The sequence below is a fragment of the Nocardioides sp. Root240 genome, assembly GCF_001428825.1.
GTDB lineage: Bacteria > Actinomycetota > Actinomycetes > Propionibacteriales > Nocardioidaceae > Nocardioides.
The window spans coordinates 56,612-114,282 of sequence record NZ_LMIT01000016.1 but is presented as its reverse complement, the minus strand read 5'-3'; the positions used below and the strand labels follow the sequence as shown (position 1 = coordinate 114,282).

The window sequence follows — 57,671 nt, the reverse complement described above, 5'->3', positions numbered from 1 at the left end:
AGCTGAGCATCGTGGTCTCCGGTCGGATGGTGGCGCTCACAGTCCCTCCGCCAGGGGGCCGAGGGCGAGCGCGGGGAAGAAGGTCAGCCCGGCGACGATCACGGCGACCGTCGCGAGCATGCCGACGAACAGCGGACCGTGCGTGGGCAGTGTCCCCTCGGTGCGGGGCACCGGTGTCTGACGGGCGAGGGCACCCGCCAGGGCCAGGGTCAGCACGATCGGGACGAAGCGCCCGATCAGCATCGCCAGGCCGATGGTGATGTTGTAGAACGGCGTGTTCGCCGAGAGTCCGGCGAAGGCGGAGCCGTTGTTGTTGGCGCCCGACATGTAGGCGTAGAGCACCTCGCTCAAGCCGTGCGGCCCGGGGTTGAGGATGGATCCCCGGGGACCGTCCAGCGACAGCGCGAGCGCCGTGAAGCCCAGCACGACCAGGGGCATGGTCAAGATGTTGAGCGCGACCAGCTTGATCTCGCGCGCGGTGATCTTCTTGCCCAGCAGCTCGGGGGTGCGTCCGACCATCAGGCCGGCGATGAACACGGTGAGGATGGCCAGCACGAGCAGGCCGTAGAGGCCGGTGCCGACGCCGCCGGGCGCGATCTCGCCGAGGCCCATGTTGAGGATCAGCAGGCCCCCGGCGACGGGGGAGAAGGAGGAGTGGAACGAGTTGACCGCTCCGGTGCTGGTGCCGGTCGTCGACACGGCGAACAGGCTCGACCCCGGGATGCCGAAGCGTGTCTCCTTGCCCTCCATCGCGGCGCCCGCGACGTCGAACGCCGGGCTGGGGTGGGCCGCCTCGATCGCCCACACCGCGGCAAGCAGGACGATCCAGAGCACGGCCATCGTCGCGAGGATCGCGTAGCCCTGCCGGACGCTGCCCACCATCACGCCGAACGTGCGGGTCAGGCACACGGGCACCAGCAGCAGCAGGAAGATCTCGAAGACGTTGCTGAGCGGGTTCGGGTTCTCGAACGGGTGCGCGGAGTTGGCGTTGTAGAAGCCGCCGCCGTTGGTGCCCAGCTCCTTGATCGCCTCCTGCGAGGCCACCGGTCCGCCCGGCAGGGTCTGGTGCGCGCCGGTGAGGGTGGTGGCGTCCACGCCGCCGGAGAGGTTCTGGACGACGCCGAGCAGCACCAGCGCCACGGCCGCGACGACTGCCAGCGGCAGCAGGATCCGCACGACCCCGCGGACCAGGTCGACCCAGAAGTTGCCGAGCCGTCCGGTCCGTGCGCGGACGAAGCCGCGGATCAGCGCGACGGCGACGCACAGGCCGACGGCCGCGGAGAGGAAGTTCTGGACCGCCAGTCCGGCCATCTGGACGAGGTGGCCCATCGTGGCCTCGCCGGAGTAGGCCTGCCAGTTCGTGTTCGTCACGAAGGAGGCCGCGGTGTTGAACGCGAGGTCGGGCGCCACGTCGGGGAACCCGAGCGACCACGGCAGGTGGGACTGGAGGCGCTGGAGGGCGTAGAGCAGCACGAGACCTGCGACGGAGAAGGCGACCAGGGACAGGGCGTAGGTGCGCCAGGCCTGGTCGGCGCGGGGGTCGACGCCGACCACCTTGTAGATCCCCCGCTCGACGGTGAGGTCGCGCTCGGAGGTGAAGACTCGCGCCATCCAGGTGCCGAGCGGGACGTAGCAGAGCCCGAGGGCAGCGATCAGAGCGCCGACCTGGAGAAGGCCGGCCAGGGTGTCGGACATGGCTAGAACCGCTCGGGGAGGATCAGGGCCACCACGAGGTAGCCGAGGAGGAGCGCACTGATCATCAGCGCGACGACGTTCTCGATGCTCATCGCTCGCCGACCGCCGTCACCATCGACGCCGCCAGGCAGGCAAGCACTGCGGCGCCGAGCAGCGCGAGGTCGCTCGGCGCCAGCTGCAGCTCGCCGTACTGGTGCAGGGCGAAGCCCTCGGCGAACGCCCAACCGGCCAGGCCCAGGAGGCAGGCCTGGGCGCGCGGCAGGGTGAGCGACCACGCTGCGGCGAGCACGACCAGGGCGGTCGCGGCAGGGACGGCAGGGGGCGCGATCGCGGCGACCAGACCGGCCGCGGCGAAGAGGGCGAAGCCACCGAGCCCGAGGCGGACCGACGGCTCGTCGACCAGGCGGGGCTCCGCGGGACGACGCGAGAGCTGAGCGGATGTCATGACTCGAAGTCAACGCCGGGGGCAGGCCTCCGACGGGGCCCCTAACGGGCCGCTAACGCCGCACTGACAACGCCTAACGCCGGGTGATCCCGGTCGCACCGCGTTAGGAAGGTGTTAGGGACGTGCAAGGACGTCCGGGCCGGGGATTCACTCCTCGCGTGAGCAGTGAGCAGGTGGACGAGCACACTCGTCCGTGGTGGCAGGTGATGTGCCTGACCGGTGTCGACTACTTCTCCACCCTCGGCTACCAGCCGGGCATCGCCTTCCTCGCGGCCGGGCTGCTCAGCCCGATCGCGACGATCGTGCTGGTCCTGCTCACCCTCTTCGGCGCGCTGCCGGTCTACCGCCGCGTGGCGCAGGAGAGCCCGCACGGGCAGGGCTCGATCGCGATGCTGGAGCGGCTCCTCGCCGGCTGGCGCGGGAAGCTGTTCGTGCTCGCGCTGCTCGGCTTCGCGCTCACCGACTTCATCATCACGATCACCCTGTCGGCGGCCGATGCGAGCGCTCACGTGGTCGAGAACCCGCACGTACCCGACGTCCTCCACGGCCAGGAGCTGTGGATCACGCTGGGCCTGATCGCCTTGCTGGGTGCGGTCTTCCTCAAGGGATTCACCGAGGCGATCGGTCTCGCCGTCGGCCTGGTCACCGTCTACCTGGTCCTCAACGCGGTCGTGATCGTGGTCGCGGCGGCCCACGTGTTCGAGAACGGCCACGTGGTGACCGACTGGACCGGCGCGCTGACGACGGAGCACGGCAACATCGCGCTGATGATCGCGGTCGCGCTGACGCTGTTCCCCAAGCTGGCACTGGGCATGTCGGGCTTCGAGACCGGCGTCGCGGTGATGGCGCACGTCGAGGGCGCGCCGGACGACGACCCGGTCCGGCCCGCCGTACGGATCCGCAACACGAAGCGGCTGCTGACCACGGCCGCGATCATGATGAGCATCTACCTGATCGCCTCGAGCCTGGTGACGACCCTGCTCATCCCGGCGGCGGAGTTCGAGGACGGCGGCAGCGCCAACGGCCGCGCCCTGGCCTACCTCGCCCACCAGTTCCTCGGCGACGGCTTCGGCACCGTCTACGACGTCTCGACCATCCTGATCCTGTGGTTCGCCGGCGCCTCGGCCATGGCCGGCATGCTGAACCTGATCCCGCGCTACCTGCCCCGCTACGGCATGGCGCCGGAGTGGGCGGGGGCCGTACGACCGCTGGTCTGCGTGCTCACGGTGACCGCCTTCGTCATCACCTGGATCTTCGACGCCGACGTCGATGCGCAGGGCGGGGCCTACGCCACCGGCGTGCTGGTGCTGATGACCTCGGCGAGCGTCGCGGTCGCGCTGGCGGCCCGCAAGGCCCGCGAGCGCGGCTGGACGATCGCGTTCACGGTGATCTCGGTCGTCTTCGTCTACACGACCGTCGACAACGTCCTCGAGCGCCCGGACGGCGTGAAGATCGGTGCCTGCTTCATCGCCGCGATCGTCGCCGTCTCGCTGCTGTCGCGCACGACGCGCTCGCTCGAGCTGCGCACCACCGAGATCGAGTACGACGCCAAGGCCGACGCCTTCGTGCGGGACTGCGCCCGCCGTACCCTCCGCCTGGTCGCGCACGACCCCGACCACCGCGACGTCGGTGCCTACCGCGCGAAGGTGCGCCAGATCGTCGAGGCCCACGAGCTCGAGAACGGCGGCGACCTGATCTTCGTCGAGGTGGTCGTCGAGGACTACTCCGACTTCGAGAGCCGTGTGGTGGTGACCGGCTCGGTCGCGCACAAGGAGTACCGCGTCCTCACTGTGCACGCGGCGACCATCCCCAACGCCCTCGCCGCGCTCCTGCTCGACCTGCGCGAGCGCACCGGCGTCCGGCCGCACATGTACTTCGAGTGGACCGAGGGCAGCCCGGTCGCCCAGATGGCGCGCTTCCTGCTGTTCGGAACCGGCGAGGTCGCCCCCCTCACGCGTGAGGTCATCCGCCGGGCCGAGTCCGAGCCGCGCCGGCGGCCGCACGTCCACGCGGGCTGAGCGGTTGCAGGAATCCCCGCCTGAGCGGGGATTCCTGCGGTTGGTGACGGTTGCAACCGTCACCAACCGCAGGAAACAGCCACGAACCCCCGGGCGTACTGTCGGAGCCATGGCACGCAGCTACGAGACCGTGACGGCCGATCAGTTCACCGGGACCGAGGGCCTGGCGGCCTGGCGGGTCGAGGGCGCGCAGGCGACGGCGACCTTCCGGACCGGTGACTTCGTGACCGGCCTGCGACTGGTCAACGAGATCGGCCGGCTGGCCGAGGAGGCCGACCACCACCCGGACCTGACCCTGCGCTACCCCGAGGTCGTGGTCTGGCTGGGCACGCACGACACCGGCACGGTCACCGACGCGGACGTCGCGCTGGCGCGCGGGATCACCGCTGCCGCGCGGGATCTGGGGATCAGTCCGGCCTGACGGGCTCGAGCGTGCGCAGGTGCTGCACGAACATCGGGTTCGTCAGCGCCCAGGGGCCGCGCGCGCGTCGTACCAGCTCGAGAGCGGTGGGTACGTCGTGCCCGAGCGCGACCAGCGTGCTCGCCACGACCAGGCCCGAGCGGTTGAGGCCACCGGAGCAGCGGACCAGCACCCGCCGGCCGTCCCGGACCGCGCCCGCGGCCAGCTCGGCGAGCGACTGCACGCGGGCGGCGACACCGGCGTCCACGGCCGCGTCGGCCATCCGCAGCACGTGGTGCTCGACGCCGTCGGCGGGGCCGTAGCCGCTGCGCGTCACCATGCTGATCACGAGGTCGAACTCGTCGCCCACCACGCAGGTCCGTGCCTGCGAGCGGACGTCGTGGCCGCCCTGGAACAGGCCGGGGACCACCTCGTTCCACGGGTCCTCGCACAGCGGGATCCGGGTCGCGCGTCCGGTGCCGCGGCACGCCGGGCAGTCCGGCATCGCGTCCGGGTCGGCGTAGCAGAGGTGGCACAGCACGACCGCATGGTCGCACCCCGCTGCGGACCCGACGCTGGGAAGGGTCTGCTAGCGTCCGCCTCGCCAGTCGTACTCACGTGATCGTGGGTCAGGGAACCCGGTGGAAGTCCGGGACTGACGCGCAGCGGTGAGGGTGACGGGCGGGGCAACAACGCCACTGGTGGGGCCGGTAGACACTCGGCCGACCGCACTGGGAAGGCGCTCCGTCCGGTGGATCCCGAGTCCGAAGACCTGCTGGCCGTGGACCCGTTGGGGTCCGCGTCACCCACCCAACAGGCTTCGCGCAAGAGCCTCGGACCGAAAGAGTGACCCGTGACGTCGTCCCGTCGTACCCGCATCCTGCCTGCCCTCCTGGCCCTCCCGCTCGCCCTGACCGCCTGCGGCGGCGCCCCGGAGCCCGACGCGAAGGCCGTCGCCGGCAGCGACTACCCGGTCGAGGCGAGCAGCTGCGGCTACACCTCGACCATCAGTGCCCCGCCCGAGCGCGCGGTGACCATGAACCAGGGGGCCACCGAGGTGATGCTCGCCCTCGGACTGCAGGACTCGATGGCCGGCACTGCCTACCTCGACGACGCGGTCCCCGCGAAGTGGAAGGCTGCGTACGACGCGGTGGACGTGCTCTCGAAGGAGTATCCCGACAACGAGACCCTGCTGGAGGCCGACCCGGACTTCGTCTACGGCTCGTACGCCAGCGCCTTCGGTGACGGGGCCGCTGGCCCGCAGGACGAGCTCGAGAAGCTGGGCATCGGTTCCTTCCTGTCGCTCTTCGGGTGCGGCGAGAACAAGCCCAGCGCCGACGTCTCGTTCGACTCCGTGTGGGATGAGATCGGGACCGTCGCGCACGTGTTCGACGTGCCGGAGCGGGCCGCGGCGCTCGAGGACGAGCAGGAGCAGGCACTTGCCGACCTTGCATCGAGCAGGCCGGGCGACGGTCTCGACGTGTTCTGGTTCGACTCCGGCGACAAGACCGCCTTCGCCGGCGCCGGTGAGGGCGGTCCGCAGCTGATCCTCGACGCCGTCGGCGCCACCAACGTCTTCGCCGACGTCGAGGGCGGCTGGGCCGACGTCAGCTGGGAGAGGGTCGTGAAGGTCGACCCCGACGTCATCGTGCTCGCCGACGCCAGCTGGTCCACGGCGAAGGACAAGATCGCGATGCTCGAGAAGGACCCGGTGCTCAAGAACTTGCGGGCCGTGAAGGCGAAGGCGTACGTCGTGCTGCCGTTCTCCGAGACCACGCCCGGCGTCCGGCTCGCCGACGGCGCGGTCTCCGTCGGCGCACAGCTGTCCGAGCTCGGCTGATGCTCCGGCCGGTCCGTCCCGCACGGACCCGGCCGGGAGCCGGGCTCGTGACGGGAGTGGCGCTGACCGCACTGCTGGTGGTGTCGGTGGTCGTCGCGGTCGGGATCGGCTCGGTCCACGTCCAGGCGGGTGACGTCGTGGACGTCGTGCTCGGCCGCCTGGGCGTGCCGGTCGACGGCGTGACGGTGATCGACGACCGGATCGTGTGGCAGCTCCGGATGCCGCGCGTCATCGGTGCCGCTGCGACGGGAGCTGGGCTCGCGATCGCGGGTGCGGTGCTCCAATCGCTGACCCGCAACGACCTCGCGGATCCCTATCTGCTGGGCATCTCCGGCGGCGCGACGGTCGGCGCGGTCAGCGTGATCGTGCTCGGGGCCGGTGCCGCGGGGCTCGTCGGCAACGCTGCGCTCGCCGCGGGTGCCTTCGTCGGCGCGATGCTCGCGCTCGCGCTCGTGCTGATGCTGGCGACCGGTCGCACGGGCGACCTGCCGCCGGCTCGCACGGTGCTGGCCGGCGTGGCGATCGGGCAGATGTGCGGGGCCTACACGTCCTTCGTGGTCATCGTCAGCGGCGACCACGACTCCGCCCGACGCGTGCTGGCCTGGACGATGGGCTCGCTCGCTGGGGTCCGGTGGCAGAGCGCGACGATCCTGCTGGTCGTCTCCGTGCTCGCGCTGGTCGTGATCATCGGGTGTGCCTCGGACCTGGATGCCTTCGCGTTCGGCGACTCCGCGGCCTCGTCGCTGGGCGTGTCTATCCGTCGCGTGCGCTGGCTGCTCATGGTCGGTACGGCGCTGCTGACCGCCGGCCTGGTGGCCTACACGGGCGCGATCGGCTTCGTGGGGCTGGTGGTCCCGCACGCCGTACGGCTGCTGGTGGGGCCGCTGCACCGACGGCTGCTGCCGCTCAGCGCCCTCGCCGGTGCCGTGCTGCTGATCTGGGCCGACACGGCGGCGCGGTCGTTGCTCGACGGGCAGGAGATCCCGATCGGCGTGGTCACCGCGGTCTTCGGTGCGCCTCTGTTCGCCTACCTCCTGCGGCGGGAATCGAGGTCGCGATGAGCATTCGCGCGAAGGACCTGACGTGGGGTGTCGCGGGCAGGGCGATCATCGAGGACATCGCCATCGAATGCCCGGAGGGCACCCTGACGGGGCTGCTCGGTCCCAACGGCTCGGGGAAGACGTCGTTGCTGCACGTGGTCGCTGGCCTGCGGCGGCCGGACAGCGGCGTCGTCGAACTCGCGGGCGAGGACGTCCACCGACTACCGGCCCGGGTCCGGGCCCGGCGGATCGCGGTGCTCGAGCAGCACGCCTCGACCACCCTTCCGCTGACCGCGCGTCAGGTGGTCGAGCTGGGCCGGATACCGCACCGAGGTCGGTGGCCGGCCGCGCGCGACGAGGGAGCCGCGGAGGTCGTGGAGGGGATGCGGCTCAGCGGGGTGACCCACCTGGCCGACCGCGACTGGCAGACGCTGTCCGGCGGGGAGCGGCAACGCGTGCAGCTGGCGCGCGCCCTCGCACAGCGGCCGGAGGTGCTGATGCTCGACGAGCCGACCAACCACCTCGACCTTGCCCACCAGATCGACCTGCTCGCCACGGTGCGGGCGCTCGGGCTGACGACGGTCGCCGCGCTGCACGACCTCGATCTCGCCGCGGCGTTCTGCGACCACCTCGTGGTGCTGGGCGCCGGCCGGGTCGTCGCGAGCGGGCCGCCGGCCGAGGTGCTGACCGCGCGTCTGGTCCGAGAGGTGTACGGCGTCGAGGCCACCGTCGCGACGCACGACCACTCCGGACGGCTCCACGTGGTCTGGCACGACGAGCGGGCGTCGCGGTGAGCCGGGCCGTCGTGCTCGTCGCCCTCGGCGTCGATGCGCACCGCCACGCCGATGAGCTGGGCGAGGTGGCCGTCGCCACAGGTGCCTCGGTGGCCTTCCTCCAGACGGGTACGCCGAGCGTGGTCGACGAGCTCGACCGGTTGGCCGCTGCCGGTGCGACCCGGGTCGAGCTGGTCGGCCTCGGTCTCGGTGCCCCGATCGCGCGCTCCTGGTTGCGCCGGGTGGCGGCCCACTGGCGTCGCACCCGTTCGGGGGTCGAGGTGGTGGTCGCGGGGAGGGAGGTCACCGGCGACGAGGCGCCACTGACCTCGCCCGCGTGGGAGGACGTTCCCGGCCACGGGCACCACGTCCTGGTGTGCCGGGGACCGCGGTGCTCGGCCCGCGGGTCAGCGGCGACGTCCGCCGCGATCGACGATGCCCTGCGCGCCCACGGTCTCGGCGACGACGACGTGCTGGTCGCGCAGACCGGCTGCCTCTACCCGTGCAACCACGCGCCGGTGGTCGTGGTCCACCCCGACGACACCTGGTACGGCGGCGTCGACGCCGCGTGCGCCCGGCGGATCGTGGTCGAGCACCTCGCCGGAGGTGTTCCGCTCGTCGGGCAGCGGCTCCCCCGCGACGGCTGACGTCCCGCGGGCCGGGAACTCAGACCAGGTGCCGGCCGTCGAGCTGGGGAGCGGCCTCGCTCAGCTGGCCGCGGTGCCACAGCGCGTGGATCACCAGCGCTGCCGTGACGGACCCGAGGACGCCGAGCGCGAGGTCGCCGAGGGTGTCCTCGTAGGCGAAGGCGTGCTCGGCGTGCCCGCTGATGAAGGCGTAGTACTCGGCGATCTCCCACGCGATCGCGGCCGTCGCGCCGACGGCGAGCGCCCGCTCGACGACGCGGTAGCGGGGGGCGCTGCGGTGCAGGGTCAGCAGGACCACCGCCGCAGCGATCATGCCGGTGTTGGCGAAGTGCATCAGGTCGTCGAACCAGAAGATGGTGTCGTAGAGGTCCATCCGGTTGCCGAGGATGTCGGTGAAGCAGGTCAGGGTCACCAGCAGGTCGGCCAGCCAGGGGAAGGACGCCCGCTCCCTCCATGCCAGCAGCCAGATCAACGGCACGGTGAAGGAGACCAGCGGGTAGCCGACCGCGCGGGCCTCGGCGGCCTTGTCACGCAGGTTGCTGCCGTCGGGGTCGACCACCGCCATCAGGAGCATCGCGACGAGCAGGCCCTTGGCCATCACGTCGGCGGTCCGGATCGGGGTGGGGGTGGCATAGCGCACCGCCACGGCCTCGGTCATCCGGGGGCTCCTGTCCTCGACAAGTGCCCATCCTCCCATGACCTCCCTCCGGCCTCGGAGTTGGAGGTGCGAGAATCGTCAGTCCTGAAGGGGCTTTGGCGCTCCGGACGGGCATGACAACGAGCGAGGGGGAGCCGTGGTCGACGCACTGGCGGAGGGCGCACCGGCGGAGGTCGCCGAGGAGTCGTCGTACGAGCGCTTCGGCGTGAACTGGGTACGACGGGTGCTCCACCGGGAGCGGATCCTGCGGACCATCGACCAGCTGCTCGGCGACCAGATCTCGCTCGGGCCGATCGGCGCCGGCCCGGGGCGCGCGTTCGCGAGCGTCAGCTTCACGGGCACCTTCGGTCCCACGACAGGGTCCGAGCTGCCGGGCGCGCTGCTGTCGTACGCCATCGACCTGCCGATCAGCGTGGTCTTCCAGCTGGACCTGCCCATGGACAAGCTGCACTTCAACGCCGAGGTGGTCATCCCGCTGGTGCTGGTGGTCCACACCGAGGAGCCGCTGAAGCTGCGTCTCGAGCTGCAGACCCCGGCCGAGGACCAGATCGGGCTGGAGCTGAAGACCGACACCCGGCGCGGGGCGGTCCTGCGGAAGATGACCGGGCTCGACTCCGAGCTGCGGCGCTTCGTGCTGAAGGTGATCGACACCGAGCTGTCGAAGCCCTACGTCAAGCGGGCGATGTACCTCGACATGGAGGAGCTCATCGACCACGCGTGGCCGATGCTCAGCGAGACGTTCCTGCCGCAGCGACCCGAGGACCGGCAGAGCTGATCCGGCGGCCGGCGCTGTGGGCCGGGGCGGTGGACGGGTGGTGCGCGACGACCTTGGCAGGCGCCTTCACCACGTCGATCAGGGCACCGAAGGCGACGGCGGCCATCGGGATCCACACCGGGATCAGCATGAAGGCGTAGATCGGCACGAGCTGCAGCAGGTCGCTCATCGGTGACTCCGTTCCGGGGTGGGATTCGATGAGTCGAGTCTGGTCGCGGCGCCGGACCCGTCGCTCGTGCGTGGTTCCAGAGTCCGCAGCGCGTTTTGTGCGGAGAGCACGATCCGTGTGACCTGGGCGACATCAGGACCGGCCGTCGCGGTCAGCGGGAGGCCGGGATGATCCTCCGAAGGTAAAGAATCCGCAATCCAGCGGATCCGCTGGGTAAAAGGTCCTAGTCTCAGGACTTCAGGGCCTGTTCGCGCGTGGGGCGTGGTCAGGAATGGGGGGTGTTGGGCAGGGCTTCCGTGCAGTGCACGGATCCCCGGTTCGACGCTCCCCCTTTGTCTTTTCGGGAGGCACCCGCACCCGAAGCTCACGGGCGCGCAGTGGGCGCGCCCGAATCAACCACATGGGGACCTCAGATGAACCTGTCATCGCGGCGTGCGCGCCGCACCGAATTCCGGCGAGCCAGTGCGCGCCGGACCGGGCTCGGGAAGCGTGTAGCGCTGACCGTCCCGGTCGCCGCCCTGGTCGCTGTGTCGACCTTCATCGCTCCGAGCTACGCCGACGACGCCGGCACCGGCGACGCGCCCGCCTCGAGCGAGACGCAGGCCCCGGCCGCCGACCCGGCTCCGGAGCCGAAGCCCGCGCCGGAGCCTGCCCCGGCACCGAAGCCCGCGCCGGAGCCGAAGTCCGCCGACGAGCCCGAGCCCGCCCCGGCGCAGCCCGCCGACGAGCCGGAGACCGAGCAGGCGCCCGCTCCCGAGGAGGAGGCCGCTCCGGCCCCCGTCCAGGAGATCCCGGCCGACGCCGTTCCCGCCGGCGACGGCGCCGAGGTCGGTGCCGCGCAGATCAAGGCCGGTGCCGCCCAGGCTGCCGCGCCCGCGTCCAACAAGAAGGTCGTGGTCTGCAAGTACGTCGGCACGCCCCCGGGCAAGCCGCACCACATCATCGTCGTGAGCAAGAGCGCCATCAAGGACTGGCCCGAGGGCACCTTCCCGTGGACCTTCGCCGACGCGCAGGACTCCGTCGCGATCCGCTGGGCCGTCGGCAACGAGCAGCCCGGCAACGAGGAGCTCGTCAACTGCCCCGGCTTCGACCCCGGTGAGCCGGCCGAGCCGGTGGTCATCACCCCGCCGGACGTCCAGGCCGTCGACCCGTGCGGTCCCGCGAACGCGGAGTACCCGGCGATCGCCGAGACCGAGCAGTACTCGGTCACGGTCAACGCCGACAAGAGCGTCACGCTGACCGCGAAGGACGGCTTCACCTTCGCCGACGACGCGCCCAGCCACACCTACCCGGCGCCGGTCGACTCCGGCACCGAGTGCCCGCAGGACGAGAAGAAGGTCGTCGTCTGCAAGTACGTCGGCACGCCGCCGGGCGTCCCGCACCACATCATCGTGGTGAGCAAGTCCGCCGCGCTGGCCGCGGGCTGGGTCGAGGGTCAGTTCCCGGGCGTCTTCGCCGACGCGCAGGACTCCATCGCGATCCGTTGGGCCGTCGGCAACGAGCAGCCGGGTGACGAGGAGCTCGTCAACTGCCCGCTCGCGGACATCGAGCCGCCGGTCATCGAGCCGGTCGACCCCTGCGGTCCGGACAACATCGCGTTCCCGGCCGTCGAGGACACCGACGAGTACACCGCTGCCGTCGTCGACGGTGACGTGGTCCTGACCGCGAACCCCGGCTACGAGTTCCCGGGTGGCGAGCACACGTTCACCTACGAGCTGCCCGCCGACTCCGGCGAGGCGTGCCCGCCGGCCGTCATCGAGCCGCCGGTGCTGGAGCCGACCGACCCGTGCGGTCCGGACAACGCGGTCTACCCGGCCCTGGCCGAGACCGACCAGTTCGGTGTGACCGTCAACGGCGACCGCAGCGTCACGCTGACCGCGAAGGCCGGCTACGTCTTCGCGAACCAGCAGGCGACCTACACCTACCCGACCCCGGCGGACTCCAACGAGCCCTGCCCCGAGGTCGCGGCACTGGTGGCCTGCGTCTACCCCGACGCTCCGGCCCGCCTCGGCACCGGCGTCCCCGCCGGCGTGATCACGGTCATCGACGAGGCGACCGCCCTGCTCAACGGCTTCCTCGGCTCGTTCCCGTTCAGCTACGTCAACGGTGACGGCGAGGTCGAGCTGATCGCCTACCTCGAGGACGGCCAGACGGTCGACGACTTCGACGCACTCGAGATGTGCGGCGAGGTCGCCGGCATCTGCGACGACGCGACCGACCCGGGTGCCGTCGACGAGAACGGCGAGCCGTGCGTGCCCGGAGAGCCCGGCGAGCCCGGCGAGCCGGGCGACGGTGGCGAGACCGGTGGGGAGACCGACGCACTGCCGAACACCGGCGGTCCGGCTGGATTCCTGCTCCCGATCGGGGCCCTGATGGTCCTCGTCGGCGCAGGCTTGGTCGTGGTGAGGCGTCCCCACTCCGCCTGACCACAGCCCGGTCCAGGGTCCCGAGTGACCCCACATCGGGTGTTCGCCCCGTCGCAGCAAGCTACTGCGGCGGGGCGAACGACATTTCCCGGTGACCATCGGATGCGATGGTTCTGGGTCGAACGGCTTCACTGGCCCGGGCAGCGGTGCTAAGCCTGCAAGGTGGGCCGGCCGCGGCATCGGGGCGCAGCGGGTGGGGGGATCGCCGACCGCGCAGTGGGCGCGAGTCGATTCACCGTTGTGGGGTCTGGATCATGAACCTGTCACCGCGGCCCTCGCGCCGCTCCGAATTCCGGCGGGCCAGCGCCCGTCGTGCCGGCCTCGGGCGGCGCATCGCGCTGACCGTCCCGGTCGCCGCCCTCGTGGCCGTGTCGGCCTTCGTCGCGCCCGGGTACGCCGACGACGCCGGCAGCGGTGGGGAAGCCCCCGCCGCCGAGCAGGCCGACCCGCCTGCGCCGCCCCCGGCTCCTGAGCCGGCGCCCGCACCCAAGCCCGCCCCCGAGCCGAAGCCGGCCCCCGAGCCGAAGCCCGCTCCCGAGCCGGACCCGGCGCCCGCGCCGGAGCCCCCGGCCGAGGAGGCGCCCGCCGCGGAAGCCCCTGCCGAGGAAGCCCCTGCCGAGGAGGCTCCCGACGAGCAGGCCGCTCCGCAGGCGATCCCGGCGGACGCCGTACCTGCCGGCGACGGTGCCGAGGACGGCGCCGAGCAGATCCGCAGCGACGCGCCCCAGGCCGTCGAGGAGGACGAGAAGAAGGTCGTCGTCTGCAAGTACGTCGGCACACCGCCCGGCGTCCCGGACCACGTCATCGTCGTGTCGGAGAGCGCCGCCCTGGCCGCTGGTTGGGTGCTCGGACAGTTCCCGGGCCCGTTCGCCGATGCGCACGACTCGATCGCGATCCGGTGGGCCGTCGGCAACGAACAGCCGGGTGACGAGGAGCTGGGCAGCTGCCCGCTCGCGCAGGTCACGCCCCCGTCGGTCGACCCGGTCGATCCCTGCGGGCCGGACAACATCGCGTTCCCGGCCGTCGCGGAGACCGACCAGTACACCGTCGCGGTCGTCGACGGCGACGTCGTGCTGACCGCGAAGCCGGGCTTCGAGTTCCCGGGCGGCCAGGAGACCTTCACGCTCGTGCTTCCCGATGACTCCGGCGTCGCGTGCGAGGAGACCGAGGGTGACGAGAAGAAGGTCGTGGTCTGCAAGTACGTCGGCACGCCGCCCGGCGTCCCCGACCACATCATCGTCGTGTCGGAGAGCGCCGCCCTTGCAGCCGGCTGGGTGCTCGGACAGTTCCCGGGCGTCTTCGCCGATGCGCAGGACTCGGTCGCGATCCGGTGGGCCGTCGGCAACGAGCAGCCGGGTGACGAGGAGCTGGTCAACTGCCCGCTCGCGACGGTGCAGCCGCCCCCGCTGGAGCCGACCGACGAGTGCGGGCCGGACAACGCGGCGTACCCGCCGCTCGCGGAGACGGACCAGTTCACGGTCGCCGTCAACGAGGACGGCAGCGTGACGCTGACGGCCAAGCCGGGCTTCGCCTTCCCGGGCAACCTGCACACGTTCACCTACCCGGCGCCGGTCGACTCGGACGAGCCCTGTCCCGAGCCGGCAGCCCTGGTCGCGTGCGTCTACCCGCCCGCCGGCACCGTTCCCCTGGGGCCGGGCGTACCCGCCGGCGAGATCGCGATCGTCGACGAGCTCACGGCCACGGCCAACGGGTTCCTGGGCACCTTCCCGTTCACCTACGTCGACGGCGACCACGAGGTCTCGCTGCTCGCGATCCTCGAGGAGGGACAGACCGCCGACGACTTCGACGCGCTGGACATGTGCGGCGGGGTCGCCGGCATCTGCGAGGACGCCGCGACGAACCCCGACGCGGTGGACGCCGACGGTGAGCCGTGCACGCCGCCCGACGACGACGGAGACACCGGTGGGGAGACCGACGAGCTGCCGAACACCGGCGGCCCGGCTGGATTCCTGCTCCCGGTCGGGGCCCTGATGGTCCTCGTGGGTGCGGGGCTGGTCGTGGTGAGGCGTCCCCACTCCGCCTGACCACGACCCGGTCAGGCCCTGAGTGGGCGGTCCGGGTGTTCGCCCCGTCGCACGGATGCGCTCCTGCGGCGGGGCGAACGACGTCCGCGCTGGCGGCCAGGGCCGACTGGCCACTCCTGGATGGCCCGGAAGGACCATGGCGGGCCGACTATCGGATGTGATGGTTCCGGCCCGAACCCGTATCGGGGCGCCCTTCCTGTACCTAGCCTCCACGTTGGGGGAGCTCTGCTGGGACTTGGGACACGGCAGTTCTTCGGGGGGATCAGCGGTCGTGCAGTGGGCTCGACCGAATCGACCATTTGGTGGGGATCATGAACATTTCACCGCGGCCGTCGCGCCGCTCCGACTTCCGGCGGGCCAGCGCTCGCCGGACCGGGCTCGGGAGGCGCATCGCGCTGACCGTCCCGGTCGCCGCCCTGGTCGCCGTGTCGGCCTTCGCCGCGCCCGGCTTCGCCGACGACGCCGGAGGGGCCGGCGACGCACCGTCCTCCGAGGCCCCGGCCCCCGACCCGGCGCCTGCGCCGGCCCCCGAGCCGGCCCCGGCACCTGAGCCGAAGCCCGCGCCCGAGCCGAAGCCCGCGCCCGAGCCGGAGCCGGCGCCCGCGCCGGAGCCCCCGGCCGAGGAAGCGCCCGCCCCGGAGACCCCCGCCGAGGAGGCGCCTGCAGAGGAGGCTCCCGCCGAGGAGGCTGCCCCGCAGGAGATCCCGGCCGACGCCGCGCCGGCTGGCGAGGTCGCCACGCAGGGCGCGCGCCTGGTGCGCAATGTCGCCACGCTCGACGTGCCGATCAACGACAAGAAGGTCGTGATCTGCAAGTACTCCGCCACGCCGGAGATCGGCGAGAAGGCCCAGACGGTCAACATCTCCTCGATCAGCGTGCTGCCCGCCGACTGGGTGCCCGGCACCTTCCCGGCCTTCTTCACCGACGCCCAGGGCGCCTCGATCTCGCCGCGGTACGCGTTCGAGGGTGAGAACACCAACGACGTGGCCGGCATGATCGACGAGCTCTGCCCGCCGTACAGCCCGCCGGGCATCATCTCGGCGCCCGAGGTGCCGATCAACGACCCGTGTGGTCCGGGCAACGTCGTCTACGGCACCGTGCCGGAGTCGCCGAACTACACGATCGTGCGCAACGACGACGGCAGCATCACGCTGACGGCCGTCGGCAACTTCCTGTTCGCGCCGCTGCCGGGCACCGCCACCTACACCTACCCGGCACCCGTGGACGCGGGCGGCTTCTGCGTGGTCACGCCGCCGGCGAAGCCGCCGGTCACCGACCCGTGTGGTCCGAACAACGCGCACTTCGAGCCGGCCGACGTGCCGCCGAGCACCGCGACGTACACCGTGGTCCTGAGCCAGGACGGCAAGACCGTCACGATCACGGCGATCCCGCCGAACGCGTTCGACGCGCAGGGCACGACCGAGGTCGTCTACACCGCGACGGACGCGGGTGGGTTCTGCGTGGTGACGCCGCCGGCCAAGCCGAAGGTGACCGACCCGTGTGGCCTGGGCAACGCGCACTTCGACGCGGCCGACGTTCCGCCGAGCACCGCGACGTACAACGTCGTGCTCAGCCAGGACGGCAAGACCGTCACCATCACGGCGATCCCGCCGAACGCCTTCGACGAGCAGGGCACGACCGAGGTCGTCTACACCGCGACCGACTCGAACGAGCCGTGCATCGTGGCGGCACCGGGCGCCCCGGCGCCGGAGGACCCGTGCGGCCCGAACAACGCGTTCTACCCGGACGCGGCGATCCCGGCCAGCACCGACGCCTTCACGGTCGAGGTGAACGACGCCAAGACGGTCATCACGATCACCGCCACGGCGGGCAACGTGTTCGACGACCAGGGCACCACCGAGGTCGTCTACACCGCGACCGACTCGGGCGAGCCGTGCCTGATCGACGTCCCTGAGCCGCAGCAGACCGACCCGTGTGGCCCGAACAACGCCTTCTTCGACGTCATCCCGGAGAGCACCGACGACTACACGGTCGTGGTCAGCGACGACAAGAAGACGGTCACGGTCACCGCGACCGCGGGCAACGTGTTCGACGAGGAGGGCACCACCGAGCTGGTGTTCACCGCGAAGGACTCGGGCGAGCCCTGCGTCGTCCCCGCGCCCGGCCCGCCGGCGCCCGAGGACCCGTGCGGCCCGAACAACGCCTTCTTCCCGGACGGCGCGATCCCGGCCAGCACGGACGCCTTCACGGTCGAGGTGAACGACGCCAAGACGGTCATCACGATCACCGCGACGCTCGGCAACGTGTTCCCGGGCGGTCTCGTCGAGCTGGTGTTCAACGCGCTCGACGGCGAGTCGGGTGACCCGTGCATCGTCGAGCCGCCGGTCGCACCGGAGCCGGTCGACGTGTGTGGTCCCGACAACGCGGTGTTCGCCGAGGGTGACGTCCCTGCCAGCACCGACGACTACACGGTCGTGCTGAGCGAGGACATGAAGACGATCACCGTCACCGCCACCGAGGGCAACGTGTTCGACGAGGAGGGCACCACCGAGCTGGTGTTCACCGCGGTCGACTCGGGCGAGGAGTGCCCGGTCGCCCAGCTGGTCGCCTGCGTGTACGCCAGCCCGGACCTGGCCCGCCTGGGCACCGGCGTCCCGCTCGGTGACATCGCGATCATCGACGAGCCCACGGCCACGGCCAACGGCTTCGAGGGGATCTTCCCGTTCACCTACGTCGACGGGACCGACGAGGTCGAGCTGATCGCCTACCTCGAGGACGGCCAGACCGCCGACGACTTCGACGCGCTCGAGATGTGCGGTGAGGTCGCCGGTATCTGTGAGGACGCCGCGACCAACCCGGACGCGGTCGACGACAACGGCGACCTGTGCACGCCTGAGAAGGAGGCCGACGCGCTTCCCAACACGGGTGGCCCTGCCGGATTCCTGCTCCCGCTCGGGGCACTGATGGTTCTGGTGGGTGCAGGGTTGGTCATGGTGAGGCGTCCCCACTCCGCCTGACCATGGTCGGGTAGCCCCTCGTGCCCCGCACGGGCCGGGGGGCAGCCCGACAGCCCGGAACGGTCAGGCGTGACCGCCCGGGTGTTCGCCCCGCCGCAGGCAAGCGCTACTGCGGCGGGGCGAACGTCGTCAGCTGGGGTTTCGCGTAGAGCGCCCGCAGGCGCTCGTACCGGTAGCGGTTGTGGGCCATCGGCTCCAGCAGCAGCCACGTGGGGAGAAGGCGGCGCGCGGTGCGCAGCAGCCAGGTGTACGTCGCGAACTCCCACCTGCGCAGCCGGGACGGCCGGACGCCGAGCAGCTCCTGCATCCGCGGGTGCGCGGCGGCCTCCGAGCAGACCCGGGCCGGCCGGCTCAGGGCCGGCGTGAGCAGTCGCCACACCGGTGTCGTCAGCACGTGCAGCCAGCGCGGCCCGACCAGTGTCGGCACCGGCAGTGCGTCGAAGCGCTGCGCGGCCCACCGGAGGAACTCGTTGTCGGCGAGCTCGGTCGCGGCCACCTCGTCGTAGTAGGCCATCGCCTCGGCGAGGGTGCCCGGGATCCGGGCCTGCTCGCTGGGCAGGTCGAAGTCGCTGAGGTGCAGCACCGTCCGGTAGACGACCTCGCGCTGCTCCTCGGTGAGCGCCCGGCCGTAGGTCGCGACGTACCCGGTGTGGAAGACGAGCATGCTGGACGTGCCGACCCACTTCCACAGGGCCGGGTCGAGCGCGCTGTAGCGCTCGCCGGCGAAGTGGCCGCGACCCTTGCCGTGCACCTGGCCGTGGAGCTCCTTGAGCCGGTCGGCGGTACGACGGCGGTCGGCCTCGTCCCCGAACAGGAGCAGCGGTCCCCAGAGGTAGCTGCGGATGCCGCGGTTGGTGAAGTTCTCGGCGAACCGGCCGCTGGCGTCGACCGCCGCGGCGACCTCGCGGTAGGCCACCTGGTCGAGCGCGAGCCGGCCGTAGAGCCCGAAGGCGACGGGCATGCCCATCCACCAGCGGACGTCGGCCGCCAGCTCGTGGTGCGGCTGCGACGGGTCCCACGGGGCGATGGTCATCGCATTCCTCCGACATCTGTCAACGGGTGTTGGCAGATGTCATTGGACCCATCTGCGAACGCCTGTGTCAAGATGCTGGCATGACCGATCCCGCCCGCCGGTACGCCGGCCAGAACGCCTCCGAGCGGGTGGCCGAGCGTCGCGCCCGCCTGGTCGCGGCGGGCCTGGCGGTGATGGGCGAGCGCGGCATCGCGGGCACGACCGTCCGCGGCGTGGCCGAGGCGTCCGGCCTGGCGGCGCGCTACTTCTACGAGAGCTTCGAGGGCGTGGAGGCCCTGCAGCTCGCGGTCTTCGAGGAGATCGCCGCCGAGGCCGCGACCCGGGCCGTCGCCGCCCTCGGCGCCGCCCCGGACGACCCGGAGGCCCGGATCCGGGCCGTCCTCGGCGAGATGGTCGACCTCTTCCTGGAGGACCCGCGCAAGGGCCGGGTCGCCCTGATCGACTCCGTGACCTCGCCGGTGCTCGGCCCGCGGGTGCTGCTCGAGAGCAGCCGGTTCGCCGCGATGGTCGCGGCCACGGCCTCGAGCGGCGATCCCTCCAGCGGCGTCGACGACCTCCCCGTCGACCTCCGGCTGACCGCGCAGTTCCTCATCGGTGGCGTCGCGCACGCGATCGGCGCCGTGCTCCGGGGAGACGTGGCAGCCGATCGCGATGCCCTGGTCGACGTGCTGGTCGAGCTGTTCCTCGCGGTGACCCGCGACGTGATCAGGCGCTGACGCACGAGAGCAGGAGCCGCGGAGAGTGCTCCGCGGCTCCTGCCCGTCGTGGGTCGTTCAGCAGTAGACGTACGTCTTGCGGACCGTGAGGTCGACGCGGGCCGACTGCCAGGGGCTGACGTAGAAGGAGCTCGTCCCGCCGCCGAGCACGTACCAGCTGCCCGGGTAGTAGGCGCAGGTGTCGCGGCTGCCGTAGGTGGTCGGCTTCACGGTCACCGCGAGCCAGCGGTTGGCCGGCACGTCGCGCCAGGTTCCGCAGCCGGTCCCGGTCGTGCCGGTGCGAATCACCGACCAGCTGCTCCCGCTCCACAGGTGCAGCTGGATCGGCACGTTGCGGGTGGCCACGCCGTAGGCGCAGACGGTGAGGTCGCCGGTCGTGGAGGAGGCGGCGTCGGCCTTGGTCGCGGTCGTCGTCGACACGGCGAGGCCGGCGAGCAGCAGCAGGGGAAGGAAGAGGAGGAATGCGGCGCGGCGCAGGGTGGTGGTCATCGTGGGTCTCCTGGGTGGGAAGGATCAGATGGGGGACGTCGCATCAGGCCCGGAACGACCAGACGTAGCTGGGGTAGTTGCCGTCCGCGCGGACGGTCCAGACCTCGATCTCGGTCAGGTAGGTGCCGGTGTAGGGCGTGTAGTAGTTGGTCAGCGTTCCCGTCCGACCGCCGCACACAGAGCCCTGGGTGAAGGTGCCGACCCAGCCGTTCGACTGGTGCACCCGCACCTTGAGCTGCGTGCAGTAGTTGTCGCCGGAGCGGTCGTTGAAGTAGATCTGGGTGTAGGGCTGCTTGCCTGCGGTGAGGACATTGACGTTGCCCGAGTGCCAGAGCCCGTTCCTGGTCGACGAGGCGTAGGTCTGGACGGCGGCCTGCGACGGGCTGGCCATGCCGAGGATGCTGATCACGGCCATCAGCAGCGCGAGGGGCGCGAGGACGATCTTGCGGGAGCGAAGGTTCCGGCGGGTCGTGGTGTTCATGGTGGATCTCCTTGGTGGGGCTCGGTTGATGAGCACCATCCTGTGGCGGATCCAGCCCCCGCTCCGTCGGCCCGACAACGCCCGAAGTGTCGGGCCGCGAACACTTCCGGCGCGTGTCTACGGGCGGAGCGCGGCGCCGGTGTACCCGACGCCGTGCGTGCGCCGCAGCCGGATCCCGGCCTGCTCGGTGAAGGCAGCGGTCGGCCGTCCGGCGGTGAGCACCGCGAGGAAGTCCTCACCCGGGATCCGGAGCACCCGGGTCGGCTCGGTCGCGGTGACGGTCGCGGTGCGGGCCACGCCCTCGAGCAGGCCGATCTCGCCGAACCAGTCGCCCGCCGCCAGGGCGGGAGCATCGATGCGGTGGCCGTCGACCTCGGAGACGACGGCGCACCCGCCGGCCACGATGACGTAGAAGGCGTCGGCCGCCTCGCCCTGGGTGACCACCGCCTGCCCGGCCGGTACGTCGACCAGCTCGCCGGCGCCCGCCAGCTGCACCAGGCCGCCGTCCGGCACCTCCTCGACGAGCTCGACCGCGTCGAGGAGCCGCAGCAGGGGCGCGAGCTCGGCCCGGCGTACGGCGGCGCGACGGTCGATCGCGAGCAGCCAGGGCAGGCCGAGCAGGCTGATCGCGAAGCCTCCGGCGCCGAGCATCCAGAGGACGACGTCGAGATCGGCGACGCCGAGCACCCACCCGGTCGCCGTCGATCCGACCAGGATCGCCATCAGGCACAGCGAGTCGAAGATCGCGAAGACCCGGGCCATCACGTCCGAGGGCAGGGCCCGTTGCATCGCGGTCACGGCCAGCACGTCGACGAAGAGGGTGCCGGCGCCCCGCAGCACCTGGGCCGCGAAGGCCACGGCCGGCTCGTCGCTGGCCAGCAGGAGCAGGGTCGGCAGGCAGTAGAGCGCCATCCCGCCGACGATCACCGGCGCGAGCCGCGGCAGCGCCTCGGCGCGCGTCACGAGCGGGGCCGCGAGCAGGCCACCGACACCGAGCCCCGCGAGCAGGTAGCCGTAGCCGTCGGGGCCGGTGCCCAGCAGCTGGTCGGAGGCGGCGACGAAGAAGACCGTGTCGGCGCCGAACATCCCGGTGGCGAGGACGCTGAACCCGACCAGCACCAGCACGCCGGGCTCGTCGCGCAACGCCCGCAGCCCGGCCGTCATCTGGCGCAGCGCACCGGCCTCGCCACCCTCGGTCACGTCGCCGCCCGGTGCTCGCTGGTGCATCCGCGCGAGCAGCAGGAACGAGGCGAGGAAGGTGGCGGCGTTGATCCACACGGCGTTCTGGGGCGGCCCCGTCAGTGCCAGCAGGGCGCCGAGTGCCGGACCGAGCACGACCGACAGGTTGTCGACGGTGTTGCGCAGCGTGTTGGCCGAGGCGAGGTCCTTCTCCGGTACGACGTGCGGCGTGAGCGCCGCCGCGGCCGGACCGTAGAGCGATCCGAGCGTCGAGGAGCACCCTGCGATCGCGAGCACGACGAGCGGCGGGGCGTCGAGCGCCATGGCCGTCCCCATCAGCGCCATCAGGACGGCGAACGTGGCGTCGGCGCCCATCATCAGGCCGCGGCGCTCGAACCGGTCGGCCAGCAGCCCCGCGAACGGGCTGAAGACGAGGGCGGGCACGAACCGCACGACGGTGGTCGCCGCCAGCCACCCGTAGGAGTCGGTGGCGTCGATGACCCAGATCGCGAGCGCGACGTTGTAGGCCCACGTGCCGATGTCGGAGATCGTGAAGGCCGCCATCAGGTACCGGAAGTCGCGGTGCCGCAGGGCGGCGGTCATCCCCTTCACGGGCCGCCCTCCGCGGGGGGTACGGCGTTCTCGGCGCAGGCCTGCAGGACCGTCTTCACCTGGAAGGGGGTGAGCCCCGGGTGCTTGCTGCGGAGCAGGGCGACCAGTCCGGCGACGTGCGGAGCAGCGAACGAGTTCCCGGTCGCCACCGTCGTACCCCCGTCGGACCAGGCGACCTCGAGCTCGACGCCGCGCGCCGCGAACTCCACGGGTGGGCGCGGGTTGTAGGCCAGCGACCACGGGTCGTCGGTCGCGCGCGCGGCCACGGAGACGACGGAGGAGAACTGCGAGGGGTACGTCGCGCCGGGGTAGTTGTTGGCGGCGCAGACCAGCACCGTCGAGGCGAAGTAGGCCTCGTCGGCGATCTCGTGGAGCGGCGCGAACATCCGGTCGGCCTTGGACGACAGCGACAGGTTGACGACGTCCATGCCCTGCTCGACGGCCCACGCGATGCCGGCGTGCAGCAGGGCTCCCTGGCCCTTGAGGTTCGCGCCGAGCACCCGCACCGAGTGGAGCTCGCACTCCGGGGCCAACGCCCGGATGATCGCGGCGCAGGCGGTGCCGTGGCCGACGAGGTCCTCGTGCGGATCGGTGGTCAGGGTGAAGCCGTCGTCGGCCGTCGGGTCGAGGGCGAGGGTCGCGTGGCCCTGCACGCCGGTGACCGGCCCGCGCTGCAGCCACGGGTGGTCGGCATCGATCCCGGAATCGACGACGGCGACCTTCACCCCGCGTCCGGTCGCGCCTCCCCACGCCCAGTCCCGCGCCCCGGCAGGGAGCGGGAGCGCGGCGACGGCGTCGAGCACGGTGAACGCCTCCGACCACGCCGGCAGGTCGGTGGCCGTCACCTCAGCCCTCCTCGACGATGCGCGCCAGGCCGACGATGGTCGCGCGCACGGCGTCGCGGTCGCGGTGGGCCGCCAGCGTCGCGATCGCCGCCAGCAGCTCGTCGTCCCCGGCGAGCGTGGCGAGCCCGACCTCGCGCTCCGTCGCGGTCAGCACCACCGACAGTCGTGCCCCGAGCACCGACAGCACGGCCAGCTCGGCCGCGGTCCCGGAGCGTCCCGCGAGGTGCGAGGCCCCGTCGTCGCGGACCGGGTCGAGCACCGACAGCACGCCGGTGACGTCGCCCGCCTCGTCGACCAGGGGTACGGCGAGCAGGGCCGCCGGCACGTAGTCGGTCGACTCCGCGACGTCCCGGGCGAAGCGGGCGTCGCGCGTGACGTCGCCGACCGCGAGCGGCTGCCCGGACAGGGCGACGAAGCCGGCGATGCCGCGGCCCAGGCCCATCCGGACCCCGACGATCTCGGTGGCGCCGGCGCCGTCGGAGGCGACGAACCGCAGCGCGTCACCCTCCGGGGTGACCCGGGCGATCGAGCACGCGGCGGCGCCGTACAGGCCCCGGATGTCGCTGCAGGCGCGGACCAGCTCGGCCGGCCCGGCACTGCTCACCGGGTCACCTTGCGGCGCAGCGCCTCCATGTCGAGGATCTCGATCCGTCCGCGGGACAGCGCGACGATGCCCTGGTCGGCCAGCCGCTGCAGGGCGAGGTTGACCGTCGGCCGCGTGCCACCGGTCATCTGGGCCAGCTGGGACTGGGTCAGCGGGACGTGGACGACGCCGGTGCCCTCGGCGTACGCCCGGGCGAGGTCGAGCAGGCGCGACTGCAGGCGCCGGTCGAACCCGAGGTACATCTCCTCGATCAGCCGGTGCGACAGGTCGTCGACGCGGTCGGCCATCAACCGCACCACCGCATCGCGGAACTGGGGCTTCTGGTCGCGCAGCGAGGCGAAGGCCGAGCCGGGGATCGCCAGCGTCGTGACCTGCTCGAGGGCGACGATCGTCGCGGTCCGCTGCCGGTCGGTGCGGACCAGGGCGAGCTCCCCGAACGACGCGCCGGGGCCGATGATGTTGATCATCGCCTCGTCGCCGTTGGCCAGGGAGACGCGGACACCGAGGCGCCCGCGCTCGACCAGGTGGTACGAGTCCGCCGGGTCGCCCATGTGGCACACCACCTCGTTGCGCGCGAAGGTCCGTCGCCGCCCGAGCGCCAGGAACTCCGCCTGCTCGGCCTCACCGAGGCCCTCCAGCACCGCCCACCGCATGGGCTGATTGAACCAGCGCCCGAGCGTGCCCCGTGGCGAAATCGGACTGTCGGAAACGCGGCGCTGGATGTGTCGGCTGGCGAACGCAGCAGCAGTGCGGAGCGGAGCAGACTTCAGTCATCGCCGGAAGCGCCGGCACCGAGGACAGAGAGCAGGGATCGTCATGAACGAGAAGCCGATGGACGAAGGAATCAGCTCCGGCCGGATCGTGGCGGAGGACGACGTCGAGGGTCACATGCCGTTCCGGCGGAGCCTGGAGGTCGAGGAGGACGTCGAGGGCCACCAGCGCAGCGGGCTCACCGACGACGGGCACGACGACGTCGAGGGCCACGGGATCCGGATCAAGATCTGACCAACCCGGGGACAGGCGGCGTCGCGGGACCGGTGTGGGGCTGGTCCGCGGCGCCGCCACCTCGTTGGTCGAGGAGGGGGCGCAGCAACCGTCACGAGACCGCTGGCCGTGGTGCTGGGACTGCGTCGGGCGGGTGGGGTGCACCGGGCCCGGGGATCTCGTGACGGGCGCCTGGGCGCCCGCCTCGACCGACGGCTCTAGCATGAGGCGTGCTCGACCCCGCGTCGTACGTCCCGCGCCTGCTGCGCAGCCGCACGCCGGACGCGCCACCGGGCTGGACCCACGAAGCGACCGCCGTCCTGGTCGACCTGTCCGGCTTCACGTCGCTGTCGGAGCAGCTCGCGGCGCGGGGGCGGATCGGCACCGAGGAGCTGATCGCCGAGCTCACCACGGTCTTCACCGCGCTGCTGACCGCGTCCGACGACGGCGGGGACGTCGTCAAGTTCGCCGGTGACGCCCTCCTCGTCGCGTACGACGGCGAGGACCACGCCGCGCGTGCCTGTCACGCCGCAGACGCGATGCGCGCCACCCTCGATCGCATCGGGTCGGTGCGGTTGGCGGGCGCGCGGGCCCGGTTGCGGATGTCGGTCGGCATCCACAGCGGTGCCTACCACTGCCTCCTGACCGGCGGGGTCCACCGCAACCTGGTCCTCCACGGCGCGGCCGTCGACCGCCTGCTCGAGCTGCAGGACCACGCGAGGCCGGGCGAGATCCTGCTGAGCGACGAGACGGCCGCGCAGCTGCCGCCCGGCTGGGCCGACGCCGGCCGCCTCGTCACGACGACGACGATCGCCGGGCAGCCCGCGCGGCCGGAGGGCACGACGGACGTCGCCCCGTACCTCCCTGCCTGCTTCGCCGAGCGCCCCGACCTCCTCGGCGCGGAGTCCGACCACCGGCGGGCCGCGATGGGCTTCGTCCAGGTCGCGCTCGGCGAGGGTGACCACGCCGAGCGGATCGAGGAGCTCACGGCACAGGTCGAGCGCGCCTGCGCCGAGACCGGTGCGACCCTGCTCGACACCGACCTCGCCCGGGGTGGCTTCCGCTACTTCCTGACCGCCGGTGCGCCCGTCGCGCTCGAGGACCCGGAGGGCCGGCTGGTCCAGGCACTGCTGGGGATCGTGGGCTCGGACGCCGGCCTGCGCGTGCGCGCTGGCGTGGCGGCGGGCCAGGTGCTCGCGGGCTCTGTCGGGGCGCCCTTCCGTCGTACCTGGACCGTGATGGGTGACGCGACGAACCTCGCTGCCCGGCTGACCGCCCGGGCAGACGACGGCACCGTCCTCGTGCACCTCCCCGTGCTCGACCGGGCGCGCCTCGACGTCGAGGCCGACGAGCTGCGCGAGCTCGCGCTCAAGGGCAAGGCCGAGCCGGTCGAGGCGGCCGTCGTACGACGCTCGCGTGGTCACCGCGAGAGATCCACCTCCGACGCCGCGTTCGTCGGGAGGGAGGCCGAGCTCACCGAGCTGAGGACGACCGTCACGCGCTTCGCCGACGGCGCGGACCGGGCCGAGGGGGCGGTCGAGGTCGTCGGCGAGCCCGGGATCGGCAAGTCCCGCCTTGTCCGCGAGGCCCTGGCGTCGGTGGACCTCCCGCTGGCCACCATCACCCTCGATCCCTACGGCGCCGCGGTCCCCCACGCCACGACCGGCCGTCTCCTGCGCACCCTCCTCGGCATCCCGCTCGACGCCACGGCACGGGACGCGGGCGAGCGGCTCGCGGGCCTCGTGCCGCACCCGTGGGCGCCCCTGGTCGCCGCCGTGGTCGACGCCGAGGTGGCGATGACGGACGAGGTGCTCGAGCTGGACAAGCGGTTCGTGGTGGCGCGGACCGCCGCGGTGGTCGCCGACGTGCTGCGGGCGCACGTCGCGCCGACGTTGGTCGTCATCGACGACGCGCAGTGGGCCGATGCCGCCTCCACCGAGCTGCTGCAGCGGGTGTTCGCCGCCGACCTGCCGATGCTCGTGCTGCTCACGCGACGCGACGTGGACGGCGGGCTGCGGGGCACCCGCTCGATCGCCCTCGAGCCCCTGGCGCCGGCGCTCGCCGGGCGCCTGCTGTCCGCCGCGTCGGCATCGGCCCTGCGACCCAGCGAGATCGAGCTGCTGGTGGGCCGAGCGGTCGGCAACCCCCTGTTCCTGCTCGAGCTCGCTCGCGCCGGCTCGCTCGCGACGGTGCCGGCCACGGTCGAGGAGCTGGTCGCCGCGCGGGTCGACGCCCTCGCCGCCGGCGATCGCGACCTGCTGCGCAGGGCGTCGGTCTGGGGAGGTCGCGTGCCCCGGGCGCTCTTCGAGCGGCTGGCGGGCGGGCTCCCCACGGAGCGGCTCGCCGACTTCCTGGGAGTGGTCGACGGCGACGTGGTGTTCCACCGCGAGGTGCACCGTGAGGTCGCCTACGAGCAGCTGACCTTCCGGCGACGTCGGGAGCTGCACCGCGCCGCCGCCGCGGTGATCACCGACCACGCCGACCTGGTGGGCAGTGCGCGGCTCCCGATGCTGTCCCTGCACTCCTTCGCCGGCGAGGACTGGCCCGCCGCCTTCGCGTGGTCCCGCGACGCTGCCGCGGCCGCGACCGAGCGGCACGCCCCGCAGGAGGCTGCGGAGTTCTGCCGACGGGCGATCACCGCCGGGCGCCGGTCGGGGCTGGGGATGCCCGACCTGCGGGAGCTCTACGTCCAGGAGGGCGCGGCGTCCGTCGTGCTGGGCAGCTACGCCGACGCGGCGCGCTGCTACGCCGTGGCCCGGCGAGGCGTCACCGACCCCGAGCTGGCCACGTCGTTGACCTACGAGCTCGGCATGGTGCGCCGCGAGGACGGTCACTACGAGGCAGCGCTCCGCGCCGCCCACCGTGCCCGGGCGCTGGCCCGGCCGTTGCACGGCGAGCGCCGCCTCGAGTGGTCCGCGGAGATCGACCTCCTGGAGGCCGGGGTCCGCTACGCGCAGGGGCGGTCGGCCGACTGCCTGCGCGTCGCGCGCCGGGCCAGCGAGACGGCCGCGCGCCTGGCGGAGTCGCCCCAGCGCACGCGCCTGCTGGCCCGCGCGTACGCACTGCACGACACCGCAGCCGTCGAGATCGACGGCACCGACGGGGAGTACGGCGACCTGCCGCTGCGCATGTTCGAGGAGATCGGCGACCTCTACCACCTCACCCGGTTCGCCGTGAACGTCGGCTACGCGCTCTTCTACGCCGGCGACTGGAACGGCGCCGTCGAGCGCTGGCGACTCTCCCTCGACATCGCCGAACGGATCGGTGACGTGTCGAACGTCGCCATCAACGAGATGAACATCGGCGAGCTGCTCGGCTACCAGGGCCAGCTGGCCGAGGCCCGGGAGCTGCTCGAACGTGCCCGCGCGACCCTGATCGCGCTCGACATGCCGCTGGCAGCCGCCCACGCCGCCTGCTTCCTCGGCATCGTGCTCCGCCTCGCCGGTGACCTGGAGGAGGCCGACCGGCGCCTCTCCGAGTCGGCGGCCCGCTTTGCGGAAGCAGGCCGGCACGACGGGTTCATCATCGACGAGCTCGCGACCCGGCAGGTCGAGGTGATGGCCGACCGCGGTCGCGTGGTCGACGCGCTCGAACGGGCGACCGGCCTGCTCGCCCGCGACGACCTCACCTCCCTGCACCGGATGCGGGTGTGCACGACGTTGGCGACGATCGACGACGGGACCGTCGACGCCGAGCACTTCCGCGAGGAGGCGTTGCGGCTCGCGGCGGCCGACCCGTCGCCGTACGACCGGGCGTTGACGCTGCGTGCCCTGGGCTCTGCCGAGCAGCAGCTGGAGGCGGACCAGGTCCTCGACGGACTGGGCTGCGTCTAGCACGGGTCCCCTGCCCTGTCCGTTCGCGACCCGACGGACAAATCGTCCGAGACCCGACACCGCGGCCCCCCTTCCTGTGGGACAGTGCAAGGGCGTCTCGGGGGTGAGCTGCGGTCGTGGGGGCCGCGTCGACAGGACGTGGAGAACAGGTCATGCGTGGACATCGGCGGACGGTCGCGGCTGCGGCCGTCGGTGCACTCGGCTTCAGCGGTCTCGCGGTGGTGCTCGTCGCACCGCCCACCCAGGCGGCGCCCTCGGCGCCGACCCTGGTCAGCGTCGACGCGACCGGAGCGGCGGGCAACGGCGCCAGCACGAATCCCGACCTGAGCTCCGACGGGCGCTACGTCGCCTTCACCTCGGCGGCCTCGAACCTCGTGGCGGGCGACACCAACGGCGTGTCCGACGTCTTCCTCACCGATCGCCGGACCGGTACGACGCGGCGGGTCAGCGTCGCCTCGACCGGTGCCCAGGCGAACGGCCCCAGCTCGGGAGCCACGGTGAGCGACGACGGGCGGTACGTCGCCTTCGCCTCCAGCGCCACCAACCTCGACATCAACTCCCCCGACACCAACGAGGTCCGCGACGTCTACGTCAAGGACACGGTCACCGACCAGGTCACCCGGGTCCTGGCGGCCGACGGGAGCCAGCCCGCCGGCGGCGCCAGCGGCGAGCCGGACCTCAGTGCGGACGGGCGCTACCTGGCCTTCTCCTCGGACGCGAACAACCTCACTGCGCACGCCGATCCGGACGTCCGCAACGTCTACCGGCTCGATCGGGACGTCAACGCCAACGGCATGTTCGACGAGCGCACCGCTGCGGGAGTCCTTCGCCCGGCTGACCGTCGCCTCCTCCTGGCCAGCCAGCTGATCCCGAACCGCAACGCGACGCAGCCCTCGGAGGACTTCGCAGCCGACAGCAGTGAGCCGACCATCTCGCCAGCGGGCGACCTCGTCGCCTTCACCACGGGTCAGGGCTGGGAGGACGCCCCGGACGGGGTCAGCCAGCACCTGGTCGCCTCGTCCCGCGACATCATCGCGCTGGCGAGCGACGCCTCTGCAGGCTCCGCGGTCCTCGGCGGCGGACAGGCCCTGTCGGTGTCCCGCGGCTTCGGTGCCTACTGGGCCAGCGGTGCCCCCACCGGGTACGACGCGTCCCACCCGATCCTCACGGGCACCGCACTGTTCTACGACGTCGCCCGCCCCAACGGGGTCCCCGGCATCCGGTTCCACGACGTCCACATGCGCCGGTACGGATTCCCGGCCTACGGCGGCGACGGTTTCGTCACGCCGGACGCCGCGATGGGCGGCGCGACCACGCCTCTGTACCTGCAGGCCGCCTCGGCGTCCCGGAGCGTCGCCTTCACGAACGCGGACGGCGAGGCCTTCGTCTCCCGGGTGACCCTGGAGGACGGTGACCCCCTGGTGCAGGGCGCGGGAACCACCCTCTCCACCACCCCGCTCGGGATCGGCGGCGCGTCGTCGCTCGCCCTCTCGGCCTCCGGCCGGACGGCTGTCGTGGCGACCACCGCCGTGCTCGCGGACGAGGACGGCCAGGCCCTCAGCGATGTCTACGCCCTCGGCATCGACGGTGCCGATCTCGATCTCCTGATGCCCCTCCAGACCCAGCTCGACGAGCGTTTCGGACAGATCCGGGTCAGGGACCTGCCGGCGACCGGGCTGCGATCCGGCGGCTCGGCACTCGCCTCGGCCCCGNNCATGGCGCGGTCGGGTCCCATGGCGCGCTCGGGTCCCATGGCGCGGTCGGGTCCCATGGCGCGGTCGGGTCCCATGGCCCGCTCCGGCCCGATCACGTCGTACGCGCTGCTGCGTCCGGGTGGCTGGACTGCCCTGCTCGCCGACACCCCGCTGGCTGAGGGGCCCCTGCAGCAGGTCACCGTCGGCGACGTCCTGCAGTACCTCGAGGACCACCCGACCAGTCCGCAGACCCTCGCGATCCGCGCGCTGACCTACGCCGACTTCGACCTCGACGGGTCGGTGGTCGGCAGGATCCCGCTCGCGGCCGTGGTGCTCGGGGCGAAGCCGCTGTCAGCGATCGCGTTGCCGGGTGCTGGTGGCGGTGCCTCGGGCCGGCTCGCGGCGTGGTGCGGCGAGATCCAGGCCCAGGGCTTCTCCTGCCCTGAGCTGCGCAACGGGGTGACGGTCGATGCTGCGACCGTGGCCTCCTCGCTGGATGCCGGCGGCGTCGACCTGGCGCGGACCCGGCTCGGGGATGTCCCGCTGGTCACGCTCGACCCCACCGACACCGCGCTGGCCGACATCACAGCCCGCGGCACCTACCTCACCGGCACACCGCTGGGCGACGTCCGGCTGGATGCCCTCTCGTCGGGAGCACGGACCGCCTTGGTCGACTGTTCCGCCCTGGGATCCGCGTGCCCGGGCGACTACACGCTCGGCTCCGCCCAGCGGGAGAACGCAGAGGCGCTGCGCGCGACGGGAACCCTCGCAGACCTGGCCTCCGGGGTACCCCAGGACGTCACCTTCGGTGACCTGCTCTTCTCCCTGGTCGACCCCAGCTACTACCCGTGGGAGGACCTGCCGCTGCAGGGCGTGAACCTCTCCGAAGCCCGGGCGGCCGCCCAGTACAACCCCTCCGAGGACCCGATCACGGGGGGGACGTGGACCCTGGGATTCGTCGCGGATCGCGGCGACACCTCGGACGCGATCGCGGACGTCCGGGTCAGCATCGTGTTCCCGGCCAGCACCATGCTGAACAGCAGGGTCGACGCACAGCTCAGGGTGTCCACATCCGGTCCCGCCGGTGTGGGGGAGATCGACCCCGCGACCACCTTCAGCGGCGGCCGTGTCGAGCTGGCGATCGGAGACGTCGCGCCGGGCACCGCCGTCCAGATCGAGCTCACGTCGGTCGGTCGTCTCAACTTCGGGCCGGGCGACCTCCGTGTCGAGGTCGGCGGTGATCCCGACACCTCGGGCGAACCACAGGTCACCGCAGCGGGTGAGGTGTCGAGCGTCAGCGCGCCACCTTTCTACAACGGCACGGAGACCGTGTACGACGGTGGCGCCAGCCCCTACCAGGGCGCCGTCGGGGAGGGCTCGGAGCACCCGTCGAACGCTCCGACGATCTCGCCGGACATCATGTACTTCGGACATCTGGGATATGTGGGCGGTTACCAGCAACCCAAGCCCACCGACCCCATCGACAACGACTACTACCGCATCCCCGCCCAGCCCGCGGGCTCGCGGATCGTGGTGTCCGTCGATCCCATGGCCGCCGACGTCGACCTCGGCCTGTTCCGCCTCACGTCGGCAGGCGGGTCCGTCAGCGGTGCGCCGCCGGACACCGTCGGACTGGACGGCGTCCCCGTCGAGGACGGGACCCCGTCGGAGGAGGACCAGCAGTCCGCGCCGCTGGAGGTCGCCGACGCCCCGGACGGCTACCGGACCGTCGACACCTCGACCGTCCCCGGCACCGCCCGGGAGCAGGTGAGCACGCAGGCCGACGGCTCGTACCTGATCAAGGTGTCGGGCCCGGTCGACCGGACCTACCGCCCCTACAACCTGCGCTACACCGTCATCACTCCCAAGCCCGAGGTGCACTGCCCCGCGGTCACCGACCCCGGGTACGCCGCCCCCGGCACGCTCGCGACGCCCGCCGCGGACCTGCCGGCCGGCACCGACGCCCTCTTCCTGGTCGACCGCACCCGCCTCGTCGACGCCTACCCGGCTGCGGGACCGGCGACGATGGACCACCTCGCCGACTTCGCGGCCCACGCGCCGGGTGTGTCTGGCCAGGTGATCGAGCTCGACCGCTACGCCGGCTACGTGACGGCCCGCAACGAGGCCGACCAGAACCCCTGCTCGGTGGCGGCCGTCAACGCGGTCGTCCAGCAGATCGGTGCGATCGTCCGGGCCAAGCTGGGGCCGGTCGGCTCACCGGCGCGCGACACGGTCGCGTCGATCACCGTGGTCGGGTCCGACGACCTGCTGCCGTTCGCCCGCGTCCCCGACACCGTCCAGCGCAGCAACGAGAGCACCTTCGAGGGCGACCTGCGCAGGGCCAACGCGCCCGGCGGCGGTGCCTGCCCCACGGTGGCCGCGGGTGACGTCGACCCGTGCGCGACCCCGCTGTCGGCGGCTGCGTTCGGCTCGTACCTCCTCACCGACGACCCGTACGGCGACCTCGACCCGATCCCGTGGCTCGACCGCTTCCTCTACGTGCCCGACATCGCCGTCGGCCGCCTCGTCGAGACGCCCGCGCAGATCGACGCCGCGCTCGCGCAGTACCGCGACCCGGCCGTCGGCGGGCAGCTCGACCTCGACACCGCGCTCACCGCCGGGTACGGCGCCTGGGCCGACGCAGGCGCAGGTCTGGACGCCGTCCTCGACCAGCGCGGCATGGACGCCACCCACCTGTCGCCCGACGACTGGTCGAAGGCGCAGCTGCTCGACGCCCTCTTCCCGTCGGGCGGGGCGACGCCGGACGTGGCCGCGATCCACGCGCACATGGACCCCTCGCGCCTGCTCACCGGGTCCGACGAGATCGTGACGACCGACGACTACGACGTCGACCGGCTCGCCGGCCGGCTGCTGTTCACGCTGGGCTGCCACGCCGGTCTCAACCTGCCGAACCGCTACTTCGGCGGCGCCACGGACGACTGGACCGAGAGCCTCGCCGGCAAGGCGGTCTACGTCGGCAACACCGGCTACGGCTATGCCGACGACAACGTGCAGGGCCTCACCGAGCGCCTGCTCGCGCTCTACGCGAACCGGGTCGGTGGGCACCAGTCGGCCGGCCAGGCGCTGATGTACGCCAAGCAGGCCTACCTGGGCGAGCTCGGCCTCTACTCGAACTACGACGAGAAGGTGCTGATGCAGGCCACCTTCTACGGCCTGCCGATGTACCGCTTCGCCGACCCCGTCGCGGACACGGCCGACCCGCCGGCGCCGACCACGCACTCCGACCCGGCCACCGGCCTGGTCGCGGCATCCTTCGACTTCGACCCCACCTTCCAGCGGCACACGGTCGGGGACCGGACGTACTCGACGGTCGCAGGCGAGGAGCCGCAGGTCGTCGCGGACCGTCCGCTGCTGCCACGCACCAGCGTGCCGGTGACGGTCGCGGGGCAGCGCGCCCACGACGCGTTGGTCACCGAGCTCACGACCGATGTGGACGACGTCGACCCGGCGGTCGCCGCGCCGGTCGTCGGAGAGGACGCCGCGGCGTCCGGGCCGGACGGATCGGGGTCCTTCCCGTCGACGTTCACCAACGTCAACCGCTACCGCACCCCCGACGGCGTACGCCAGGACCTGGTCCTGCTGCCGGCGCGGGTCGACATGACGACCGATCCGGTCACCGGCGACGTGACGGCGACCGAAGAACGGTTCACCCACGCCGGTGTCGAGGTCTTCTACGGCGGTGGCGATGACGACCGCAAGCCGGAGATCGAGGAGCCGACGGTCGCGCGGAACGGCTCCACGGCCACCTTCTCGGTGCCGGTGACCGACGCCTCCGGCGTCAAGCGGGTCGTCGTGCTCACGCAGACCACGGCGGGCGGCACCTGGCAGGTCCTCGACTCGGCCGACGGCGACCTGACCCGGTCCGGCACCACCTGGACCGGCAGCGCCGACGTCGGCGCCGGCGGCACGCTGCGCTGGTTCGCCCAGGCTGTGGACGGGGCCGGCAACGTGGCGCTGTCCGGCAACCGCGGCGCCCTCAACCGGGTGTCCGCGGTCCGGCCGAGCATCGATGCCGGCGCCGATGCCGATCTCGAGCTCGGGGACCGGCTCACCCGCGAGGTCACGATCAGTGACGCCGACTCGACCTCGTGGACGGCGACCCTCGACACCGGCCTCGGGCCGGAGCCGGTCCCGGTCCGCGACGGCAAGGTCCTCGTCGACGTCGCGCCGAGCACGGTCGGGTCGAACACCGCGACCCTGACCGTCTGCGACGACGGTGACCGCTGCGCGTCCGACACCTTCGCGCTGACCGTCCGGCAGAACGTCCCGCCGTACGCCGGCGTCAGCCTCGACCGCGCGACGGCCACCACCGGCGCGACGCTCACGGCGACCAGCGAGGTCTCCGACCCGGACGGGGACGCCACCCAGGTGCGGCACGTGTGGCGGGTCAACGGCGGTGTCGTCCTCGACACCGGCTGGCAGTCGTCCGGCACCAGCACGCTGGACCTCGGCGTGGCCGGCAACGGTGACGTCGGCGACGAGATCACCGTCGAGGCGACCGCCCGGGATGCCGGGCAGACCGGGGCGACCACCGAGGCCCGGGCCACCGTCGTCTCGACCGCGCCCCAGCTGACCATGCCCGCAGCTGCCACGGTCCGCAGCGGTGACCTGTACGCCGCCTCAGCGCAGGCGTCGGACGTCGACGGCGCCGGCCTGACCGCGGTCGTCGACTACGGCGACGGCACGGCTCCGGCCGCCGTGGCGGTGGTCAACGGCTCCCTCGCGCTCGCCCACACCTACACGTCCGAGGGCGACCACGTCGTCCACGTGACGGTGACCGACCCGCAGGGCGAACAGGCGAGCGGGAGCACCACGGTCGAGGTGACTCCGGCCCACGACCCGGTGGCGCCGAGCGAGGTGCGGGGGTTCGACACGGTGCCCGGCAACGCGCAGGTCGCGTTGACCTGGCAACCGCCGGCGGTGGGCGCCGACGACCTCCAGCACTACCTGGTCAGGGCGAGCGACGGCCGGACGTTCACCACGACCGCGACCGCGTTCACCGTGACAGGCCTGACCAACGGGGCGACGTACTTCTTCGACGTGAGCGCCGTGACGGCCGCTGGTACGGCGACCGTGCGCTCGCAGGTCGTCGTACCGAACCGGCCGCCGACGCCTCTGGTGCCGAGCGCCACGGGCTTCTCCCCGGCCAGCGGTCCGATCGGCACCCAGGTCGTGCTCACGGGCAAGAACCTGTGGCTGGCCGCCGTGCGCTTCCACGGCGTGACCACCCCGGCCGAGGTCGTCGCGCGGACGGCCACGCAGGTCACCGTGAGGGTGCCGGCCGGTGCGACCACCGGGATCCTGACGGTCACCTCGCCCGGGGGCACCGGCACCAGCACGAAGGCCTTCACGGTGAGTGCGACCCCGCCGCCGGTCGTCTCGTCGGTCCCGCTCAGTGCGGTGGTCGGCGCCACGATCTCGGTGTCCGGGCAGAACCTGCTCGCCGCCAAGGTGCGCTTCAACAACGCGACGTTGCCGGGACAGGTGGTGTCGCGGACCGCGACCGCCGTCAAGGTCGTCGTGCCGGCGGGCGCGCTCACCGGCACGCTGTCGGTGCTCACGCCGGGCGGCAGCGCGGTCTCGAAGTCCCTGCGGATCGACCCGACCGGCGCGCCGGCCGTCACGTCCGCGCCCGCCAGTGCGCTGCGGGGCGCGACCGTCACGATCGGCGGCAAGAACCTGCTCGCCGCCCGGGTGTACGTCAACGGCGGCGCCCTCGAGGCCACGGTCCTGACGCGGACCGCCACGTCGCTGCAGGTCGTCGTCCCCGTCGGCGCGGCGACCGGCAAGGTGCGCGTGGTGACGCCCTTCGGCACGGCCGAGTCCCCGAAGGTCGTCGCGATCACGGCCAGCCCGGCCCCGAAGATCACGGGCGTCCGCACGAGTGCGGGGACGACCAACGGTCCCGCCGGCGTGCCGGTCACGATCCAGGGCTCGGGCCTGCTCGGGGCGACGGTGTGGTTCAACGGCCGGCCCGCGCCCGTGGTCAAGGGCACCGCGTCCTCGCTGACGATCGCTGTGCCGGCCGATGCCGTCACGGGCTACGTGACGGTGTGGACCTCTGGTGGAACAGCTCGCTCACCGCTGGTCTTCGCCGTCACGGGATAGTCGTGAGCCCGACCTCCGGAGTGTTCGGGAGCCGACAGAGAGCGGGCGTCCGGGCGAGCAGGATGGAGCCATCAGCCAGGGAGCAACCGGCCCGCTGGCAGGGACGAGAGCAGGGGATGGTCATGGAGAAGCCGATCGACGAGGGCATCACGTCGGGCCGGATCGCGGCGGAGGAGGACGTCGAGGGCCACGCCATCAAGGGCAAGGTCGCCCCGTCCGAGGACGACGACGTCGAGGGCCACGCCGGCAGGCTCCGGCCGGTCGTCCCGGAGGCCGACGACGACGTCGAGGGTCACGGCGTCCGGGTCAAGATCTGACCCGGACCACAGCAGGCCGGGGCGTCTGGGGGGCGCCCGGGCCTGCTGTCACGCGCTGACGGGCGCCTCGGCCAGCAGCTCCCGCACCCGCGGAATGACCTGGGTGCCGAACAGCTCGATGCTGTGCAGCAGCTGCGGGTGCGGCATCGCGCCGTTGCTGTACTTCAGGTCGAAGCGCTGGATCCCGAGGTCCTGGACGGCCTTCGCGATCTTGCGGGCCACCGTCTCCGGTGCGCCGACGAAGAGCGCGCCGTCGTCGACCTCGGCGTCGTACTGGGCTCGGGTGCCGGGACCCCAGCCGCGCTCGGCGCCGATCCGGTTGCGGCTCTCCTGGAAGTGCGGGTACATCGACTCGCGCGCCTCCTCGTCGGTGTCGGCGACGAAGCCGGGCGAGTGGACCGCGATGGGCAGTGCCGGTCGGTCGAACTCCTTGAGCGCGCGGCGGTAGAGGTCCGTGAACGGCGCGAACCGCGCGGGCTCGCCGCCGATGATCGCGATCGCCAGCGGGAAGCCGTAGGTGGCCGCGCGGACGACGGACTCGGGCGAGCCGCCGACGCCGATCCACGTGGGGATCGAGCCGCGCTCGGTCGTCGGGTAGAGGCGGGCGTTGCGCAGCGGCGGGCGCAGCTCCCCGCGGTCCCAGGTGACCTCCTGCTCGCCCTGGAGGGCGGCCCAGAGGTCGATCTTCTCGCTGAAGAGCTGGTCGTAGTGCGCGAGGTCGAAGCCGAAGAGCGGGAAGGACTCGGTGAACGAGCCGCGGCCCATCGTGATCTCGGCGCGGCCGTCGGACAGCGCGTCGAGGGTCGCGAACCGCTCGTAGAGCCGGACCGGGTCGTCGGAGCTGAGCACCGTGACCGCCGTACCGAGCCGGATGCGCTCGGTGCGCGCGGCGATCGTGGCCAGCACCATCTCGGGGCTGGTGACCGCGAAGTCGGCGCGGTGGTGCTCGCCGATGCCGAAGACGTCGACGCCCACCTGGTCGGCCAGCACGGCCTGCTCCACGACGTTGCGGATCACCTGCGGGTGGTCCAGGCGCTCGCCCGTCGTGGGGTCGAGGGTGACGTCGCCGAAGGTGTCGAGCCCGAAGACCAGGTCGGTCACTGCTCGCCTGCCTCGCCCGCCCGGGCCGTGTCGACGTCGAAGCCGCGGACCGCGGCGATGACCTGCTCGAGTGCGGGCGCGGGCAGCGCACCGGCCTGGGAGAAGACCAGCTGGCCCTTCTTGAACGCCATCAGCGTGGGGATCGAGGTCACCCGCGCGGCGCCCGCGAGCTGCTGCTCCTCCTCGGTGTTGACCGAGCCGAAGACGAGGTCGCCGTGCGACGCGGCGGCCGCTTCGTAGATCGGCGCGAAGTTCCGGCAGGGGCCGCACCAGGACGCCCAGAAGTCGACGAAGACGATCTCGTTGTCGAGGACCGTCTGCTCGAAGTTGCCGGCGGTGAGGTCGATGGTGGACATGGTGGTTCAACGCCCTTCGGTGGTGATCGATTCCTTCGTGCGGTCCCGCCGGCCCAGCCTGCCACCCGGCAGCGGCTGCGCTTGTAACTCGGTGTTCGGAACATCTGCCACGGGGTCCTGACCGGTCACGACTCCGTGGTGGTACCACCGAACACCGAGTTACAAGCTCCGGTGGCGCGGACGCAGGCACGGGCGCCGAGGGCTAGGGTCCAGTCATGGCGGACACGCGCACGACCCACGTCCTGGTGGACGGGGAGAACCTCGACGCGACGCTGGGGACCTCGATCCTCGGCCGGCGACCGCGGCCGGAGGAGCGGCCTCGCTGGGAGCGGTTGCTGCAGTTCGTCGAGCGGCAGTGGGGGCAGGACACCAACGGCCTGTTCTTCCTGGCGGCCAACAGCGAGCTGCCGATGTCGTTCGTGCAGGCGCTGCTGGCGATCGGCTTCCGCCCGATCCCGCTGTCCGGTGGACCCGGCCAGAAGGTCGTCGACATCGCCATCCAGAAGACCCTCGCGGAGCTGAAGAAGCGTGAGGGCGACGTCGTCCTCGTCAGCAACGACGGTGACTTCGTCAACCACATGGAGGACCTGCTCGACGGCCGCAGGGTCGGCCTCGTCGGGTTCGCGGAGTTCCGCAACGCGGCGTTCGCGCAGCTCCAGGAGCGCGGCCTCGAGTTCTTCGACATGGAGTACGACGTGCACGCGTTCAACGAGCGCCTGCCGCGGGTCCGGATCATCCCGATCGACGAGTTCGACCCGACGCTCTTCCTGTGACCTGCCGATGACCATGAGGCTGCTCGTCCTCGGGGGCACCCAGTTCCTCTCGCGCGCCGTGGCCGCCGAGGCGGTACGCCGCGGGCACGACGTCGTCTGCGCCAACCGGGGGCGCTCGGGAGCGGTGCCGACCGGCGCCACCACCGTGCGGTGGGACCGCGACGAGGAGGCGCCGGCCGCGCTGCTCGACGCCGGGCCCTACGACGCGGTGGTCGACGTGGCGCGGCAGCCGTCGCACGTGGAGCGAGCCCTGGTCGCCGTACCGGACGCGCACTGGGTGTTCGTCTCGACCATCTCGGTGTACGCCGACGACGCCGATCCCGGCGGGCCCGGGGTCGGGGCGCTGAAGGACGCGATCGGCGAGGACTCGGCCGACCCCGAGGCGTACGGCGGCCTCAAGATCGCCTGCGAGCAGCTGGTCCTCGACGCGGTCCCGTCGGCGGCGGTGCTGCGGCCCGGGCTGATCGTCGGGCCGGGCGACCCCAGCGGCCGGTTCGCGTACTGGGCCCGGCGCGCCGGCGACACCGGCGAGCTCGTCGGCCCGGGCGAGCCCTCCGCCCGCGTGCAGGTGATCGACGTCCGTGACCTCGCCGCCTGGACGGTCACCGCGGCCGAGCAGCGCCTCGCCGGCACCTACGACGCCGTCGGTCCGGCGCTGCCGTTCGCGGACTTCCTCGCCGCGGTCGCACCCGACGCGACGGTGACCTGGCTGCCCGACGCCTTCCTCGAGGCCGAGGGGGTCGCGCCGTGGACCGGGCCCGCCAGCATCCCGGTCTGGCTCCCGCGCCCGGCCTACGACGGCATGCTGGCCCACGACGCGCAGCCGGCCCTCGACGCCGGCCTCGTCGTCCGCCCCCTTGCCGAGACCGCACGCGACACCCGGGTCTGGCTCGAGTCCGACCCGGCGGCGCGGATCGGCGGGATCACCCGCGAGCGCGAGGCCGACCTGCTGACCCGGTGGCGCGAGCAGGAGGCCTAGTCCCTAGCATCGCCCGGTGCTCAGGATCGCGACCGCCAACGTCAACGGCATCCGCGCCGCGCACCGCCGTGGCTTCGACGACTGGCTGGCGACCCGCGGCTGCGACGTGGTCACCCTGCAGGAGGTGCGCTGCCCGGTCGACGCGCTGCCCGACGGGGCGTTCGGCGACTTCCACGCGACGTACGACGCCGGCCAGCTCGCCGGGCGCAACGGCGTCGCCGTCCTCACCCGGCAGCCGCCCGCCGCCGTCCGCACCTGGGCCGACCCCGACCCGGCCCGCCCGCTCCCGCGGGCGCTGCGCAAGCACGTCACCGAGGGCCGGTACGTCGAGGTGGACCTCGCCGACGTACCCCTGACCGTGGCGAGCCTCTACCTGCCCAAGGGCGGGCTGCCGGCCCACCTCCAGGACCCGAAGCGGATGCGCGAGGCGCCGGACGGGGGTGCGAAGTACCAGCGCAAGATGGACTTCCTCGCCGGCTTCGCCCGGTACCTCGCCGCGACGCGGAAGGCCGCCGCCGCGCAGGGCCGCGAGTTCCTGCTGACCGGCGACCTCAACGTCGCCCACCAGCCCCAGGACGTGGCGGCCTTCAAGCGCAGCAACCAGGTCGAGGGCTTCCTGCCCGAGGAGCGGGAGTGGATCGGCACGCAGATCAACCCCCGCATGCTGGTCGACGTCGTGCGGCAGCTGCACGGAGACGCGCCGGGACCGTACTCGTGGTGGAGCTGGCTGGGCCGCGCCTACGACGAGGACCGCGGGTGGCGCATCGACTACCACCTCGCCACCCCGCGCCTGGCCCGCACGGCACGGGCCTTCCAGGTCGACCGGAACCACCTCGGCGTGCGGATGAGCGACCACGCGCCGGTGGTCGTCGACTACGACCTCAGCTGACCCCGCGCTCGTCCCGGACCGGCACGACCAGCACCGCGACCAGCGGGAACACCGCGGCCAGCGCGAAGGTGGCGCCGTAGCTGCCGGCGCTGATCGCCAGCCCCGCGAGCGGAGGTACGGCGACCGCGGCGACGTGCTGCGCGGTGTTCTGCAGGCCCAGGGCCCGGCCGGACCAGAACGGCCCGGCGCGCTCGGCGACGGCCGTGAACGCGAGACCGTTGTCGGCGACGGTGACGGCGGAGGCGACGACCAGCAGCAGGACGGCGGCGCCCGTCACGACCGGGTTGTCGGGACCGGCGAGCCCGGCGGCGAGTCCGAGCAGCGCCATGGTGCCCGCGGCCAGCACGGCGACCGCACGCATCGGGCGCATCCGGCTGCCGACCCGGTCCGACGCCCAGCCGGCCCCGATCCGCGCGGCGGCACCGGCGACCTGGGTGCCGGCGACGACCAGGCCGGCGACGCCGGGCGCCCAGCCGAGGTCCTCGACCAGCCAGGTGAGGCCGAAGGTCCAGACGAGGAACTGCGGGACGACGAGCAGCACCGAGGCGCCGTGGACGCGGGTGAGGAAGGAGTCGGCGCGGTACGGGTTGGTCACGGCGGCTGCCTCGGCGCGCGGCGGTCGGGGCGGGTCGATGACGACGAGGGCGACCAGGGCCGCGCTCAGGGCGGTCGCGACCGTCGGCACCCACAGTGCCGGCCCGATGCCGTGGCCGTGGGCGATCGCGGCGACGGTCCCGGCGGCCAGCCCGACCCCCAGCGGCTGGCCCGTCTGCCGGATCCCCATGGCGAGGCCACGTTGCTCCGGCGGGAACCAGCCGACGACGACGCGGCCCGACGCCGAGTTCGTCGCCGCCGCCCCGACACCCGCGAAGCACAGCGCGGCCGCCATGGGCCACGGCTCACCCGTCGCGGTGGCCACGACGCCGCCCGTGGTGGCGATCAGCAGTCCGGCGAGCAGCGCGAACCGCTCACCCCTCCGGTCGACGACGACGCCCCACAGCACCAGCGTCGCCATCATCCCGGCCATCGCGGCCGAGGCCACCAGCCCTGCCTCCGCGAGCGCCATGCCGTGGCCGCCCTCGGCGACCGGCCGGTGCAGCTCGGGGATGAGGAAGGACGGCGCGGTGACCATGGCCGCGGACGATGCCTGGCCCGTCGTACCGACCGCCAGCATCGCCCAGCGCCGGGCGGGGGTGACCGTCCGGGCGGGCGCGGTGGTGGTCGGTTCCATGGACTCAGTGAAGCACAAGGATCCAGAAATTGAGACAGATTATTCCGGGATGTGGACGTCGGAAGCCGTAGAGTGGCGCGGTCGTCCCGGACCCGGAGGAAATGTGAAGAAGCTCGCCGCCCTCGTCCTGCTGCTCGCCGCACCCTTCCTGGCTGCGTGCCAGGACGACGAGGAGGTCGGCGCGAAGCCGCCCGCCTCGCCGCCGCTCACGAAGGCCCAGCTGATCAAGCAGGCCGACGCGATCTGCCGTGACGGCAGCAAGGAGTTCGCCGCCACCGCTGCTCCCGTGCCGAGGAACCCGACCCGGGCGCAGCTGCGGGCCTACGTCGAGGACGTCCTCATCCCCGAGATGGACAGCCAGCTCGCCGCGCTCCGGGCGCTCGAGCCGCCCCGCGCCGACGTGCCCCGCATCGACCAGATGCTCGACGAGTGGCAGGAAGCGGTCGAGAAGATCAAGGCAGATCCGTTGAAGGAGGTCGTCCGGATGAAGGTCCTCACCGCGAGAGGCGACCGGATCGCGACCAAGTACGGCTTCAAGGTCTGCAACCAGTCGTGAACCGCTACGGTCTGCGCATGAAGCCGGTGCTCGCTGTTGCTGCCGTTGCCTGCCTGCTCCTCTCCGGGTGCGGCTCCGACGACTCCGCCAAGGACGGCGGTGACCGTGGCGTCACGATCACCAAGGCGCAGTTCATCATCCAGGGCGACGCCATCTGCACGTCCGGCAACGACCGGATCGCTGCCGCGGAGAAGAAGATGCCGGGCGAGCCGACGAAGGACCAGGTCGTCGCCTTCGTCACCGACACCCTCGTCCCGCAGGTCGCCGCCCAGGCGAAGGCGCTGCGCTCCCTGCCGGAGCCCGACGAGGGTGCCGACGACGTCGAGGCGATGCTCGACTCCCTCGACGCCGCCGTGAAGGCGCTCCGGGCCGACCCGGAGAAGGCGCTGACCGGCGACGCCGGCTTCGACGAGGCCAACCAGCTGGCGAAGGACTACGGCTTCAAGGTGTGCGGCGAGGAGTAGCTCACTCCCCGCTCGGCACGATCGCCGAGATCACCGTCCCGTCGGCCCGCTGGATCCCGGCCGGGTACGGCGGCTCGCCGGTCAGTCGCGGCCCCTGGTGCTCGAGCGGGACCACCACCGGCTCGCCCGGGGCGACCTTGACCAGCTCGCCCCGCACGGAGACCGTGACGGGGTCGGTGCCGTGCTCGACGTACAGCTCGAGCTCGGTGGGCCGCACGGTGACCCGAACGCGGGTGCCGTGGAGGGCGACCCGGTAGGTCAGGGACGTCCAGTCGGACGGGAGCCGGGGGTCGATCTGCCACTGCTGGTCGCCGGCGGCGGAGCCGATGTCGCGGAAGCCGCCGAAGCCCGCGACCAGGGCGCTCCACACACCGCCGGTCGAGGCGACGTGGACGCCGTCGGCGGTGTTGTTGTGGCGGTCGGCGAGGTCGACGAAGAGCGCGGACATGAAGTAGCGCAGCGCGAGGTCCTGGTAGCCGACCTCCGCGGCGACGATCGACTGCACGACCGCCGACAACGTCGAGTCGCCCGTCGTGATCGGGTCGTAGTAGTCGAAGTCGGCCTTCTTCTGCTCGGGCGTGAACTCCTCGCCCTGCAGGAACAGCGCCAGCACGACGTCGGCCTGCTTGAGCACCTGGAAGCGGTAGATCACCAGCGGGTGGTAGTTCAGCAGCAGCGGCCGCTTGTCGAGCGGGGTGTTCTCGAGGTCCCACATCTCGCGCTCGAGGAAGTGCGCGTCCTGCGGGTGGATGCCGAGGAAGGCGTCGAAGGGGATCGACATCCCCTCGGCGCAGGAGGCCCACTCCTCGGGCTCGTCCTCGGTCAGGCCGGTACGGCGGACCAGCGCGTCGTAGGACGCCGGGTCGTCGCGCTGCAGCTCCCACACCGCGCGGGCGGCCCGGCGGAGGTTGAAGCGCGCGAGGACGTTCGTGTACAGGTTGTCGTTGACGACGGTCGTGTACTCGTCGGGCCCGGTGACGCCGTGGATGTGGAAGGTGCGCCTGCTCTCGTCGCGCCAGAAGCCGAGGTCCGCCCACAGCCGGGCGGTCTCGACGAAGATGTCGACGGCCTCGCGGGCCAGGAACTCCTCGTCGCCGGTGGCGCCGACGTACTGACTCAGGGCGTACGCGATGTCCGCGTCGATGTGGTACTGCGCGGTGCCCGCGGCGTAGTAGGCCGACGCCTCGTGCCCGTTGATCGTGCGCCACGGGAAGAGCGCGCCCTTCTGCGACAGCTCGCGGGCGCGGTCCCGGGCGTTGTCGAGCAGGGAGTAGCGGAAGCGCAGCGCGTTCCGGGCCGCCCACGGCATCGTGTACGTCAGGAACGGCATCACGTAGATCTCGGTGTCCCAGAAGTAGTGGCCGCCGTACCCGGAGCCGCTGACACCCTTCGCCGCGATGCCCTGGCCCTCGGCCCGGGCCGACGCCTGCAGGATCGAGAAGAGGTTCCAGCGGATCGCCTGCTGCAGGGCGGGCTGGCCGGGCACCTCGACGTCCGCGCGCGCCCAGAAGTCGGCGAGCCAGGCCTCCTGGGCGGCGTACTGGTGGTCGATGCCCTCCTCGTGCGTGCGGTCGAGGGTGCGCTCGCAACGGTCGATGAGCTCGCGCGGGGGCACCGTCTGCGCGGTGTGGAAGGACACGACCTTGGTCAGCCGCACGGGCACGCCGGGCTCGGCGGAGATCCGGTAGATCACCTTGGCCATGTCGTCCTCGGAGTGCACCTCGGTCGCGTACGACGCCTCGGTCTCGAGTCGGTGGTCGGCGACCACGCCGAGCGTCATCCCGCTCTGCGCGGTGCGGTAGCCGAGCTTGACCCGGCCGGTCTCCGGGTCGGCCGCGTGCAGGCGCGGCACGAGGACGCGGCGCTCGAACATCTCGGCCTTGCGGGGGTCGGCACCGCCCTCGCCGGCATTGCTCCCCGGCAGCCCGATGCTGCCGTCCGCAACGGGGGCGGGCTCCGCGTCCTGGTCCTGGCGATTGATCAGCTGCGAGGAGATCGCCAGCGACGCGCGCTGGTCGAGCAGGGTGACCTCGAAGGTGATGATCGCCAGGTGGCGCTGCTCGAGCGGCACCATCCGGGTGCTGCGGATCCGGACCCGCTTGCCGCCGGGGGTGCGCCAGAGCAGCTCGCGGCTCAGGACCCCGGTGCGGAAGTCGAGCGCCCGCTCGTACTCGAGGAGGTCGGCGACCGAGACCTGCAGCGGCTCGTCGTCGACGTAGAGCCGGATCACCTTGGGATCCGGCACGTTGACGATCGTCTGCCCGATCCGGGCGAAGCCGTAGGCCTCCTCGGCGTGCGAGATCGGCCAGGTCTCGTGGAAGCCGTTGATGAACGTGCCGTCGACGTGCGCGTCGCGGCTCTCGGAGTAGTTGCCGCGCAGGCCGAGGTAGCCGTTGCCGACGGTGAACAGGGACTCGGTCGTCCCGAGGTCCGAGCCGTCGAAGCGGGTCTCGACCAGCCGCCACTCGTCGACGGGGAACCGGGTGCGGTCGAGCGGGTCGGCGACGGGCGGGGCCTTGTGGGACGGTCCGGCGGCGTTCATGCCTGCTCTCCTTCTCCGGGCACCAGCTCGGCGAGGTCTCGTACGACGAGCTGCGCACCCGCGGCGGTGAGCGCCTCAGCGCCCGCGCCGCGGTCGACGCCGATCACCAGGCCGAAGCCGCCGGCGTGACCTGCCGCGACGCCGTTGATCGCGTCCTCGAGGACGACCGAGCGCGCGTCCGTCGCGCCGAGCACCTCGGCCGCGTGGGTGAAGGTGTCCGGCGCGGGCTTGCCCGGCAGGCCCAGCTCCTCGGCCAGCCCGCCGTGCATGATCAGCCCGAAGTAGTCGGTCAGGCCGGCGGCGGCGACCACCGCGGGCGCGTTGCGCGACGACGACACGACCGCCATCGGCTTGCCGTCCGCGTGCAGCCGCTCGATCAGCGCGACCGAGCCCGGGTAGGCCTGCACACCCTCCGCGGCGAGGATCTGGTTGAACGCGTCGTTCTTGCGGTTGCCCAGCCCGCAGACCGTCTCCGCGGTCGGCGGATCGTCGGGATCCCCCTCCGGGAGGGTGATGCCGCGGGAGTCGAGGAAGGAGCGCACGCCGTCGTAGCGGGGCTTCCCGTCGACGTACTGGAAGTAGTCCTGCTCGCCGTAGGGCGGGTAGGCGATCCCGTCGGCCGCCGACCTCGCCGTGACGAAGCTGGTGAACATCGCCTCCCAGGCATGCATGTGCACCTCGGCCGTCGGCGTGACCACGCCGTCGAGGTCGAAGAGCACGGCGTCGTAGAGGTTCCAGTCCACTGCGGTGTCAGGCACCGCTTCAGGCTAGCCGCCGCCGTTCGTCGAGTAGGTCACGCCCGAGGAACGAGGGCGTGTCCGTATCGAGACGCGGTCGTGGTCTCGATACGGCGGTCGCCGGCGCTCGCGGGCTCGCGCCCGCGCGCCTACTCGACCTCCCCGCCTGGTTCGGCGCGTGCCTCGTCCCTCGGCACCCGCCGGGACGGTGATCTGGTGGAATACCGCCATGCGGTTCCCCCTCATCAGCGCGGTCGGCCCCGTGCTCGACCCCGTGCTCGGCCCGGTGAAGCAGCGCGTCGGCATCTGGCTGCTCAACCGGACCATGCGCAACGGCATCGACCTGCGCAAGCTGCGCTTCCTGCCGGAGTCGGTCACCCTGCCCCTCAAGCGTGAGGGCCTCGACCCGCTGCCGGAGATGCGGAAGGTCCAGGCCGAGGAGCCGGTCAAGAAGCTCGCCGAGCTGTTCGGAAAGTCGGTCTGGCTGGTCAGCGGGTACGACGAGTCGCGCGAGGTGCTCGCCGGCGGCGCCGACGTGTGGTCCAACGACCTGGGCCAGTTCGTGTCGCAGGAGGGCCGCTCCGACGAGGAGCAGATCGGCGGCCTCGGCATGACCGACCCGCCCCTGCACACCGCGCTGCGCCGCTACCTCACCCCCGAGTTCACGATGCGCCGCCTGGCTCGCCTGCAGCCGGGCATCGAGCAGGTCGTGGCCCAGCGCCTCGACGCGATGGAGGCCGCGGGCCGCGACGGCAAGGCCGTCGACATGGTCGAGGAGTTCGCGTTCGCCGTACCGTTCGACGTCATCTGCGACCTGCTCGGCCTCCCGGTCGACGACCGCGGCCGCTTCCTCGAGCTCGGCGTCGCGCGCTTCGACCTCTCCGGGGGCGGCGCCGGTGCGTTCGGCGCGGCGGCCCACACGCGCGAGTTCCTGATCAACGCAGTGCGTGAGCAGCGCGAGAACCCCGGTGACGGCCTGATCGGTGCGCTGCTGAAGGAGCACGGCGACGAGCTCGACGACGTCACCCTCGGCGGCATCGCGGACGGTGTCTTCCTCGGCGGCTACGAGACCTCCGCCTCGATGCTGGCCCTCGGCGCCTACCTCATCGCGACCACGCCGAAGGCCGGCGAGATGCTCCGCTCCGACGACGCCGAGCAGGTCAACCAGGTCGTCGAGGAGCTGCTGCGCCACCTGTGCGTCGTCCAGCTCGCGTTCCTCCGCTTCGCCAAGCAGGACGTCGAGGTCGGCGGCCGGCTGATCAAGGAGGGCGACGCGGTCGGTGTCTCCCTCCTCGCCGCCAACCGCGACCCGCGCCTGGCGCCCGGCCTCGACGACTTCGACCCGACCCGCGAGCCCACCCGCCACCTCGCCTTCGGGTGGGGGATGCACCGCTGCGTCGGCGCCGAGCTCGCCCGGATGGAGCTGCGCACCGCGCTGCGGATGCTGGCCGAGCGGTTCCCGAACCTCGCCATGGCGGCCGACATCTCCGAGCTCGACTTCCGCAAGCTGTCGGCGGTCTACGGCGTCGAGGCGCTCCCCGTGCTGCTCGACGGCGACCGGGTCTCGGTCACCGCCTGACCGGGCGGCCGGGCCTCAGATCGAGGAGCGCGTCTCACAGCTGCTCGCGACGTCGACTCCGGACCCGCCGGCGCAGCGGTCCGAACCGGTCCCTCCGGTGAGGGTGTCGCGCCCGGCGTCGCCGAACAGCCGGTCGCTGCCGCCGAGACCGCGGAGCCGGTCGTCGCCCGGTCCGCCGATCAGCGAGTTGGCCGCAGGGGTGCCGGTCAGGGCATCGGCGTACCGGGAACCGCGCAGCCCCTCCACGCGGGCGAGGGCGTCCACCCCGGCGCCACCGGTCGTCTGGACGCCGAGCAGCGAGAGGTTCACCCGCACCGCCTTCGTCGCCGCGGCGTAGCTCGCCGTGTCCGTGCCGGCGCCGCCGTCGAGGTCGTCGCCGGCGCCACCGACGAGCGCGTCGTTGCCGTCGCCCCCGCGGAGGGCGTCGTTGCCCGCCGCCCCGTCGATGACGTCGTTGCCGAGACCACCGAGGATGCTGTCCGACCCGGCGCCGCCCTTGATGGTGTCGGCCGAGGTGCCTCCCTGGAGGTGGTCGTCGCCGTTGCCGCCGTCGACCAGGTTGCCGGAATCCGGGCCCATCGGGCCGTCACTGACGGAGTCGTCACCGTCCTCGCCGTAGATGCGGTCGCTGCCCTTGCCCCCCGAGAGCTGGTCGTCCCCGGCGCCACCGCGCAGGACGTCGTTGCCGTCCTGGCCGGCGAGCTGGTCGTCGCCGCCACCGCCCGTGATCGTGTTCGTGAGCGCATTCCCGACAAGGACGTCGGCGGACGACGTGCCGACCAGGTTCTCGATGGCGTCGACCAGGTAGTCCGAGCCGCTGCCTCCGGTGGCCTGGACCTGGCCGGTGCTGGCGAGGAGGAGCACCACGCCTGACGGCGAGGCGGAGTAGTCGGCCGTGTCCGTCCCGGCACCACCGGCCAGGCTGTCGCCGGCAGGCCCGGCGACGAGGACGTCGTCGCCGTCCTCGCCGCGGAGGTCGTTGGTGCCGAGGCTGCCCGCGAGCACGTCGTTGCCGGCGCCGCCGAAGAGGGTGTCGTTGTCGCTGTCGCCGAGGAGCCGGTCGTCCCCGCCGTTCCCGCGCAGGACGTCATGCCCGGTACCGCCCCGGATCACGTTCGCCCCGGCGTCGCCGTAGAGGAAGTCGTCCCACTCGCTGCCGACGATGTTCTCCAGCGTCGTCAGGGTGTCGTTCCCCAGGGCGTCGCTGCCCGCGTGGTTGGGCAGGTCGACGGTGACGGGGGAGGTCGCGTTCCCGACGTCGTAGGTGTCGGTGCCGTAGCCGCCGCTGACCGTGTCCGCGCCCAGGTCGCCGTACACGGTGTCGTTGCCGCTACCGGCCGACACGGTGTCCTCGCCTGCCCCGGCCGACAGCTCGTCGTTGCCGGCGTCCCCGTCGACGGTGTCGTTGCCCTCGTCGCCGTACACGTCGTCGTCGCCGCCGGCACCGCGCAGCACGTCACCCTCGGTGCCGCCGACGAGGTAGTCGTCCTCCTCGCCGCCGACGAGCAGGTCGGGACCGGCGCCCCCCGCCAGGTCGTTGGCACCCTGGTCCCCGTACACGGTGTCGGCACCGTCGGCGCCGTTCGCCTCGTCACGCCCCGCGCCGAGCGAGGCCCAGTCGTTGCCGTCGCCGAGGTTGACCGCGTCGTCGCCGAGGCCGGTGCACACGGTGTCGGCACCGCCGAGGGCGCCGACCACGTCGTTGCCGGGCGTCCCCAGGATGACGTCGTCTCCGGGGGTCCCGGTCGCGCCGGGGGTGACGTTGAGGTCGATGGTGACCGCCTTGCCGTGGCAGGTGGGCGTCGCCTGCGCAGGCCCGGCGACCGCGACCCCGAGGGCCACGATGCTCCCTGCAGCGAGGGAGATCGGGAGGAACTTGGTCATCGTCGTGCTTTCCGTCGGGGGGATCGCCGGGATGCCGGCCCGGCCGACGCTAGGGCGCCGCACGGGCCGGAGGAACGCCTCGCGAGCAGGTTGAGTAGGTGCTCCGGGCAAGGTGAGTAGCCGCGCGAGTTGCTCATCCTTCGAAGTTGAGTAATCGATGCTCTCCTCGTAGGACCGGCCGCGGCCTAGCGTCGTCCTCGTGAGTGCGTACGACGGGATCGGTGGGGCCGGCGCGGTGAAGGCGGCGGTCGCGGTGTTCTACCAGCGCGTGCTCGACGACCCCGACCTCCGCGCCTGGTTCGACGGCATCGACCTTGCCCGGCTCAAGGCCCACCAGCGCGCCTTCCTGAGCCACGCCCTCGGCGGTCCCGACCTGTTCGCGGGCCGCTCGATGAGCGAGGCGCACGCCGGCCTGGCCATCACCGACGGCGCATTCGACGCCGTGGTCGAGCACCTGGCGATGACCCTGCACGACCTCGGCGTGAGTGCCGACCAGCTGGTCGGCGTCCGGGCGACGATCGAGGGGCTGCGCGACGAGGTCGTCAGCGCCTGAACGCCTCCGCCAGCGCCTGCCGCCCGGTGATCCCGAGCTTGGTGTAGACCGACTGCAGGTGGTTGTCGACCGTCCGCGACGACAGGAACAGCTGCGCGGCGATCTGCTTGCTGGTCGAGCCGGCGGCGGCAAGCGTCGCGATCTCGCGCTCGCGCGGGGTGAGCGGGCTGACACCGTCGGGCTGGCGTACGACGGGGGTGTCGAGGCCGTCGCAGCGTCGGACCAGGTCCTCGGCGCGGGCCCGCGCGGAGGCGGCCGTACGGGAGCTTCCGAGGGCGCGGGCAGCGGTGGCGGCAGCGGTGGCGGCCAGGCGGAGGCCGTCGCGCTCCTCCCAGGCGTCGGCGATCTCGAGCAGCCGGACGTGGTCCCCGGCGGTCGCAGCGGTCGCGTGGTCGGCGAGCAGGGCGACGAGCCTGCTCCCCGTGCTGGAGGCCATGGCGCGCAGCGGCTCGGCGGCGGCGTCGGGACGGTCGAGCTCGATCGCCACCTGCCAGGCGGTGGCAGCGAGCGCGACGTTGCCGCCGGCGAGAGCGGACGCGGCGGCCTCGGCGGAGTGGCGGAGGGTGGTGTCGATGTCGCCGCCGCGGTCGGCCCAGGCGCGGGCGAGGGCGTACCAGGACGCCGGCACCAGGTCCTCGGGGACCGCTGCGAGGGTGGCCCGGGCGAGCTCGAGCGCACCGGACGCGCCCTGGGCGGCCGTCAACGAGAGTCGCGCGAGGCCGGCGAGTCCCGGCGGTCCGACGGAGGTGGCGCCGCTGATCGTCTCGGCCAGCCAGCGCTCCGCGGACGCCAGGTGGCCGGCGTCGAGCGCGATCCGGCCGAGCAGGAACTCGATCGAGCGGCCGAGGATCTCGTCGCCGGTGTCGGCGGCCTCGGCCAGCGCTCGTACGGCGGTGGTACGCGCCTGGCCGTACCTGCCGGCCAGGTGCAGCACGGTCGCCTGCGCGAGCTGGGTCTCGGCACGACACAGCCCGAGCACCGTGCCGTCGGTGGCCTCGGCGAAGGCGACCGCCTCGGCGGCGGCGGCCAGGGCGTCGTCCTCACGGCCCATGCAGGCGAGCGCGATCGAGCGGGCGTGCAGGACCCGGATCCGTGCTTCCTCGCCGTCGCCGAGCAGCGGCGCGGCCTCGCGGGCGACCCGCTCGGCGTCGGTCGGCCGGCCGGCGGCCACGAGGGCGGCGGCTCGGGTCAGCTCGAGCGCGGGATGGGCCGGGCCGTTGCCCAGGGACTCGTCGAGGACGGCGAGCGCGGCCAGCGGGCCACGGCCGGTGAGCTGGGCGACGGCGATCAGGCGGGCCGTCCGGGCGCCACCGCGCCCGGCGAGGTTCGCGCCCGAGGGATGGCGGGCCAGCGTCGCCAGCGCCGCGTCGACCTGCCCGGTGCGCAGCTGCGCGTCGGCGAGCAGGAGCAGCAGCTCGGCGTGGTCGGGGTGGGCGCGCAGGCCGGCGCCCGCGAGCCGGAGGATCGAGGCGTGGTCGCCCGTGCCCGCCGCGAGCCGGGTCGCCGTCAAGATCACGTCGGCGTCGACCGGCAGGCCGGCCTCGAGCTGCCAGAGGGTGACCTGCAGCAGGTCGGGCGAGCCGCCTGCCTTCGCAGCGAGGAGGGCTGCCTGCTCGCCGAGGATGTCCTCGACCCGCAGTCGCGACATGCTCTCGGTCAGCACGGTCGCGTGCACCGGCTCGGCGATCGACGCCCCGCTCGCCGTGACCTCCACCAGCCCCGCCGTCTCGAGCGCGGCCAGGGCCGGTCGTACGACGGCCGTGGGATCGCCGGCCAGCTGGTCGGGACGCAGCTCGCCGCAGACCGCCAGCCGCTCGAGGACGTCGCGCGCCGTGGCGTCGAGCTGACCGATCCGGGCCAGCACCAGCTCCCGCAGGGTCGGGGTGGCGCTGGCCGCGCCGGCGAGCTGCCAGACGCCGGTGCTGTCGGCGAGAGATCCCGCGGCACGGGCCCCGAGGACCAGCTCGCGCAGGTAGAGCGGGTTGCCGCCGCTCGCGGAGTGCAGGGTGGTGACCGTGCGGTGCGCGACCGCGCCGCCCAGCGCCGCCTCGATCAGCGAGCGCGCCGCCTCGGCGTCGAGCGCCTCGAGGTCGAGGCGCAGGTCGCGCGCGGCGTTCCACGTGGCGACCAGCGTCTCCGGCAGCGGGTCGCCGGGCCGGAGTGTCACGACCAGGCTGACCCGGCCGGCCGCGGCGAGCTGGGCGACGAGCAGCATCGACGCGCCGTCGAGCAGGGTGGCGTCGTCGACGAGCAGCACGGTCGCCCGGCCTTCCGACGAGCCGGCCAGGGCGGAGCTCGCCTCGGCGAAGAGCCGGGCCGGGTCGGGGGAGGTGCCGTCGTACGGGCTCAGGCCGGGGAACTGCGCCGACAGCGCCCCCAGCGGGACGACGGACAGGATCGCGCTGCCGCCCAGCTGCACCGTGTGGCGGCCGGTCGCGGCCAGGCGTCCGGCGATCTCGGCGAGCAGGCGGGACTTCCCGACGCCGGTGGGTCCGTGGATGCTCACCAGCCGGGCGCCGGCATCCAGCGCGTGCAGCGCGGCGGCGATCTCGCGGTCGCGACCGGCCAGTGGCCACTGGCGGTCGGCCGGGGATCCCACCGTCGCCGCGCCAGCCATGGGGGGATTCTAGGGAGGGATCTCGACCCGGCGCGGCGTACTCCTGAGTAATTGACCGAGTGATCTGAGTAGCCACCCACCGTGCACCTGAGCAGCGGATGAGCAGTGGCTCCCCATCCGCCGGCCCCCTGCACGCGGCGATCGTGGAGCCATGTCCCCACGATCCCTCGCCACCACTGCGCTCGCGTCCCTCGGTGCCACGCTCGTCGCGCTCGTCCCGAGCGCTGCCCACGCCGGCCCGGCCGACGCGCCGACGGCGCCGACGACGTACCTCTCGACCCCGTTCGACACCCTGGTCAGCGGCAACCTGTGCACAGGTGCGACCGACCCGCAGGGCAACCCGATCTCGGTGTCCTCGGTCAACCCCGGCGCAGGGACGGTCGACCTCCAGGGCTGTGCCTTCACCTACACACCCCCGGTGGGTGCCAGTGGCGACAACCACGGGTTCAGCTACCGCCTCACCGACGGCACCAACATCAGCACCGACCTGATCGTCCAGGTCGCCGTCGGCGTCGCCGGCAACGCGCCGGTCGTCACGGCGGGCGACGCGCTGGACGCGAAGAAGAACCGATGGCTCCTGATCGAGGACATCGACGGCACGTTGCTCGCCAACGACGTCGACCCCGAGGGAGCCCCGATGACCGTCGGCAGCCACTCCATCGGCACCTTCCTCCCCGGCGAGCAGATGATCGGTGCCGCGTCCTTCGGGCCCAAGGCCGTGCAGTACCGGCCGCCGACGGACTTCGTGGGCACGCGCACGTTCGTCTACGAGGCGCAGGACGGTGTCAACGAGACGCACCAGTCGTTCACGATCACCGTCGCGGATGCCGGCGCCTTCCAGAAGCCCGTCACCGTCGCCGACAGCTACGACGTCCCGCGCAACGGCAGTCTGAAGGTCGCTCGCGCGCAGGGGATCCTCGCCAACGACACGGACGCCGACTCTTCGTACGTCCGGGCCAACGCGTGGTTCACCAGCACCACGCACGGCACCATCACCGGCTACAACGCCTACACCGGCGAGTTCACCTACACGCCGGCTGCTGGCTTCGTCGGCACCGACACCTTCCAGTACTACGCCGTGGATCCCGAAGGGAACCACGGGGACGCGGTCACGGTGACCCTCCACGTCGTCACGCCCCCGCCGGTCGCCGTCGTCGACAGCTACAAGACGGCGCAGGGGGTTCCGCTCGTCACCGACGCCGCGCACGGCCTCCTCGCGAACGACTCCGACCCGGACTCGTCCTTCGAGATCGGTGGCTACCTCGCGCCGGGCCTGCACGGCACCTTCGCGCCGAACCTCACGACCGGTGCCTTCACGTGGACCCCGTCCGCGGGATGGAGCGGCACCGACCTGCTGACCTACCGGCTCGTCGACCCCGACGGCAACACCAGTGACTGGGTCACCGTGACCCTCAAGGCCGTCGCGCCGGGGGGCAACGAGGCGCCCGACGCCCTCCCGAACGACTACCAGGTCCGCGAAGGGAACCCGCTGACCGTCGCAGCTCCGGGCCTGCTCGGCAACGACGCCGACTTCGAGGCCGGCGACCTCGACGTCGCCTCGCACACCGAGCCGGCACACGGCGACCTGACCGCCTTCGACGCCGAGACGGGCGCGTTCACCTACACCGGTGACGCCGGCTGGCGCGGAACGGACAGCTTCACGTACCGGGCCTCCGACGCCCAAGGCACGCTGTCGGCGCCTGCCGCGGTCACGATCAAGGTCTTCAACGACAAGCCGGTCGTCGTGGACGACAGCTACACGACGGTGCCCGGGGTGCCCTTCGTGGTCCCGGCCGCCGAAGGCGTGCTGGCCAACGACACGGACCTCGAGGGCGACAGCTTCGAGAAGGCCAGCCACTTCTCGCCCCAGCACGGGAAGGTGTTCGTCGAGCTCGACGGCTCCTTCACCTACACCCCCGCCGACGGGTTCACCGGGGTCGACACCTTCAAGTACGACGTGCGCGATGCCGCCTGGAACCTCTCGGACACCGCGACCGTGACCATCACCGTCGCGCCCGGCACGATCACCTCGCCGGCACCGACCGTCAGTGGCACCGCCCGCGTCGGCAGCGTCCTCACCGCGGGTACGGCGACCTGGGGGCCCGGCACGGTCACCAAGGCCTACCAGTGGCTGCGCTCCGGCGCGGTCATCGAGGGCGCGACGCAGGCGACCTATCGGCTCGGCTCCGCCGACCTGGGCACGATGGTCAGCGTACGGGTCACGGGCACCAAGGCGGGTTACCCGTCGGTCGAGCGCACCAGCACCGCTCGAACGGTGGCTCACGGGATCCTCGTCGCCCCGAGGCCCCGGATCAGCGGGACCCCGGCCGTCGGTCGCACGCTGAAGGCGATCGCTGGCACCTGGGGACCGGGGACGGTCGTGAAGACCTACCGCTGGTACCGCAACGGGGTCGCGATCAAGGGCGCCTCGAGGGCGTCGTACCGGCTGACGAGGGCGGATCGCGGCCGCCGGATCACCGTCCGGGTCACCGGGCGCAAGGCCGGCTACGTGACGACCGTGCGGACGAGTGGGGCCGTGCGGGTGCGGTGAAGGACGTCGGTGCCGCGCACGCGGGGAGTTCGTGGGGAACCCGAAGCGTGCGCGGCGCCGGCTTCACTTGCTGGTGGTGAGGCGGTACTGGCGCACCGACAGCGGCGCGAAGACCACGATGATCCCGACGACCCAGATCAGCGTGTAGGTCACCGGGTGCTGCAGCGACCAGGCGTCGGAGCCCGGCCCGACGCCGGTGTTGCCGAACAGGTCGCGGCTGGCCTGGGTGACCGCCGAGACCGGGTTCCACTCGACGACGGGCTTCAGCACGCTGTTGAAGGACGACGTGGGGACGAAGGCGTTCGAGATGAACGTCAGCGGCATGATCACGATGAACGAGGCGTTGTTGATGACCTCGACGCTCGGGACCATCAGGCCGACCCACGCCATCACCCAGCTGATCGCGTAGCCGAACACCAGCAGCAGCGCGAAGCCGGCGAGTGCCTTGAGCACTCCTTCGTTGATCCGCCAGCCGACGAGGAAGCCGGTCAGCGCCATGATGACCAGCGAGAGCACGTTGTAGACGACGTCGGACGCCGTGCGGCCGACGAGGACGGCGCTGTTGGACATCGGCAGCGACCGGAACCGGTCGATGATGCCCTTCTGCATGTCCTCGGCGAGACCGGCACCGGTGAAGGTCGCGCCGAACACGATGGTCTGGCCGAAGATGCCGGCGATCAGCCACTCGCGGTAGTTGACCCCGGGCACGTCGATCGCGCCGCCGAAGACGAACGCGAACAGCAGCACGAACATGATCGGGCTGATCAGGACGAAGACCAGGATCTCGGGGACCCGGATGATCTTGACCAGGTTGCGCTGGGCGACCACCCAGCCGTCGTTGAGGGCCTGCGCGGCGGTGCTCACTGGTCGGCCTCCGTGCTCTCGTGTCCGGTCAGGGTGAGGAAGACGTCGTCGAGCGTCGGTCGCCGCAACCCGACGTCGAGGACCTTCACCGCCTCCCGCTCGAAGCCCTGCAGCACGCGCAGGAGGTCGCCCGCGGCCTCGTCGCCGGCCGCCGCGGCGAGCTCACGGCCACCGCCGGCGACCTTCACCTCGCCCACGGCGACCTCGTTGAGGATGCGGGTCGCGACCTCGGCGTCGGCGGCGCTGGTCAGGACGACCTCGATCCGCTGGCCCCCGGTCTGCGCCTTGAGCTCGTCGGCCGTGCCGTGGGCGATCTCGCGCCCGTGGTCGATCACCACGATGTCGTCGGCCAGCACGTCGGCCTCCTCGAGGTACTGGGTCGTCAGCAGCAGGGTGGCACCGTCGGCGACCAGCTCGCGGATCACGTCCCACATCAGCTGCCGGCTGCGCGGGTCGAGCCCGGTGGTCGGCTCGTCGAGCACGATGACCGGCGGTGCGGCGACGAGCGCGCAGGCCAGGTCGAGGCGCCGGCGCTGGCCACCGGAGTAGGTCTTGGTCGGGCGGCTCGCGAACTCGGTGAGGTCGAAGCGTTCGAGCAGCTCCTGAGCGCGGGTACGCGCGTGCGAGCGGCCGAGGTGGTAGAGCCGGCCGATCATGACGAGGTTCTCGGAGGCGGTGAGGTGCTCGTCGACCGCGGCGTACTGGCCCGACAGCCCGATCTTCGCCTTGGCGGCGGCGGGGTCGGCGACCACGTCGATGCCGGCGACGCGCGCGCTGCCGGCGTCCGGCTTGAGCAGGGTCGTCAGGCACCGCACCGCGGTGGTCTTGCCGGCGCCGTTGGGCCCGAGGAGCGCGAGCACCTTGCCCTCGGGTACGGCGAGGTCGAGGCCGGCCAGCGCCTCGACGTCCTTGTAGCGCTTCACCAGTCCGGTCGCGCTGATCATGGGTTCTGCCATCGGTCTCGTCCGTCTCCTCGCCCGTCGTCCCCAGGTGTTCCTGACCCTAGGGACCACCACCGACAGCGGAACTCATCGCCCGGCAGGCCCCTGGGCCAAGGCAAGGCTGTCTTGTCGACTCTCCACCTGTGGGTCCACGTTCGGTGGCTTGTCGCGGTGGGTCCTGGGGCGGCCGCGCGTAGCCGACCGACCCCCGGGGTCAAGGACGTCGCTT

The 57,671-nt window shown here is 72.5% G+C and carries 46 protein-coding genes and 1 riboswitch (1 of these 47 cut by a window edge); of the genes, 23 read left to right on the top strand and 23 right to left on the bottom strand.

Going from position 1 to position 57,671, the window contains the following annotated elements; all coding sequences use genetic code 11:
* The 4 genes in view from kdpB to ASE20_RS23370 are tightly spaced (at most 26 nt apart) and all read right to left on the bottom strand, a layout consistent with a single transcriptional unit that may run on beyond the window.
* Window positions 1-10 carry the 5' end (the start) of a potassium-transporting ATPase subunit KdpB gene (gene kdpB / locus ASE20_RS23385; protein ID WP_082612914.1) on the bottom strand. The gene continues 1,991 nt to the left of window position 1, outside the view, so the window shows 10 of its 2,001 coding nt (coding positions 1-10); it begins with the start codon at window positions 8-10; the stop codon falls past the left edge of the window.
* A gap of 26 nt (window positions 11-36) precedes the next feature.
* On the bottom strand, window positions 37-1,695 hold the full coding sequence (gene kdpA, locus ASE20_RS23380) for a potassium-transporting ATPase subunit KdpA (RefSeq protein ID WP_056896993.1): 1,659 nt from the start codon (window positions 1,693-1,695) through the stop codon (window positions 37-39).
* 2 nt (window positions 1,696-1,697) lie between these two features.
* Entirely contained in the window at window positions 1,698-1,787 is a 90-nt protein-coding gene (gene kdpF, locus ASE20_RS23375) for a K(+)-transporting ATPase subunit F (RefSeq protein ID WP_056896992.1), read from the bottom strand.
* Window positions 1,784-2,140, bottom strand: a complete 357-nt coding sequence (locus tag ASE20_RS23370; RefSeq protein WP_056896991.1) for a hypothetical protein — start codon at window positions 2,138-2,140, stop codon at window positions 1,784-1,786. The genes kdpF and ASE20_RS23370 overlap by 4 nt, the downstream gene beginning before the upstream one ends.
* A gap of 158 nt (window positions 2,141-2,298) precedes the next feature.
* Here ASE20_RS23370 and ASE20_RS23365 point away from each other — a divergent pair, with 158 nt between their 5' ends.
* Complete coding sequence (locus tag ASE20_RS23365; protein ID WP_318655577.1) at window positions 2,299-4,158, top strand: amino acid transporter; 1,860 nt, start codon at window positions 2,299-2,301, stop codon at window positions 4,156-4,158.
* Window positions 4,159-4,267: 109 nt separating this feature from the next.
* Window positions 4,268-4,579 (top strand): 4a-hydroxytetrahydrobiopterin dehydratase, encoded by a 312-nt coding sequence (locus tag ASE20_RS23360; RefSeq protein ID WP_056896990.1) that lies wholly within the window; start codon window positions 4,268-4,270, stop codon window positions 4,577-4,579.
* Here ASE20_RS23360 and ASE20_RS23355 read toward each other — a convergent pair.
* Entirely contained in the window at window positions 4,566-5,099 is a 534-nt protein-coding gene (locus ASE20_RS23355) for a dual specificity protein phosphatase family protein (RefSeq protein ID WP_200952928.1), read from the bottom strand. The genes ASE20_RS23360 and ASE20_RS23355 overlap by 14 nt on opposite strands.
* A gap of 47 nt (window positions 5,100-5,146) precedes the next feature.
* A riboswitch (cobalamin riboswitch) is annotated at window positions 5,147-5,353 on the top strand.
* A 58-nt stretch (window positions 5,354-5,411) separates the two neighbouring features.
* Here ASE20_RS23355 and ASE20_RS23350 point away from each other — a divergent pair.
* Genes ASE20_RS23350 through ASE20_RS23335 form a run of 4 tightly spaced genes read left to right on the top strand, consistent with a single transcriptional unit; the run spans window position 5,412 to window position 8,858 of the window.
* Entirely contained in the window at window positions 5,412-6,398 is a 987-nt protein-coding gene (locus ASE20_RS23350; RefSeq protein ID WP_056896989.1) for an ABC transporter substrate-binding protein, read from the top strand.
* Window positions 6,398-7,459, top strand: coding sequence for a FecCD family ABC transporter permease (locus ASE20_RS23345; RefSeq protein ID WP_056896988.1), 1,062 nt, complete (start codon window positions 6,398-6,400; stop codon window positions 7,457-7,459). Before ASE20_RS23350 ends, ASE20_RS23345 begins: the two co-directional genes overlap by 1 nt.
* Entirely contained in the window at window positions 7,456-8,232 is a 777-nt protein-coding gene (locus ASE20_RS23340; protein WP_056896987.1) for an ABC transporter ATP-binding protein, read from the top strand. Before ASE20_RS23345 ends, ASE20_RS23340 begins: the two co-directional genes overlap by 4 nt.
* Window positions 8,229-8,858 (top strand): (2Fe-2S) ferredoxin domain-containing protein, encoded by a 630-nt coding sequence (locus ASE20_RS23335; protein WP_056896986.1) that lies wholly within the window; start codon window positions 8,229-8,231, stop codon window positions 8,856-8,858. Before ASE20_RS23340 ends, ASE20_RS23335 begins: the two co-directional genes overlap by 4 nt.
* A 19-nt stretch (window positions 8,859-8,877) precedes the next feature.
* Here the strand turns inward: ASE20_RS23335 and ASE20_RS23330 are convergent, their stop codons facing one another.
* Entirely contained in the window at window positions 8,878-9,516 is a 639-nt protein-coding gene (locus tag ASE20_RS23330; protein ID WP_056896985.1) for a hypothetical protein, read from the bottom strand.
* Window positions 9,517-9,652: 136 nt separating this feature from the next.
* Here ASE20_RS23330 and ASE20_RS23325 point away from each other — a divergent pair, with 136 nt between their 5' ends.
* The gene (locus ASE20_RS23325) at window positions 9,653-10,291 is read left to right on the top strand and encodes a hypothetical protein (RefSeq protein WP_056896984.1); all 639 of its coding nucleotides are present in this window, start codon (window positions 9,653-9,655) and stop codon (window positions 10,289-10,291) included.
* On the opposite strand, the gene ASE20_RS23320 is transcribed toward ASE20_RS23325, so the two are convergent.
* Complete coding sequence (locus ASE20_RS23320) at window positions 10,245-10,460, bottom strand: hypothetical protein (protein WP_056896983.1); 216 nt, start codon at window positions 10,458-10,460, stop codon at window positions 10,245-10,247. The two genes, ASE20_RS23325 and ASE20_RS23320, sit on opposite strands and share 47 nt — an antisense overlap.
* Before the next feature lie 527 nt (window positions 10,461-10,987).
* Between ASE20_RS23320 and ASE20_RS23315 the strand changes: the two genes are divergently transcribed.
* From ASE20_RS23315 to ASE20_RS24895, 3 genes are all read left to right on the top strand, one after another.
* The gene (locus tag ASE20_RS23315; RefSeq protein ID WP_056896982.1) at window positions 10,988-12,886 is read left to right on the top strand and encodes a hypothetical protein; all 1,899 of its coding nucleotides are present in this window, start codon (window positions 10,988-10,990) and stop codon (window positions 12,884-12,886) included.
* 254 nt (window positions 12,887-13,140) lie between these two features.
* Complete coding sequence (locus tag ASE20_RS25905; RefSeq protein WP_056896981.1) at window positions 13,141-14,931, top strand: hypothetical protein; 1,791 nt, start codon at window positions 13,141-13,143, stop codon at window positions 14,929-14,931.
* Window positions 14,932-15,242: 311 nt separating this feature from the next.
* The gene (locus ASE20_RS24895) at window positions 15,243-17,909 is read left to right on the top strand and encodes an LPXTG cell wall anchor domain-containing protein (RefSeq protein ID WP_157538558.1); all 2,667 of its coding nucleotides are present in this window, start codon (window positions 15,243-15,245) and stop codon (window positions 17,907-17,909) included.
* Window positions 17,910-18,015: 106 nt separating this feature from the next.
* Here ASE20_RS24895 and ASE20_RS23300 read toward each other — a convergent pair whose 3' ends face one another.
* Window positions 18,016-18,942 carry an oxygenase MpaB family protein gene (locus ASE20_RS23300; RefSeq protein WP_056896979.1) on the bottom strand — a complete coding sequence of 309 codons (927 nt, stop codon included), beginning with the start codon at window positions 18,940-18,942 and terminating at the stop codon, window positions 18,016-18,018.
* Window positions 18,943-19,022: 80 nt separating this feature from the next.
* Between ASE20_RS23300 and ASE20_RS23295 the strand changes: the two genes are divergently transcribed.
* On the top strand, window positions 19,023-19,658 hold the full coding sequence (locus ASE20_RS23295) for a TetR/AcrR family transcriptional regulator (RefSeq protein ID WP_056896978.1): 636 nt from the start codon (window positions 19,023-19,025) through the stop codon (window positions 19,656-19,658).
* Window positions 19,659-19,715: 57 nt separating this feature from the next.
* Here the strand turns inward: ASE20_RS23295 and ASE20_RS23290 are convergent, their stop codons facing one another.
* The 6 genes from ASE20_RS23290 to ASE20_RS23265 all read right to left on the bottom strand — a co-directional run bounded on the left by ASE20_RS23290 (window position 19,716) and on the right by ASE20_RS23265 (window position 24,521).
* A complete protein-coding gene (locus ASE20_RS23290) occupies window positions 19,716-20,147 on the bottom strand; it encodes a hypothetical protein (RefSeq protein ID WP_056896977.1) in 432 nt (143 codons plus the stop codon).
* Window positions 20,148-20,190: 43 nt separating this feature from the next.
* Window positions 20,191-20,628, bottom strand: a complete 438-nt coding sequence (locus ASE20_RS23285; RefSeq protein WP_056896976.1) for a hypothetical protein — start codon at window positions 20,626-20,628, stop codon at window positions 20,191-20,193.
* Between the two features lie 117 nt (window positions 20,629-20,745).
* Window positions 20,746-22,410 (bottom strand): MFS transporter, encoded by a 1,665-nt coding sequence (locus ASE20_RS23280; protein WP_225869164.1) that lies wholly within the window; start codon window positions 22,408-22,410, stop codon window positions 20,746-20,748.
* Window positions 22,411-22,415: 5 nt separating this feature from the next.
* Entirely contained in the window at window positions 22,416-23,264 is an 849-nt protein-coding gene (locus ASE20_RS23275; protein WP_082612841.1) for a S8 family serine peptidase, read from the bottom strand.
* A 1-nt stretch (window position 23,265) separates the two neighbouring features.
* The gene (locus ASE20_RS23270; protein ID WP_056896974.1) at window positions 23,266-23,868 is read right to left on the bottom strand and encodes a GAF domain-containing protein; all 603 of its coding nucleotides are present in this window, start codon (window positions 23,866-23,868) and stop codon (window positions 23,266-23,268) included.
* Complete coding sequence (locus ASE20_RS23265; RefSeq protein ID WP_056896973.1) at window positions 23,865-24,521, bottom strand: Crp/Fnr family transcriptional regulator; 657 nt, start codon at window positions 24,519-24,521, stop codon at window positions 23,865-23,867. Before ASE20_RS23265 ends, ASE20_RS23270 begins: the two co-directional genes overlap by 4 nt.
* 163 nt (window positions 24,522-24,684) lie before the next feature.
* Between ASE20_RS23265 and ASE20_RS23260 the strand changes: the two genes are divergently transcribed.
* The 4 genes from ASE20_RS23260 to ASE20_RS23245 all read left to right on the top strand — a co-directional run bounded on the left by ASE20_RS23260 (window position 24,685) and on the right by ASE20_RS23245 (window position 36,825).
* Window positions 24,685-24,873 (top strand): hypothetical protein, encoded by a 189-nt coding sequence (locus tag ASE20_RS23260; RefSeq protein ID WP_056896972.1) that lies wholly within the window; start codon window positions 24,685-24,687, stop codon window positions 24,871-24,873.
* 209 nt (window positions 24,874-25,082) lie between these two features.
* The gene (locus tag ASE20_RS23255) at window positions 25,083-28,685 is read left to right on the top strand and encodes an AAA family ATPase (protein WP_056896971.1); all 3,603 of its coding nucleotides are present in this window, start codon (window positions 25,083-25,085) and stop codon (window positions 28,683-28,685) included.
* Between the two features lie 1,787 nt (window positions 28,686-30,472).
* Complete coding sequence (locus tag ASE20_RS23250; RefSeq protein WP_056917975.1) at window positions 30,473-36,508, top strand: IPT/TIG domain-containing protein; 6,036 nt, start codon at window positions 30,473-30,475, stop codon at window positions 36,506-36,508.
* A gap of 122 nt (window positions 36,509-36,630) precedes the next feature.
* Window positions 36,631-36,825, top strand: coding sequence for a hypothetical protein (locus ASE20_RS23245; protein ID WP_157538559.1), 195 nt, complete (start codon window positions 36,631-36,633; stop codon window positions 36,823-36,825).
* Between the two features lie 48 nt (window positions 36,826-36,873).
* On the opposite strand, the gene ASE20_RS23240 is transcribed toward ASE20_RS23245, so the two are convergent.
* Window positions 36,874-37,926 carry an LLM class flavin-dependent oxidoreductase gene (locus ASE20_RS23240; protein ID WP_056896968.1) on the bottom strand — a complete coding sequence of 351 codons (1,053 nt, stop codon included), beginning with the start codon at window positions 37,924-37,926 and terminating at the stop codon, window positions 36,874-36,876.
* Window positions 37,923-38,282, bottom strand: coding sequence for a thioredoxin (gene trxA / locus ASE20_RS23235; RefSeq protein WP_056896967.1), 360 nt, complete (start codon window positions 38,280-38,282; stop codon window positions 37,923-37,925). The genes ASE20_RS23240 and trxA overlap by 4 nt, the downstream gene beginning before the upstream one ends.
* A 215-nt stretch (window positions 38,283-38,497) precedes the next feature.
* On the opposite strand from trxA, the gene ASE20_RS23230 reads away from it, so the two are divergent.
* From ASE20_RS23230 to ASE20_RS23220, 3 genes are read left to right on the top strand one after another with little or no spacing between them, the layout of a single operon-like run.
* Window positions 38,498-39,055 carry an NYN domain-containing protein gene (locus ASE20_RS23230; RefSeq protein WP_056896966.1) on the top strand — a complete coding sequence of 186 codons (558 nt, stop codon included), beginning with the start codon at window positions 38,498-38,500 and terminating at the stop codon, window positions 39,053-39,055.
* Between the two features lie 7 nt (window positions 39,056-39,062).
* Window positions 39,063-40,034, top strand: a complete 972-nt coding sequence (locus tag ASE20_RS23225; RefSeq protein ID WP_225869141.1) for an NAD-dependent epimerase/dehydratase family protein — start codon at window positions 39,063-39,065, stop codon at window positions 40,032-40,034.
* A 16-nt stretch (window positions 40,035-40,050) separates the two neighbouring features.
* Window positions 40,051-40,923, top strand: a complete 873-nt coding sequence (locus ASE20_RS23220) for an exodeoxyribonuclease III (protein ID WP_056896965.1) — start codon at window positions 40,051-40,053, stop codon at window positions 40,921-40,923.
* Here ASE20_RS23220 and ASE20_RS23215 read toward each other — a convergent pair.
* Window positions 40,916-42,154, bottom strand: coding sequence for an MFS transporter (locus tag ASE20_RS23215; protein WP_200952927.1), 1,239 nt, complete (start codon window positions 42,152-42,154; stop codon window positions 40,916-40,918). The two genes, ASE20_RS23220 and ASE20_RS23215, sit on opposite strands and share 8 nt — an antisense overlap.
* A gap of 103 nt (window positions 42,155-42,257) precedes the next feature.
* Between ASE20_RS23215 and ASE20_RS23210 the strand changes: the two genes are divergently transcribed.
* A complete protein-coding gene (locus tag ASE20_RS23210) occupies window positions 42,258-42,710 on the top strand; it encodes a hypothetical protein (protein WP_056896964.1) in 453 nt (150 codons plus the stop codon).
* A gap of 17 nt (window positions 42,711-42,727) precedes the next feature.
* Window positions 42,728-43,174 (top strand): hypothetical protein, encoded by a 447-nt coding sequence (locus tag ASE20_RS23205; protein ID WP_157538560.1) that lies wholly within the window; start codon window positions 42,728-42,730, stop codon window positions 43,172-43,174.
* A 1-nt stretch (window position 43,175) separates the two neighbouring features.
* Here the strand turns inward: ASE20_RS23205 and ASE20_RS23200 are convergent, their stop codons facing one another.
* Both ASE20_RS23200 and ASE20_RS23195 read right to left on the bottom strand, forming a co-directional pair.
* Entirely contained in the window at window positions 43,176-45,716 is a 2,541-nt protein-coding gene (locus tag ASE20_RS23200; protein WP_056896962.1) for a glycoside hydrolase family 65 protein, read from the bottom strand.
* Entirely contained in the window at window positions 45,713-46,474 is a 762-nt protein-coding gene (locus ASE20_RS23195) for an HAD family hydrolase (protein ID WP_225869142.1), read from the bottom strand. Before ASE20_RS23195 ends, ASE20_RS23200 begins: the two co-directional genes overlap by 4 nt.
* A gap of 208 nt (window positions 46,475-46,682) precedes the next feature.
* Here ASE20_RS23195 and ASE20_RS23190 point away from each other — a divergent pair, with 208 nt between their 5' ends.
* Window positions 46,683-48,032, top strand: coding sequence for a cytochrome P450 (locus ASE20_RS23190; protein WP_082612839.1), 1,350 nt, complete (start codon window positions 46,683-46,685; stop codon window positions 48,030-48,032).
* Between the two features lie 15 nt (window positions 48,033-48,047).
* On the opposite strand, the gene ASE20_RS23185 is transcribed toward ASE20_RS23190, so the two are convergent.
* The gene (locus ASE20_RS23185; RefSeq protein WP_056896960.1) at window positions 48,048-49,916 is read right to left on the bottom strand and encodes a calcium-binding protein; all 1,869 of its coding nucleotides are present in this window, start codon (window positions 49,914-49,916) and stop codon (window positions 48,048-48,050) included.
* Between the two features lie 199 nt (window positions 49,917-50,115).
* Between ASE20_RS23185 and ASE20_RS23180 the strand changes: the two genes are divergently transcribed.
* The gene (locus ASE20_RS23180; protein ID WP_056896959.1) at window positions 50,116-50,469 is read left to right on the top strand and encodes a group I truncated hemoglobin; all 354 of its coding nucleotides are present in this window, start codon (window positions 50,116-50,118) and stop codon (window positions 50,467-50,469) included.
* Here ASE20_RS23180 and ASE20_RS23175 read toward each other — a convergent pair.
* Window positions 50,459-53,086 carry a helix-turn-helix transcriptional regulator gene (locus tag ASE20_RS23175; protein WP_056896958.1) on the bottom strand — a complete coding sequence of 876 codons (2,628 nt, stop codon included), beginning with the start codon at window positions 53,084-53,086 and terminating at the stop codon, window positions 50,459-50,461. The genes ASE20_RS23180 and ASE20_RS23175 overlap by 11 nt on opposite strands.
* Before the next feature lie 151 nt (window positions 53,087-53,237).
* Between ASE20_RS23175 and ASE20_RS23170 the strand changes: the two genes are divergently transcribed.
* Complete coding sequence (locus tag ASE20_RS23170; RefSeq protein ID WP_056896957.1) at window positions 53,238-55,637, top strand: Ig-like domain-containing protein; 2,400 nt, start codon at window positions 53,238-53,240, stop codon at window positions 55,635-55,637.
* A 63-nt stretch (window positions 55,638-55,700) separates the two neighbouring features.
* Here ASE20_RS23170 and ASE20_RS23165 read toward each other — a convergent pair whose 3' ends face one another.
* Window positions 55,701-56,501 (bottom strand): ABC transporter permease, encoded by an 801-nt coding sequence (locus tag ASE20_RS23165; protein WP_056896956.1) that lies wholly within the window; start codon window positions 56,499-56,501, stop codon window positions 55,701-55,703.
* The gene (locus ASE20_RS23160) at window positions 56,498-57,457 is read right to left on the bottom strand and encodes an ATP-binding cassette domain-containing protein (protein WP_056896955.1); all 960 of its coding nucleotides are present in this window, start codon (window positions 57,455-57,457) and stop codon (window positions 56,498-56,500) included. Before ASE20_RS23160 ends, ASE20_RS23165 begins: the two co-directional genes overlap by 4 nt.
* Window positions 57,458-57,671 lie beyond the last annotated feature (214 nt).

Bases quoted from the DNA above. Each gene is read 5' to 3' on its own strand.
- ASE20_RS24895 (WP_157538558.1), top strand. From the start codon at position 15,243: ATGAACATTTCACCGCGGCCGTCGCGCCGCTCCGACTTCCGGCGGGCC.
- trxA (WP_056896967.1), bottom strand. From the start codon at position 38,282: ATGTCCACCATCGACCTCACCGCCGGCAACTTCGAGCAGACGGTCCTC.
- ASE20_RS23345 (WP_056896988.1), top strand. From the start codon at position 6,398: ATGCTCCGGCCGGTCCGTCCCGCACGGACCCGGCCGGGAGCCGGGCTC.
- ASE20_RS23360 (WP_056896990.1), top strand. From the start codon at position 4,268: ATGGCACGCAGCTACGAGACCGTGACGGCCGATCAGTTCACCGGGACC.
- ASE20_RS23330 (WP_056896985.1), bottom strand. From the start codon at position 9,516: ATGACCGAGGCCGTGGCGGTGCGCTATGCCACCCCCACCCCGATCCGG.
- ASE20_RS23260 (WP_056896972.1), top strand. From the start codon at position 24,685: ATGAACGAGAAGCCGATGGACGAAGGAATCAGCTCCGGCCGGATCGTG.
- ASE20_RS23190 (WP_082612839.1), top strand. From the start codon at position 46,683: ATGCGGTTCCCCCTCATCAGCGCGGTCGGCCCCGTGCTCGACCCCGTG.
- ASE20_RS23265 (WP_056896973.1), bottom strand. From the start codon at position 24,521: ATGCGGTGGGCGGTGCTGGAGGGCCTCGGTGAGGCCGAGCAGGCGGAG.
- ASE20_RS23245 (WP_157538559.1), top strand. From the start codon at position 36,631: ATGGAGAAGCCGATCGACGAGGGCATCACGTCGGGCCGGATCGCGGCG.
- ASE20_RS23340 (WP_056896987.1), top strand. From the start codon at position 7,456: ATGAGCATTCGCGCGAAGGACCTGACGTGGGGTGTCGCGGGCAGGGCG.
- ASE20_RS23215 (WP_200952927.1), bottom strand. From the start codon at position 42,154: ATGGAACCGACCACCACCGCGCCCGCCCGGACGGTCACCCCCGCCCGG.
- ASE20_RS23225 (WP_225869141.1), top strand. From the start codon at position 39,063: ATGACCATGAGGCTGCTCGTCCTCGGGGGCACCCAGTTCCTCTCGCGC.
- ASE20_RS23205 (WP_157538560.1), top strand. From the start codon at position 42,728: ATGAAGCCGGTGCTCGCTGTTGCTGCCGTTGCCTGCCTGCTCCTCTCC.
- ASE20_RS23300 (WP_056896979.1), bottom strand. From the start codon at position 18,942: ATGACCATCGCCCCGTGGGACCCGTCGCAGCCGCACCACGAGCTGGCG.
- ASE20_RS23185 (WP_056896960.1), bottom strand. From the start codon at position 49,916: ATGACCAAGTTCCTCCCGATCTCCCTCGCTGCAGGGAGCATCGTGGCC.
- ASE20_RS23370 (WP_056896991.1), bottom strand. From the start codon at position 2,140: ATGACATCCGCTCAGCTCTCGCGTCGTCCCGCGGAGCCCCGCCTGGTC.
- ASE20_RS23160 (WP_056896955.1), bottom strand. From the start codon at position 57,457: ATGGCAGAACCCATGATCAGCGCGACCGGACTGGTGAAGCGCTACAAG.
- ASE20_RS23200 (WP_056896962.1), bottom strand. From the start codon at position 45,716: ATGAACGCCGCCGGACCGTCCCACAAGGCCCCGCCCGTCGCCGACCCG.
- ASE20_RS23280 (WP_225869164.1), bottom strand. From the start codon at position 22,410: ATGACCGCCGCCCTGCGGCACCGCGACTTCCGGTACCTGATGGCGGCC.
- ASE20_RS23175 (WP_056896958.1), bottom strand. From the start codon at position 53,086: ATGGCTGGCGCGGCGACGGTGGGATCCCCGGCCGACCGCCAGTGGCCA.
- ASE20_RS23320 (WP_056896983.1), bottom strand. From the start codon at position 10,460: ATGAGCGACCTGCTGCAGCTCGTGCCGATCTACGCCTTCATGCTGATC.
- ASE20_RS25905 (WP_056896981.1), top strand. From the start codon at position 13,141: ATGAACCTGTCACCGCGGCCCTCGCGCCGCTCCGAATTCCGGCGGGCC.
- kdpA (WP_056896993.1), bottom strand. From the start codon at position 1,695: ATGTCCGACACCCTGGCCGGCCTTCTCCAGGTCGGCGCTCTGATCGCT.
- kdpF (WP_056896992.1), bottom strand. From the start codon at position 1,787: ATGAGCATCGAGAACGTCGTCGCGCTGATGATCAGTGCGCTCCTCCTC.
- ASE20_RS23290 (WP_056896977.1), bottom strand. From the start codon at position 20,147: ATGACCACCACCCTGCGCCGCGCCGCATTCCTCCTCTTCCTTCCCCTG.
- ASE20_RS23285 (WP_056896976.1), bottom strand. From the start codon at position 20,628: ATGAACACCACGACCCGCCGGAACCTTCGCTCCCGCAAGATCGTCCTC.
- ASE20_RS23230 (WP_056896966.1), top strand. From the start codon at position 38,498: ATGGCGGACACGCGCACGACCCACGTCCTGGTGGACGGGGAGAACCTC.
- ASE20_RS23295 (WP_056896978.1), top strand. From the start codon at position 19,023: ATGACCGATCCCGCCCGCCGGTACGCCGGCCAGAACGCCTCCGAGCGG.
- ASE20_RS23250 (WP_056917975.1), top strand. From the start codon at position 30,473: ATGGCCCGCTCCGGCCCGATCACGTCGTACGCGCTGCTGCGTCCGGGT.
- ASE20_RS23170 (WP_056896957.1), top strand. From the start codon at position 53,238: ATGTCCCCACGATCCCTCGCCACCACTGCGCTCGCGTCCCTCGGTGCC.